Raw genomic sequence first — 57,671 nt, 5'->3', positions numbered from 1 at the left:
TTGGCGGACTTTACGCTTTCCGTCATACACAAAACTATTTGAAATTGAACACTGGTTCTAAGACCACTACTAGCAACCAATGGTGGGGCTTTGGCTTGTGGTTTGGTTACATCGCAGCAGGCATTTTTACTATTGTAGGTGTAATCTTGATCATAGTTTCGTTTTTCTAATTGTTAATTAGTCAGGACCTTGTTAGTCCTGGCTATTTTTATGTAATAAAAAAATCAGATCCGAAGATCTGATTCTAAAAATAAAGCCACTATCTATGCGACTAGTAAACCTAGGTAATTGATCAACTAGCCAAGCTAGCATATTAATGAGAACAGTAAATATAAGATATGCAAACAGATAGCTATTTTAATACGCCAACTTGTTTAAGACCAGCAAGAACGCGAGTTCCATGTGGTGAAACTTCTAAAGCCTTAGTCACGTCGTGACCAGCAAGATTGCCGTGGTGTTCACCACCTTGCCAATGTGGGTTACCAGTTACATCATAAACCTTGCCGTCAACAGCAACGTAAGCTTCGTGACCATCTTTACCATCAAATTTAGCTAATTCTTCAATAGTGAATTCTTGCATGAGACATCCTTCTTTCTTTTCTTAACTTTACAAGCTAATAGTAACACCGTGTCACCAAATAAGCAAATATTTTGAATCAATTTATTTATTTTTTTAAAACATTGTAAAAATAAGTATGAAAACACTTTCATAGTTTTGGAAAATAGGTTATAATAACAAACGTAGTCATAAATAAACCAATTTTTTCACACGACTGTCATGGTGAAAGATATGATCAAACAAAACATCAATTTTATTTTTGAAAGCGCACTATGGATATGAGATATTCGTATTTATAGTGCGTTTATTTAATTCTATGATTTTGGAGTGATTTTTGATGGAAGAAAATACTTTAAACATGCTAGCGGGCAAGCCATATCGTCCGGGAACCGATGAACTTAGATCCTTTAGTAGAAGGGCTCATCGTTTATCTTGGGAATACAATCAATTACCCGATACTGAAACAGAGCAAAGAAACAAAATTCTAGATGAGCTTTGTCCAGATCATGGCAAGGGCCTATATTTGCAGGGGCCAATTCAGTTTGACTATGGTCGTTTTACGCATTTTGGCGAAAATTGTTATGCTAACTTTAATTTGACAGTTTTAGACACCTGCCCAATTACGATTGGCAACAATGTCATGTTTGGGCCTAATGTGACTTTAGCTACACCTTTGCATCCCTTAGTTGCTGAGCAAAGAAGGGCTAGAGTGCAAGCAGATGGTAAGTTCGACGATATCGAATATGGCGCGCCAATCACGATTGGCGATGATTGCTGGCTAGCAAGTGGCGTCACAGTTTGCCCAGGAGTAACAATTGGCAAGGGTTGCGTAATCGGTGCTGGCAGCGTCGTGACTAAAGATATTCCAGATAATTCGCTAGCGGTAGGAGTACCAGCAAAAGTAGTCCGTCAAATCACTGATGAGGATCGACTTGAAGGGATGCCTTATTAATTTGAATATTTTTCAAACAACTCACTGTAAAACGCCTCCAACTATGATAAAATATAGGTGTATATAGGGGGGATTGCAGATGTTTGCAACAGTATTTTATTGGGTTGTAGTAGTTGCTGCAACTTTATGGGGCTTATGGTCATTAGCTTGGTCCTTAATTTATATGAGTAAGCACGAAAATGGAAATCTTTGGATTTTTGCAATTATTGATGCCTTAAGTACAATTGCCTTAGCAATTATCTATTTAATCTATAGTACTGAAGGCGGGCAGTGGTACTGGTTTGCTTCAATCCAAGGACAAATTGCTGGCGTTGTCTATGCCTTGTACTTCTTCATTGCATTGACAGTGTTCCAATTTATTTTCGGCTTTACCAAGAAGACCAAGAAAGCTTAGTTAACAAAATAAGATCAGGATTCAAAAAGAAAAATCCTGATCTTATTTTTATACCTGTCTTTCAAGTAGAGATTTGGCAATATGAGCCAAGTTCTTGCTAGCAGGGTATTGGCTAAAGTTTTCTTCTAAAATTGCTAAGGCTTTGTTTGTATATTGCTCTACCAAGCTTTGAGCTTGCTTGATCCCACCTAGTTCAGTTACTAACTGGTCAATTCTATTCAGCTGCTCGGCAGATAGATCCTTGCCAACTTTGACTAAGTCGTGTAATTCATTCGTCTTGTCTTTGGCTAGGGCAAAGATCAATGGCCCAGAATAAACGCCATTAACGACATCTTGCAAGACGGGCTTTTTAAAGACATCGCTATTAGACGTATAGTCCAAAATATCATCCCGTAATTGAAAGGCTGAACCAACCAATTCGCCAAACTTCTGTGCCTTGCGTGCCAATGATAGTGGCAATCCACCTTCAATCGCTCCGATATAGCAAGCATAGGCAAAGAGAATAGCGGTCTTACCCTTAATTTGCAACAAATATTGTTCAGTTGTAATTTCTAGGTTGTATTCGTTGCTAAATTGAGAGGTTTCGCCAGACAAAATTTCCTGCATAGCCTTGCTGTTGATTCTTAGGCTGGTAATTTTGGAAGTATTTTGGCAGAGTAGTTGCAATGAAAGAGCAAACAAGTAGTCTCCAGCGTAAAGGGCGATATGCTTGCCATATTTTGCTTGAATCGAACTGCGACCACGTCTCATGGGAGATTCATCGATAATATCATCATGAATCAAGGTCGCATTATGCAAGATTTCAACGGAGCTAGCAATGTTTAAAATTCGCTGGCCTTTGTTTTTTCTTCCCATTTCGCCAAATAGAATCACAAAAGCAGGTCGCAATTCTTTTCCAGCTACGGCAAAGTTATAGCGAATAGCTTCTCCCAGGTCGCCGTCAGCCATTTTTATCTGGTCAAGAATGATCTCTTGGACCTTTTCTAAATTCTTTTTCAAAGCTGGCATGTCCTGCCAGTATGCAAATTCTTGCATTAATTTACCTTTCTGTTAATGAGCAAATTTTTTTGAACAAACGATAATGCCTTCACGTAGCGCAATAAATAGCTAACGCCGGTTCCAACTAAGATCCCAGCTATAATGCCCGAAAGCGTTAAAATAGGCAAATATAGCAACAGATACTTGCTTTGAGCAATTAGCGAGGCGATTAGCAATTGACCAAAGTTGTGACTAACGCCACCGATTACGGATACTCCGATTAGACTCACAAATTTGGGGTAGGCAAATAGGAATAACTTCATCAAAAACAGGCTTAAAAAGGCGCCAGTTGCAGCATAGATAAAAGTTGAAACTCCACCTGAAATTAATGCTGTAATTGTGACCCGAAGGAAGGTCAGCAAGAGGCAATCTCTAAAAGGTAGAATTATTAGCGCCAGTAGAGTGATGATATTAGTTAGTCCTAATTTGGCTCCGGGTGCAAAGGCAAAAATAGGTGGAAAGCTTTGTTCAAATAATCCGATAATTATTCCTTGGGCACACAAAATGCCAACAAAGACATATCTTTCGAGTTCTTTATTATTTTGAATCATGGATTAACTAATGTGTGATCAAATTTCTTGTTTGAAGAATCTTTTGATTTATCTCCATTCTTAATTTCTATCAAAAATTTATGGGGAAGACAGACGATTGTTTGTCCAGCAGAATCTTTCCATCCCTGCTTGACGCACAATTGGTCCTTGCAGTTAGCATAAACCACGCGAATTCGCTGATTTTTAACTTCAACTGTATTTTCTTCGCCATCCTTATTAAACCGCCAAACAGTATTGTGAGCTAGGCTTATTTTTTTGACAGTTTGATTATTGACACGAATTACTGCATATAATTGCATTTTCTTCGCATCAGTTGGTGCTTGCTTGTTTGAGAGATATTTCAATGGAAAAAAACTAAGTACAAGCAAGGCTAAAATAATGACATAGTCGCCAATTTTCAGTTTTTTCAGTATATGCATAGCGGTCCCTAAATACAAAACAGCCCAGGATCATATCCTAGACTGTTTGAAGAATAAGTCTTAATTCTTAATACCGTTCTTGTCGACATAATAGATCGGCCGCAGAATACCATATCTTGCCTTGCCTAGAGTCTTTTCAAGCCATGGGACAAACCACATATCTAATCCAAATGCACGGCCAGAACCGTTCATAACAGCAATAGCGGCGAAGATCATCCAAACATTTACCCAGTAGTTCATTCCTGACAAGCAGAAAATAGCAACGAAGATGGCGCTCATTGCACCAGCAAACCAAGTGCAAAGGCCGATAACTAGCAAAACGCCTAGTAAAATTTCAAAGCAAGTCATGAACTTTTGTGCAAATAGGGCAGTTTCCTTATTTGGAATAACCACCTTGGTCATTGACTGTACCCAACTAGGCATTTGGTCAAAGACAGGCATTGGTGAATGACCGTAGTCATAGTTGAATGAGAATCTTGCTGCAGCAGCTGCGGTAGAGGCAGCTTTGCCTGAAGCAGCTGATGTAGCAGCAGCCTTGTTGCTTGCACCACTAGTTGCAGCTTGCACAAGCCATGGGAAGTGGAGCTGCAATTTGTTGCTGAACCAAGAACCAGAGCCTTGTACTTTGTACCAGCAGTCAACTAGCCACATCATACCAAGGAAAATTCTTAGTGGTACTGTCCATAATACATTGCCGTAGCGGTTAAGGTTGCCACGCCATAAGGTTGGACGCTTAATTCTGAACCATTCATCCATAATGTAGTGGAAGAGGTAGTAAGCTGAGTAGATTTGGATTAGGTAGATCATGTCCACCATATCTTTCATCAAGATAGCGAAGAATCCGCTCAAGTGGAAAGTGTTGACTAATGAGGCAACACCCCAAGCAGGCCCGACTGAAACCATGAATCCAGAATAAGTACCCTTGAACTTGACAGGCTCGCCACCGTTGATTTGGGCCAAAATGTTCTTAAAGGCGCATTTACCGGCAGACTCTGCTCCTTGAACAACTTGTGGCTCACCACGACCAGAACCATTAGAATCGTACATTGCCACGTCACCGATCACATAAACGTGTGGATCATTTGGCAATTGAGAATATTCATTAACTACGATTCTACCAGCTCTAGCAGTTTCAAAACCAAAGTCCTTAGCTGAATCAACCGCCTTAACGCCGGCTGTCCAAATCAAGGTTCTAGTTGGGAAAGTTGAGCCGTCTTTTAAGTCGACGTAGTCTTCATGAACGCCGACAACCCCAGTGTTGACGCGGATATCTACGCCATGCTTTTCCATGTAGCCTTGTGCTTTAGCAGCATCTGCACGGTCAAGCATGTTCATGACAGTTGGTGCCATTTCCATCATAGTGATCTTGATTTCGTCAGCATCTAAGTTGTATTTCTTAGCTAATTCTGGACGCCAGGAATTAAGTTCACCAGCCATTTCAGTTCCAGTAAAGCCAGTACCTACGATTACGAAGTTCAAGTATTGCTTTCTCTTTTCTGGGTCGCGTTCTCTAGCACCTAAGTGAACCATCAAGTCAATATGGTCGCGCAACTTTTCGGCATCATCAAGGCTACCTAAAGTAAAGCCATGTTCCTTGACGCCAGGAGTGCCAAAATCATTTGGCTGAGAACCAATTGCTAAAACAGTGTAGTCATATGGATAAGAGCCATATTTACCAACAACTAGCTTCTTTTCTTGATCAATCTTAGTAATTTCGTCAGTTACGACATCAACGTTCTTTCTACGTGAAAATAGACGTTGCAAATCATACTTAAGACTGTTAGCTTGAACACGGTTTGCCGCTACTTCATGTAAGGAAGTCATCATAGTCATATGTGGGTTTTTGTCCACTAGAGTAATTTTGACATCCTTATTCTTCTTTAACTTCTTTGCGAGGTGCTTAGCAGTATATAGACCGCCAAAGCCACCACCGACGATAACAATATTTGTTTGGGTCATTTGCCCATCCCCTCTTTAAGTCAAAACTTTTCTTACTCATTTTGATATAAGACACACTCTTATTATACAAAAGCTACTAGCTTTAATAAAGGATAATCAGCAATATTTTTCACAATATATCAAATGAGGTAATGATTATAGAATTCATTCAAAACTAATAGAAAGCGGACACAATTAGAATAAATAGGCAATTAATTATTGCATTACTGTCACGGTTATTCTATAATTTGGATGTGTGAAGTAGTACACAATAATGTGTAATTTTTAGTAATGTTAGGATAGGGATGTTTAAATTATGAAAGCAAAAAACATATTGTATAGTGCATCAGTTATCGCTTTATCAGCTATGATGCTAGGAGCATGTTCAACTACTGCGTCAAAGAGTGGCTCAGATTCTTCTGCAAAGACTAGTCAAACTAGCAAGAAGACTTCATCAGAAAAAGCTAAGACCACTAATGTTAAGAAGATTGCCGGTGCAGATCTTAAGGATGGTACTTACAAGCTTGAAGAAGACAACTACTACAACGGCTACAAGGTTGTAATGTCAATGACTGTCAAGGATGGCAAGATTACCAAGACTTCATATGACAATGTTAATAAGGATGGCAAGTCTAAGGCTGATGATGCTGCTTACGAAAAGCAAATGAAGAAGTTCGTCAAGATTGGACCAAAGGAATACATTCCTAAGTTAGCTAAGGAATTTGCAGACAACGGCAGCAACTCATCTGGCGTTCAAGTAGTTTCAGGTGCAACTAGCTCAACTTTGACTATGAGAAACTACATCAACCAATTAGTTCAAGCTGCTCAAAAGGGTGACACTGACACCATCCATATCAACAACAATAAGCCAATGAAGGATGGTACTTACAAGCTTGAACAAAAGAACTACTACAACGGTTATCGTCAAGTCTTCACTTTAGTAGTCAAGAAGGGTAAAGTTGCCGACTTGAAGTACGATCAAATCAACAAAGATGGTATGTCTAAGACTAAGGATGCTAAGTATGAAAAGGCCATGAAGAAGGTTAATGGCGTCGGTCCAAAGGAATACATTCCTAAGTTAGCTAAGGAATTCATGGATGCTAAGGGCAACATGGAAAAGGTTCAAGTAGTTTCAGGTGCTACTCATTCCTCAAACGACTTTATTTCATATGTTGAACAATTAATGAATGCTGCTCAAAAAGGCGACACTAAGACCATTATTGTCGACAACATTGTAACTAAGGAATAGTTTGATTTTCTAGAGAGTTTAATAAAGAATAGTTGCGTGGGGCAGTTGCCGCACGCAACTTTTATAAGGAAAGAAAAATGAAGCAAAGAAGCAAAATATTTCTAACTATCTTGCTAGTATTGATGCTCGTTGTGCCCATGAGCGCCTGCAGTACGCAAAGCAAAAAAGAAGCCGAGCCAAAAACGCAATTAACGACCACCCCAACTGAGGATACGCAATTTTTAATGGGAACGGTCTGCACGATTAAAATCTACAATAAGAAAAAGAGTAAGGCGCTAGAAGATGGCTTTGATCGAATTAAAGAATTAGCTGACAAAATAACGGTCAACCAAAAGGGAAGCGAAGTCGACAAAATCAACGCTCAAGCGGGAATTAAACCTGTCAAAGTTTCAAAAGACGTCTTTGACTTGTGTCAAAAGGCTTATTACTACAGTCAAAATTCTGATGATTCCTTTGATATGGCAATTGGACCGATCACTAGTCTATGGCGAATTGGTTTTCCAGATGCAAGAAAGCCAAGTCAAAAGGAAATTTCTGCTCGCTTGCCATTAGTTGACTACCATCAGGTGGTTTTAAATGCTGATAAGCAAACAGTTTACCTTAAGAAAAAGGGCATGAAGCTAGATTTGGGCGGAATCGCCAAGGGCTTTATTACCGATCAAGTTAAGCAAGTCTTGCAAAAAGATGGGGTAACTAGCGCAATTATTGACCTAGGCGGAAATGTCTATGTTCTTGGAGTTTCGCCTACTAACCACAGCAACTGGACTGTGGGTATTCAAGATCCTAAGAGAAGTCGCGGAACAGCGATTGGTTCTTTACCTGGAATGAATAAGACGATCGTAACTTCTGGGATTTATGAGCGCTATCTGAAGGTTGGCAAGACGGTTTATAGCCACTTGATGAATCCCAAAACGGGTTATCCTTTCCAAAATAATTTGATGGGTGTTTCAATCATTACTAAGAATTCGGTCGATGGGGATGCCTTGTCGACGGCAACTTTTGATAAAGGCTTGAAAAAGGGCTATCAGTACATTGAAGCTAAAAAAGGCACAGATGCGATCTTTATTACCAGAGACCGCAAAGTCTATGTTACTAGTGGCTTAAAAGATAAATTTAAACTCTTTAAAGACAGTGGCTACAAGCTAGAGGAACTGAAATAATTTTGCTACAAATTGTTTACAGGTATATATTATTTTGCAGAAAGCGCTTATAATAAGAGTTAAGAAAAATGTTTTAGGAATACGAGGTGCATTATTATGAAAAAAGCTTTAGTAGGTGCAGGTGCAGTTATTGCTGGTATCGGTGCAGGATATGCTGCAATTAAATTGCTTCACAAAAAGTCTGAAGTCGTAGAAGACATCGAAGACGAAGACCGTGGCGTTTCTCCAATTGAAGAAGTTGAAGAAGAAAAAGACGAAAAGATTAAGCCTACAGCAGATGCAATCAATCGTCCATACAAACCAATCGAGTATTAATTATAAGTTCTAAAAAACTTGCAAAAGCATTGCCTCTTGAGGCAGTGCTTTTTTACGTTTGGCGTTATGAAATTTTTAATGTTTAGAAAATTTTTAAAATTAGATACTTGCATCTTTACAAAAGAGGTGTATAATCCTGTAATTATAAATAAAGAAAGGACATGGTTAGATGAAGCTATCCAAAACGACGATCCTGACAATTCTATGTGGCTTCCTAACTTTCGATGGGTTAGCCATGTTGTTTTCAGGATTGGTACTACAAATGACTGAGACAAGTGATTTCGATGTGACCAATTATGCTTTAGATGCTAATATGATGGCATTTGGAATGATTTTTGTCGGGATAATTATGATTTTTGCGTTTGGTGCGTTATTTATTAATGATTGGGCTAGACTCAAGAATGTACACTCAAAATGCGTTAAGTTTAGATAAATTTAAAAATGTCGGCTGAAGATGCCGGCATTTTTTATTGCTCAAAATTAGAATCGATGTATCAAAATGTTATGGTAAAGCAGCTCTAATGCGATAAGGACGGGATTTATTTGTACTATAATCAAAGATGGTTGTTATATTTTGCTATAAAAATCTTTGGTCTACACCGGCAAATGTAAATATTTTACTAAAAACTGTTTTTATTTAATATATTTGTAGTAAAATGAAGGTAGCAGGTGTATGTGCACGAAAGGATACCTATTATGCTGATAATTGACGGTAAAAGGGTTAATAAAGTTGAAAAAATACTGTCCACTCAGCCTTTCAATAAACTTAATATTAGTTTAACATCGCAAGATTTGAGTATTGTATCTGGAGATGCATTTGAAATTAGATTCCATGGCCCTAAGGATTTGATTCCAAATGTAAAAATTGGCGATGAAAGAGCGACTATTGTTGGTCCTAAAAAACCTTATCGGTTTCTATTACTTAGTGTGAAAACAGGAACAGAGAATTTTTTAGAGGTGACAGTTCCTAAACAGATGAGACTTGAAGAAGTACAATTGCAACTTATTAGCGGAGATAGTAAGTTGCAGGGACTATCTGTTGAAGAATTAGAAACTAAGAGTTCTAGCGGGAACGTTTTTATTAGTAATTGCCAGATTGAAGATGGCGAGATTAAGACAGTTAGTGGGAACTGTAATATCAACCGAACTAGCTTTACTTATTTAGAATCAAGATTGAAGACTGGTAATAACGATATCAGTAATTGTAGAATTAAGAATGTTGGCGAACTTTATACTATTAGCGGCAATAATTCTGTTAGAAAGACGCCGATTACTAAACTGAAATATTCGGCGATTGATGGAATAACTCGGGTGTCGGATAATTATGAAGTTGCGCAAGATTATGATAATATATTTGTGCTAGAAACTATTAACGGTAACAATCTTATAAGGTAGGTGCAGATGATGAAGATATCAGTTCCATTGAATAATGATTATTTGGCAGATGAATTTGGAAAATATGCTACAGACGAAGATATGGTTGCTGGCAAACCTGCTAAAAGTTTTCCAATTGAGATTAAAGATGCTCCAGCAGCTACTAAATCTTATGCAATTTATTTCCGAGACTATGATTCAGTTCCAGTCTGCGGTTTTGTGTGGATTCATTGGCTAGCAGCTAATATTCCAGCTGATCAAGTGATGATTCCGGCAGATGCAAGTAGACAAAAGACAATTCCAATGATTCAGGGAAGAAATAGCAATGGCAGTAAGTTTTTGCCTAAGTCAGATGCAATTATAAACGGCTATACAGGCCCGCAACCACCTGACAGGGATCATTACTATGCCTTGACTATTTACGCCTTAGATCGCGAATTAGACCTGCCAGAAGGCTTTTACTTAAATGAATTTAGAAGGGCGCTTGATGGTCACATTTTGGCTAAGGCTAGCGTAGAATTATTAAGTAGAGTTTAAAATTTTTAAAATAACCAACGAAAGTTGGTTATTTTTTAAAAAAAGAGTAAAATACTTGTGTAAGCGTAAACAAATTGATAATTGAAAGGACTTCTTTATGGGAAGAAAAGTATTTTTAGTCGGCGATGGTGCTGTTGGATCAACCTTCGCTAATGATTTGTTACAAAATGTACAAGTAGATGAATTGGTTATTTGCGATGTTGCAAAGGATAGAGCCTTTGGCGATACGCTTGATATTGAAGATATTACTCCTTTTACTGGTAATACCAAAGTTCGTACTGGCGAGTATTCAGAAGCTGGCGATGCAGATGTCTGCGTAATTACTGCCGGTGTTCCAAGAAAACCTGGCGAAACTCGTTTAGACTTGATTGCTAAGAATGTCAAGATTTTGCAAAGCATTGTCAAGCCAGTAGTTGATTCAGGCTTTAAAGGCGTTTTCGTTGTATCCGCTAACCCAGTGGACATTTTGACTACTTTAACCCAAAAGCTCTCAGGCTTTCCTAAGAGCAGAGTAATTGGTACAGGAACTTCATTAGACTCTATGCGTTTGCGCGTAGAAATTTCTAAGCGCTTGAATGTACCAGTTACAGATGTTTATGCCATGGTTTTGGGTGAACACGGCGATACTTCCTTTGAAAACTTTCAAGAAGCTATGATTGGCGATAAGCCATTGCGTTCTTTTGAAGAATTGACTGATGAAGTACTCGAAGAAATTGAAACCGAAATTCGCAAAAAGGGTGGCAAGATTATCGCTAACAAGGGAGCTACTTACTACGGTGTAGCTATGATGTTGACGCAAATCGTTAAGTCAATTCTTGAAAATAAGGCAATCTGCTTGCCTGTTTCCGCTCCTATTGATGGCGAATATGGTATTAAGCATAACTTGTACTTGGGTACTCCTGCCGTAATTGATGGTCGTGGAATCGTAGAAGTAATCCAAACACCTTTGACAGATCAAGAACAAGCCAAGATGCAATTCTCAGCTGACAAGATGGCTGAAGCTTTGGCATCAATCGAATTGTAAAAAGACAAAAATTGTAAAAAGACAAAAAGGAAACTTTGCTCAAATGGGGCAAAGTTTCCTTTTGTTTATCAGATAAATTATTTGCTCTTGATGTAGTTTTGACCATCGCCAGCTGGGGCAGTGGACTTACCAAGAAAGGCTACTAGAACTACAATGGTAATTACATATGGGGCAATTTGCATGTAAACTGATGGAATCTTGGAAATCAGTGGCAACTGGCTACCAATAATACTCAAACTTTGGGCAAAGCCAAAGAAAAGCGATGAGAGCATAGCACCTAATGGGTTCCATTTACCAAAGATAACCGCAGCTAGGGCCATAAATCCTTGCCCAACAATTGTTGAAACGGAGAAGTTACCAGCAATTGCTTGAGCAAAAACAGCACCGCCGATTCCGGCTAAAAAGCCAGAGATAAGTACGCCACAGTAGCGCATCAAGTAGACGTTGACACCCATTGTGTCGGCTGCTTGTGGGTTTTCACCAGATGAGCGAAGCTCTAGGCCAAAGCGAGTCTTGTACAAGATCCACCATAAGAGGATGGCGATCAAGATTCCGCACCAAGCTGGGGCAGACGTATTAGTGAAAAAGATCGGTCCAATCACTGGAATCTTTGATAAGCCTGGAAAACTGTAGTAACCGAAGTTAGCAGTAATGTTTTCAGTTTGACCTTTGTCATAGATAGCTTTAATCAAGAAAACACCTAAAGGTGGAGCCATCAAGTTTAACACCGTACCAGAAATAACGTGATCAGCACGGAGATTAATTGTGGCAATTGCGTGAAAAAGAGCGAAGATGATTCCTACAAGTCCGCCAACTAATGCGCCAAGCCAAGGCGTTAATCGGCCAAGCGAATCAGCGAAAGTTAGGTTGAAGATTACTGATGAGAATGCTCCCATCGTCATAATACCTTCAAGACCAATGTTAACGACACCGGAATTTTCACTGTAAACTCCACCTAAGGAGGCGAAGATCAATGGTGCAGAATAAACTAAAGTTGAAGACACAATCAGTGCCATCATAGATATAAAGTTCATGTTATTCCCCTCCTTGCTCTGACTTATCGGCGCTTATTTTGGCTGCTGGAGACTTCTTATCTTTGAACAATAGGCCGATTACGTAGTTGATTGCCACGAAAAAGATAATAGCAGCAATAACGATTGAGACGATTTCATAAGGAATACCGGCCATGGTCTGCATCCCTAGGCCACCGATTTTAAGGATGGAGAAAAGAATGGCAGCGATCAAAATGCCGGCTGCTGTACCGCCACCTAGAAGGGCAACGGATAAGCCATCCCAACCAATATCAACGCTGGCAGTTTGGGTGAAGTAATTTTGGTAAGTTCCAAGTCCTTGAACCACCCCGCCAAGTCCGGCAAAGGCACCAGATAAAAGCATGGAAACGACGATATTCTTCTTATCGGACATTCCGGCATAGCGTGAAGCAAATGGGTTCATTCCGACAGCTTTAATTTCAAAACCGACAGTAGTTTTCTTCATTAAGAACCAGTAAATGACAATTGCGATTAAAGCAATGAAGATACCAGCACTAATTCTTGAACTACCAAACATTTCGCTAAGCCATGGAATATGAAGCGAACCGTTAGCAGGGATAGTCTTGGTAGTATCGGTATCTACTCTGAGCTTGCTGGACATGACTTGTTGCATCAAGTATTGGCTAGAGTAGAGTACGATGTAGTTAAGCATGATAGTAGAAATAACTTCGTTAGTACCAAAATATGCTCTAAGCAAACCAGCAATACCAGCAACGATTGCGCCAGCTAAGGCCCCGATGATAATTGCTAATGGCAACAAAATCGCCTTTGGCATATTAGGATGAGCCAAAACGAACCAGATGGAGCTTAGCCAACCAGCTTGTGCTTGACCAGGCAAACCGATGTTGAAAAAGCCAGCTGTTGAAGCGATTGAAAAACCAATTGCTACAAAGATCAATGGTGTGGCTTCACGGATAGTTTCACCAATTCCGTTCATATTTCCTAGGGCACTTTCAAACATTGAAGTGTAGCCCTCAATTGGATTGTAAGCCCAAATAAGCATGATGATTGCCCCAACCAAGAATCCGGCAAGAACCGAAATAATAGGGACTAAGATGCTTTTGGCTTTGGCAGAGACTTTAAACACGACTAGCACCTTCTTTTCCTTTGTTTACACCGGTCATTAACAAACCTAATTCAGTCTCACTAGTGCTTTCTGGACGAACTTCACCAGATTTTTTGCCGTCGTGAAGAACTAGAATTCGATCAGACAATTGCATAATTTCGCTCAATTCGTAAGAGATAAGCAAAATTGCCTTGCCGGCATCTCTTTCGGCTAACAATTGTTTATGGATGTATTCAATTGCACCTACGTCCAAACCACGAGTTGGCTGGAAGGCGATGATTAGATCGCTGCCCCGATCAAGCTCGCGGGCGATGATCAATTTTTGCTGGTTACCACCGGATAATTCGCCGGCAGCCAAGTTTTCGCTAGTTGTTCTAACATCGAACTTCTTGATCAATTCTTTGGCATGTTGATGAATTGCCGGGAAGTTCATGATTCCGTGCTTGGAATATGGTTCTTGATAGTAGGTTTGCAAAGCTAGGTTCTCAGCCAAGGTTAATGGCAGGATCAAGCCGTATTTTTGCCGGTCAGCAGGGATGCTGGATACGCCTGATTCGGTAATCTTGCGGGCTTTTTGATTCGTTAGATCTTCTCCTTTAATCAAAACATTGCCGCTTTCGACTTTTCTAAGACCAGTCAGGGCTTCAACTAATTCATCTTGTCCGTTGCCATCGATTCCGGCAATTCCAAGGATTTCGCCTGATTTAATTTTAAATGATAATCCTTTGACCGCTAAGTTACCCCGGCTTTCCTTAACTTTTAAGTCATTGACTTGCAAAATAGTCTTGCCTAAATGTGCTTCTTCTTTATCAAGGTTCATTTGAACGTGGCGACCAACCATCAATTCGGCTAACTTTTCATCTGACACATCTTTAACTACGAAGGTTCCCACACTCTTGCCGGCGCGGATAACAGTAACGCGGTCAGCTACAGCCTTGATTTCGTCAAGCTTGTGAGTGATCAAGATGATTGATTTTCCTTCTTTGGCCAGACCTTTCAAGATTTTGATGAATTCAGTAATTTCTTGCGGGGTCAAAACGGCAGTAGGCTCATCGAAAATTAAGATGTCGGCTCCGCGGTAGAGCACTTTTAGAATTTCCGTTCTTTGTTGTTGAGCCACAGTAATGTCAGAGATTCTGGCATTAGGGTCAACGGTTAAGCCGTAGCGCTGAGATAGTTCGAAAATTTGCTTTTTAGCGGTTTTGAAATCTAGTTTAAGACCCTTGGTTGGTTCATAGCCAAGGATAATATTTTCCAAAACGCTAAAGGCATTAGCTAGCATAAAGTGCTGGTGCACCATACCGATTCCTAGGTCTTTGGCTACAGTTGGATTTTTGATTTCTACTTTTTCTTGACGGACCAAAATTTCACCACTAGTTGGTTCCAGCAGACCGGAAAGAATACTCATTAGAGTAGACTTGCCGGCACCATTTTCGCCTAACAGTGCCAAGATCTCGCCTTTTTTTAGGGTTAAATTGATATCGTCGTTGGCTTTGAAGCCATTAAAATCTTTGACGATATGTCGCATTTCAATAATGCTTTGATTTTCTTGGTTCATAGCTGCAATTCTTTCTATTAAAAAAGCTGGGACGCTAGTCCCAGCCTGCTAACTTGTTAGACTTATTTAGATAAAAGTATATTGGATGATTTATAAACTACTTGGATGGGGAAGTAGCAACCTTGATCTTTCCATTGATGATTTGAGTTCTAGCTTTTTGAACAGCTGTCCAAGTTGAACTTGAAAGGTTACCCTTGGTAATTGAAACACCGTTGCCCTTTAATGAGTAAACTAAGTGCTTGCCACCAGGGAACTTGCCCTTGTATGCGTCGTTAGCAATTGACTTAACAGCAACATCAAGACCCTTCAAAACAGAAGTCAAAGTAAAGTTAGACTTTTGACCACCTTTAGCAGTGTAGTTACCAAGATTTGCTTGGTCAACGTCAACCCCGATAACCCAAACTTTCTTGTCAACTGAGCGAGTAGTGTTAAGGTCCTTAGCTTCTTGGAAGACACCGTTACCTGCGTTACCAGCAGCTTGGTAGATGATGTCTGCCTTGTTAGCGTACATTGATTGAGCAATTGACTTAGCCTTGTCAGTTGAAGTGAAGTTACCGATGTATTGAGTTTGAACGGTGATCTTCTTGTTAAGAGCCTTAGCACCGTCGGCTACACCTTGCTTGAATCCAGCTTCGAACAAATCGATAATGGTTGATTTAGCACCACCAATAAAACCAACCTTGTTAGTCTTAGTAGTGTAAGCAGCGGCTAAACCACCCAAGTATGAAGCTTCGTTACTCTTGAAAGTGGCAGAAGCAACGTTCTTGCCAGGAACAACACTATCGATAATTACGAAGTTCTTCTTTGGATTCTTCTTGGCAGAAGCCTTAACTGAGTCAGCTAACATGTAACCAACACCGTAGATGGTTTGGTAGCCGGCACTGGCAGCTTGGTTCAAGTTAGGAGTGAAGTCACTAGCACTACTTGATTCGAAGTATTGGTAGCCACCTTTACCTTGCTTAAGACCATGTTCTTTTCCGTACTCTTGGAAACCTTTCCAGGCAGCTTGGTTAAATGAGTGGTCATCAACACCGTTAGAGTCGGTGATTAGGGCAACAGATTTAGAAGTATCACTACTGCTATTGCCTGAACCACCTTGCTTCTTACCAGAACAAGCAGTAAGAGTTAAACCAACTGCTGTCATAACTAAACCAAAAGAAAAAATCTTCTTAAGTTGCGAGTTCATAATATTCCTCCGAAAATGATAACACGAACGTTTTCAATATTATACTATCATTTGATCCGAATTTTTTCAATTGCAAACTACTGCTATAAAAAGATTTTATAATGACAGCGCTTTAAATACTTATATTTCTAAATAATGTTTTTTAATTGTTTTTTGGATGAATAGCTACTTTGATTTCGCTTTTTAGAATTTGACAGCGAGCTTGTCGAGCTGCCTTCCATGCGCTAGTAGAAACTTGACCATTGGTAATAGAAACACCATCGTTTTCCAAACCGAAGATCAAATCTTTGCCGCCAGGGAACTTGCCTTGGTAAGCAAGGTCAGCAATTTTCTTAGTTGCAACATTGACGCCAGTAATTACTGAAGTCAAAACAAAGTTGGACTTTTGTCCGCCTTTAGCGCTGTAATTGCCAAGGTTTGATTGATCGACATCAACCCCGATAACCCAAACTTTCTTATCAGCAGGACGGGTTTGGTTAAGAGCTTTAGCTTCTTGGAATAACCCGTCTCCGGCGCCGCCAGCAGCATGGAAGATGATGTCTGCTTTTTTGGCATACATTGATTGGGCGATTGATTTAGCCTTGTCAGAACTGGTGAAATTACCAATATATTGGTTCAAAATTGTAATCTTTTTACCCATCTTTTTAGCGGTATCTCTCACGCCTTGAGCAAAGCCAGCATCAAAAAGATCTACAATATCGCCGTGAGCACCACCGATAAAGCCAACAACGCCGCTCTTAGTAGTCTTAGCTGCAACAACGCCAGCTAGATATGAAGCATCTTGACTCTTGAAGTTTGCGGAAGCAACATTCTTTTGTCCTTTGATTTGATCGTCGATAATAACGAAGTTCTTCTTAGGATACTTTTTGGCTTCTGAACTGATTGCATCCTTTAAGCTGTAGCCAACGCCGAAAATAGTTTGGTAGCCGGCATTAACTGCTTCATCAATATTAGGAACGAAATCAGATGGGCCACTGGTTTGGAAGTATTGGTAGCCGTTTTTGCCGCGTGAAAGGTTATGAGCCTTACCATAAGCTAAAAATCCATTCCAAGCAGATTGATTGAAGGAGTGGTCATTAACCCCATTGCCATCCGTGATTAAAGCGACTGAATTTTTCGCATTTGAGCTGCTATTGCCCGAGCCACCTTGCTTTTTACCAGAACAAGCAGTCAAAACCAATCCGCAGGCAATAACAATTCCTGCTAATGAAAAAACTTTCTTTGTCTTAAACATATTCAATTCCTTCCCTGTGTTAAATAACAAAAAGGATAATAACAATATTTGGTATCGGTGTCAAAGCACTAATACTAGATAATGTGTTTCACTGAGAGGGATTAAATTAATTTAATCCCGTTATCACGGGGATTGTGTTAGATCAAAAAAATTTTCAAAAAAATTAGTTTCACATACAAGATTTTGAGAATAAATTTGGCATATACCACTAGATCTTGAATTTGAGCATATTGTTTGGGAATAAGTCGGGTAGGTGTTAGAATTCTTATAAAGTTAATTTCAACTTTTATAGCTATTACTCGAGAAGGCATGGAAAGTACGCCTTCTTTTTTGTGTACTAGTTGCTTTAAATCTGATATTCTTTGATAAAGTACTAAGAAGGATTGAAAAATACATTGGAAAAGATATTAAGTATTATTGTTCCGGCTTACAATTCACAGGACTACCTTGAACGTTGCGTCAATTCGTTAGTTGTGGCTGGAAAGCAGGTTGAGGTTATTTTGGTTGATGATGGTTCTTTAGATAGAACTGGTCAGATTATGGATGAATATCAGACCCGTTTTCCAGAAATAATTAAAGTGATTCATCAAGAAAATCGAGGTCACGGCGGAGCAATCAATAATGGGCTTAAGCAGGCTAGCGGCAAATATATCAAGATTTGCGATAGTGATGACTGGCTAGACGTTTCAGGCTTGAATAAGCTGCTATCTTTGATTAACGATTTAGAGCAAAAGCAAATTACGCTAGACATGATTTTGACTAACTACGTTTACGACCGAGTTGCAGTCAAGAAAAATAAAGTGATTCGTTTTCCTAATTTGCCACAGGCTAAAGTCTTTGGTTGGAAAAGCGTACATTTGAAACTTGGACAATACTTTATGATGCATTCGGTAATCTACCGCCGGACACTTTTAACTAAAGAAGCCCAAATCAGTTTGCCTGAGCATGTTTCGTACGAGGACAATATTTTCGTCTTTGAACCACTTAAATACGTCAACAAGATGATTTATTTTGATATTAATCTATATCATTACTTCATTGGCCGAGACGATCAATCGGTTAATGAAAGTGTGATGCTAAGAAAGATTGATCAACAATTGCTTGTAAATAAGCGAATGATCGATTTCTATAGCAAAAATATCGATCCTAAAGCACCAATGGCTAAATATATGCGCTTTTATCTCGAAATTGTGATGGCAATTTCTTCAATTATCCTGATCCGCGGAAAAGATGAGCAGTATTTACGCGTTAAGGAAGAATTGTGGCTTTACTTAAGAAAGCATAATCCAAAATTATATCGAAGCTTTAAGCATCGGCTACTAGGAATTTTCTTGAATCTACCAGGCAAGCCTGGACGAAAGATTGCTAGTGGTCTATATCTAGCAGCCCATGCGATTTACGGTTTTAATTAGGCCGAGCTTTTTGGAAGCTATTTTTTCACAAGCATGGTATAATGAACTCAACTAGGAAATATATTATCGTTATATACAAATTTATCTAGTAATAATTCACAAACTCCAAAGAACGGCGCGTTGCCGTTCTTTTTACTAGGGGGGATTTTATGAGAATCAATATTTTGCAACATACTCCAAGCGAAGGACCTGGATCGATTCAAACTTGGGCAGACAACAATGGCCATGAGGCCTATATCTATCACCCAGCTCAATTTGGCAAATTGCCATCAGCTGACCAAACAGATATGCTAGTTATTTTAGGCGGACCAATGAGTCCAAATGATGACTTTTTATGGATTAAACAAGAGCGTGAGCTGATTAAGGAGCTACTAAAAGAAGATAAGCCAATGTACGGGGCATGTTTTGGCGCGCAGCAGATTGCTAAATGTCTTGGCGCTAACATTACTAAGGCAGCTCATAAGGAAGTGGGCTGGGCAGAAGTTGCTAAAATTGGGGATACTTTAGTTGATTTCCCTGAAAAGGCGATGGCCTTGCATTGGCATGAGGAAATGTTTGAACTTCCTCAAGGAGCAGAGCTAATTTTCTCAAGCAAATTGCATCAAAATCAAGGCTTCATCTATGGCAAGCACGTAATGGGCTTGCAATTCCACTTTGAACCTCTTACTCGAGATGTCCGGACCATGGTAATTAATGATGGAGATTATACATTAGACCATAACGATTTAAAGCAAAGCCCTCAGGAGATTATGGATCATGGCGTACCATCAGAAAATGCTGGATTGATGGCTAAACTACTTGATCAAATTACTAAGTAGGTTAATTAGAATATAAATAAAGAAAAAGGTGTCTGGAAATATCTTACAGACACCTTTTAAAATCAAAAACACCATAAAATGGTGTCTTCGTCTAAATAGTATTTAACTAGAGAGTTTTAATACGCCTTGCTAGTGAGAAAAGCGCTTAGATATAATGTAACACTTTTTGTGTCCGCTTACAATTAAAAACTAAAAATAGTAAAACATTCTGCGCAAGCTTGTTATTATCCGTGTTTTTTCTTATAGTTAAGGATAAGAATTTATACAGAAAGCTGATTTTATGAATTATTTAGTTGTTGGAGCAGGCTTATTTGGTGCGACTTTTGCCCATGAAGCAGCCAAAAATGGACATAATGTAACGGTTATTGAAAAGCGCGATCACTTAGCTGGCAACGTTTATACCAAAGAAGTTGATGGTATTCAGGTTCATCAATATGGTGCTCATATTTTTCACACCTCTAACGAGCGAGTTTGGAAGTATGTCAATCAATTTGCAAAATTTAATCGCTATACCAACAGTCCGATTGCCAATTTCCATGGCGAAATTTATAATCTTCCCTTTAATATGAATACTTTCCACCAAATGTGGGGCGTTGAAACACCTAAGCAGGCAATGGATAAGCTAAAAGAGCAGCGAGCTGAAATGGCTGGCCGAGAAATACATAACTTAGAAGAGCAGGCAATTTCGCTAGTTGGCCGGGATATCTATGAAAAATTGATCAAAGGCTACACTGAAAAGCAATGGGGCAAGAAGACCACAGATTTGCCAGCCTTTATCATCAAGCGTTTGCCAGTGCGTTTTGTTTACGACAATAATTACTTTAACGATGACTACCAAGGCATTCCAATTGGCGGATATACTAATTTAGTTAAGCAAATGCTTGCTAGCGATCAGATCAAGCTGCAATTGAATACCAACTTTTTTGACCAAAAAGATAAATACTTAGAGCAATATGATCAAGTAATTTTTACTGGGATGATTGATGAGTTCTATCAATATCAATTGGGCGAATTGGAATATCGCTCCTTGAAGTTTGAAACTGAGGAATTAGCAATCGGCAACTACCAAGGCAATGCCGTTGTAAATTATACTGATAGCCAAACGCCATACACCCGAGTGATTGAACATAAGCATTTCGAATTTGGCCAAGGCGATGAAAACAAAACGATTATCACCAAAGAATACCCAGCAAACTGGAAGCAAGGCGATGAGCCATATTATCCAGTAAATGATCAGCGCAATAATGATTTGTTTGCCAAGTATCAAGAATTGGCTAAAAAGGATAAGCAGGTAATCTTTGGCGGCCGGCTTGGTCAATATAAATACTACAATATGGATCAAGTGATTCAACAGGCATTACTACTGACAGATAGCTTGTTTTCAAGCGGTGAAACAAAAATCTAGTCCATATAAGTTTAGATAATCGCTTACATGATTGAATTATTAACCATGTTTAAGTTATACGTAGTGAAACATCGACGAAAACGTTGATATAATAGGGTTTTTAGAGGTTTGAATGACTAATCCACAGACTGTCTTAAAAGAAACATTTGGATATACAAATTTTAGGCCAGGACAAGAGGAAGTAATCAAAAAGGTACTCAATGGAGAGAATGTTTTGGCGGTTATGCCAACAGGAGCAGGCAAGTCGATTTGCTACCAAGTTCCTGCCTTGATCAATGAGGGAGTAACTTTGGTTATTTCGCCCTTGATTTCCTTGATGAAAGATCAGATTGATTCTCTGCATCAAAATGGTATTGAAGCAGCAGCGCTTAATTCGACTACGCCACAAAAAGAAGTAAATCCCATTTTGCGTCAGGCATATGAAGGAAAAATCAAGTTGCTCTATTTGACGCCCGAACGACTGGCGATGGATTATTTTCGCTATCAGCTAAACTTCCTTGATATTTCTCTGGTTGCGGTAGATGAGGCCCACTGTATTTCTCAATGGGGTCATGATTTTCGGCCAGCTTACCGGCAGATATTAGAGGGAATCAATTCGCTCAGGCAGCGTCCAAATATCTTAGCTTTAACAGCTACAGCAACGCCTAATGTTCAGGCCGATATTGCTAAGCAATTAGATATTCCCCAGCAGAATTTTGTTATTACTTCTTTTGCTAGACCCAATCTTAGCTTCCAATTGGTCAACTCGCCAAAAAATACGGATATGTATATTTATAATTATATTAATGCACACCAAGAAGAGCCTGGTATCATCTATACAAACACACGCAAAAAAGTTGAGGCATTGACTGATTTTTTATGCAAAAAAGGCATCAAGGCTGTTAGTTATCATGGCGGGATGAATAATAAGGAGCGGTCGAGGGTTCAAGATGACTTTCAGTTTGATCGCACTCAGGTAATTGTTGCAACGAATGCTTTTGGCATGGGGATCGACAAGAGCAATGTGCGCTTTGTCGTTCATGCAAACAGTAGCAGCAACATTGAGTCTTACTATCAAGAAGCCGGACGAGCTGGAAGAGATGGATCAGCTTGTGAGGCAGTTATGCTCTATCATCCGGGAGATTCAGCGACATATCGCTGGTTTATCGATCAGTCAGAGGCTGAAGATGAATATAAAAAGACCCAGTACAGCAAATTGGCCGTTATTACGCAATATGCTAATACGGAAGATTGCTTGCAGCAGTTTATCGTGCGCTATTTCGGTCAAGATTGCCCGCCATGCGGCAAGTGCAGCAACTGCTTAGACCAAAGAAAATTGGAAGATGTGACGACTCAGGCAAAAAAGGTTATTGCCATGGTTTACGAGCTTGATGGTCGATTTGGCAAGAGTGTGGTAGCCCAAGCTGTAACTGGTTCAAAGAGTCAGCGGATGAAAGAAATTGGTGCTCAGATGCTTGAACATTATGGCTCGCTAAAATTGCCTCAAACTGAGGTAAACAGTCTGATCAATTATCTGATTACGAAAGATTTGCTAGAGACAACTAACGATCAGTATCCTTTAGTCCGCGTGACTAATTCAGGCTGGGATGTATTAGATGGAAAATTGCAGGTCTTTAGACGTAGCCAAGGCAAGATTGTAGCTCATAGAGAATTTGACCAGCAATCTGTTGAAGGGGCGCTTTTTGGCATCTTAAAAGAAAAACGACTCGAACTTGCTAAAAAGCAGGGCGTACCGGCCTTTATGATTTTTTCGGATAAGAGTTTGTATGAAATGGCGCAAGTCAAACCAAAAACGCCAGCTGAATTTCTCGAAATCAGTGGCGTTGGTCAAACTAAAATGCAAAATTATGGTCAGGAAATGCTGACGGTAATCAATGAATACTTGCAAAAATAAGAAAGGCTATGTTCCAAATGAGGGACATAGCTTTTTAAATTTATTTATTGCTTTGCAAAGCTCGTTTGATTCGCTTGAAGAAGCTAGTTTCGTCAGTTTGAAGAACTAGTCTTGGGTAGAAGCGACGAATAGCGATGAAGGATACAATTGTAAAAATCACTAGAATGGCAGCTGAGATAAAGATCTTCCAGCTAGCAACATCGCCAGAAATGATTCTCAATGGCATCGTGAATGAAGAAATAAATGGAATGTATGAGCTAATAACAATTAGTGGATTGTCTGGACTATTAGCAAAAGTAATTCCCAAAATAAAGCCAATTACAACCAAAATAGTTAGTGGCTGAGCAGCTTTATTAGCATCTTCTGCCTTATTGACCAAGGCACCACAAATAGCAGAGTAGACGATAAATAGGAAAATATCCAAGATAACGAAGACTAAACTCCAAGACCAGAAGTTAGCCATGATTTCATTTAAGAATGGCTTAGCTTGGTTGATGAAGCTAGTAAAGAAGTCGGTTTTCAGTAGGATGTAGTAACCAGCCAGGCCTGAGATGACATAAATCAAGATATGAGTGATTACTTCGCCGATAATACCGATGATTTTTCCATCGAAATAGTTCTCTCCAGGCATACTTGAGAAGATGATTTCCATAATTTTGGTACCTTTTTCCTTGGCAATGTCGCTGGAGATAATTTGGCTGTAAGTTAAGACAATGAAGTAAAGACCAAAGAGCAGAACATAGAAGACGGCTTTTTTGGCGAATTTTTGTCCTTCTTTTTGATCTTTTGCCTTATTAGAGCTGATCTTTTCATTGAAAATAACCTGCTTGCTTAAGCTTTGAATTTGCTTTTGGCTCAGTTTAGCCTCGATCACATTTTTATTTTGCTGAATGGTATTCAAAGGAATCTGCAAGGCTTGCTTTTCCTCAGCTGAAAGACTCTTATCGCTATAGTAAGTGGCATGAAGTTGGCCATTTTCTTGTTTTATTTCAAGATATCCTTTGATTTTTTCTTTATGGTAGGCTTTTTTTGCTTGGGCAATATTATCGTATGATTTATATTGCTTGCCTAAACTCGCAGTTACTTGTTTTTGTGAGCTAATTAAGCCGATTTTATCGCTGGTGCTGCTTTCAAAAGCGCTAGCGGTATTCTTGCCAGATATATAGCCAATTCCAGCACTAAAAAGGATAAAGATAATTGGCGACAAGACCATCAAGAGGAAGGACCAATTCTTAACGGCTCTTAGATAAGTTTCTTTAGCAACAATCCAAGTCTTATTCATTTTCTTTGCCTCCAGCCTTTAGTTTGAAAATTTCTTCAAGAGTTGGTGGTTCTTGAGAAAAAGTACGGATATATTGTCCAGAAGAAAGAATTTGGAACAATTCAGGGCCATATGATTGATCAGTCAAAATCAACTTGTAGCTTCCATCATTAAGGGGATGCACTTCTTCAACGCCTGGCAATTGAGCTAGTTCTTCTTTAGACTTGTCGGTTCTAATAAATAATCTAGTTAGACCGTAACTTTCTCTAACTTCATTAATCGTGCCATTAAGGACCACATGGCCATTATTGATCATGATAATGTCATCGCACAATTCTTCAACGTTGCCCATATTGTGGTCTGAAAAGATAACCGTTGCCCCGTGCTTTTTGAGCTCAAGGATAACTTTCTTCATTAAGTCGACGTTTACTGGGTCTAGTCCGCTGAATGGCTCATCCAAGATCACAAGGGAAGGGTCATGGATTAAAGTAGCAATTAATTGTACCTTTTGTTGGTTACCTTTTGAGAGTGTTTTGATCTTGTCGCTACTTTTGCCTTTGACTTGAAGTTTATCAAACCACTGGTCTAATCGAGCCTTGGTCTCTTGATTTTTAAGTCCATTTAAACTAGCTAAAAATCTAACTTGATCATAGATTGTCAATTTTTGCAACAGACTCCGCTCTTCAGGCAAATAGCCAATTTGGTTGTAGTCTGCTGGGGAGAAATCATGGCCATTGATTTTAATTTCACCTTGATACTTGACGAATTTTAAAATGCTATGGAATAGGGTCGTTTTGCCAGAGCCGTTCTTTCCAATTAAGCCGATGATTCTGCCGTCTTTAGCGATAAGGTCGATATCAAATAGAACCTGCTTATCGCCATATTTTTTGTTTAGATTTTTGATTTCTAACACAGTGACCCTCCAAATATTTATGAATAAACTTTTTGTATGTATTTTATATTGAAATTGTATCATGATAATGCATCAAAGCAAAGATATTTTACATTATTTTGATAAGCAATATTTTAAACATTCGAATTTGGTATAAAAAAAGCCTAATTCTGAAATTCAACAGAATTAGACATATTTTTAGAAACGATTATTTTCAAATACGGTGTAAGAACGTGAATCATAGCGAGAACGACTGTAAGAATATTCAACCGGGGTACCGTTAGTCAGCCAGACAAGTTGCTCTAGTTCAAGCATTGGGTCATCTGGGGCTGCATGAAGGAACTTCTTATCAAGATCATCAGGCTTAGAAGCTAAGATTCGCCGATAAGCTCGGCCAAACTTCAAATTAAGATCATGGTGAATGTAGTGGTAAACCGATTTGCTCAAAATTTCTTCATCAAGATCTGGTACGGTCTTGAGTGGCATGAAAGTATGCTCAATCACAAATGGCTCTCCATCAAGCAGTCTTAAACGAATAATGTCATACACGGGTTCATTTTTCTTGAGGGAGAGGTTTTTTTGGATTTCTGGGCTAGGGAATTCGACTGTGAAGTGCAATACCTGACTAGTTACTCGGCCTTTGCCCATTTCTGTATCTAAGCCCATGAAGAAGTTGGCTGGGGTATCAGTTTTAGATTTAATTGGAATAGGAGCTGAAACATAGGTTCCAAGGCCAGATTGTTTGTAAACTAATCCCTTGCGTTCAAGGCCATCGATGGCCTTTTTGACTGTTAGCCGGCTGACGCCAAATTCTTTAGCTAGAGTTTCCTGATCAGGTAAAAGCTCGTCGGGATGATATTGTCCAGATTTGATTCTTTTTTTAATTTCTTGCGCTACTTGTATATATTTAGCAGTTGGCATAAAAATACCCACTTTCTGTGCGATTAAACTCTCAAATTGTGCTGATTAAAATAAAATTTTCTTAGTAAAGAATATAACCAAATGCTATAGATGTAAATATTATTATGATGATTTTTTATCTTGAAGTGAAGCAAAATAAACCCAGAAGAGTTATCTTCTGAGTTTATTTGAACTATTTACTTTCTGCTGCTTTGTGTTCGCGTTCAAGTAAGATCTTGTCGTACTTTCTAGCAAATGGCCAGTAAATTAAAGTGGAGATAAGTAAAGTACATGCTTGCCAGATAGCCATCTTCCAGCCACCGATAAGGAAACCAGAAATAATAGCAGGAGTAGTCCAAGGGGCTGCAACACCGTTAAGTGGTGGTACGATTCCAGTGCTGATAACTAGGTAAGTTGAAGCAGCTACAACAACAGGAGTTAAGAAGAATGGAATTACGAGGAAAGGATTCATAACAATTGGCAAACCGAAGAGGAATGGTTCGTTAATGTTGAAAAGACCTGGTACTAATTCAAGCTTACCAATTTCTTTCAATTGTTTAGATCTTGCAGCTACGAAGATGAAAATAATCAAACCAATGGTGATACCTGAACCAGTTAAGTTAATAAAGTTGTTGTAAAATTCGTTAGTAACAATGTGTGCGCCTTGAGCTAAGGTAAGCTTGCCAGCGTGGAAGAGGTTGGCGTTGTCAGCAGTGTTAGCTTGAAGCATAGGAGCAACAAGGGAACCCATGATCAAACCACCGTGAACACCGAAGAACCAGAAGAATGGAACTAAGAAACCGATAGCTAATGCTCCACCGAAGGAGTCAGAGATACCTTGAAGAGGAATTTGTAGGGTATTGTAGATCCAGGTAAGGAAGTCGGAGTGAGCAAAAGTGCTAAATGCTGCGTAAATCAACATACCGCCAGTAAGTAAGATACCTGATGGAATCATAGCAGTAAATTGGTTTGAAACAGCTGCTGGAACTTGCTTTGGCAACTTAATAGTCCAACCAGCCTTCATGATCTTGCTGTAGATCCAACCAACAAGCAAACCAACTAAGATGGCAGCAATCATACCGTCACCACCAAGCCACTTGGTGTTAATAACGCCAGTAACTGGTGACTTCATGTAGTCTTGAATGATTTGAGGAAGTTTATCAATGTTGGCAGTAACTGCTTTAGCAGCCATGGTAGATTTGCCAGAAGCAATACCATTTGTCAAAGCACCAAGCATAGGGTTATCAACTGACAAGTTTTGCAACATCAAGAAGATAGCTGCAGAAGTCAAACCTGGTGCAAGAGGTTCATATCCTTCGTTTTTAACGTAAATGTAGGCAATACCGATAGCTGCCCATAGACCCATTAAGGAGAAGGTAGTGCTGTAAGCTTGGCTGAAGAATGCGCCCCAACCTGATGCGTTAATTGCATTAGATACAGCTGGAATAGGAATATTACTTAAAATTAAGAAAATAGAACCAATAATGATAAATGGCAATGAGTAAATCATTCCGTTTTGCAAAGCAACAATTGCTTTGGTATTAACAAACTTCATGATTGGTGGTAGCAACTTTTGGTTGATAAAGTTGCTGAAACCTGACGGTTTTTCTTGTGACATAATTATCCTCCAATAGATAAAAACTAGATTTTCCTGTAAAGGCTTTCAAAAGCTTACGGATAAAGTATAGCATAAAAATTGTCAAAGTAAACACTAATTAAAACAAAAATATATATTTTTAAATAAGATGGAGAAAGAAATCTAATTAGAATAGGCGTATGTAAGCATTTTTATTTTTTTGACACAATGATATTTGTTATAATAGGTGACAAAAAATGACACTTATTGAGGTGAAAAATGCAAAAATCAGCCCGTCTTAATCAAGAATTGATCTTTTTATCTGATAAAAAAAGCTTTAACCTGCAAGATTTGATGAATGAATTTCAAATATCAAAAAGAACGGCTTTGCGGGATTTAGAAGCTTTAGAAGAATTAGGTATGGCCTTTTATTCAACCCCTGGTCGAAGTGGAGGCTATCAGCTCATGCAAACTAAACTCTTGACGCCGATATATTTTAGTCAAGAAGAAATCACCGCCATCTTCTTTGCTCTTAAGGCAATGACGATTATGTCAGAGACACCATTTACTAGATCCTTTAGTCAGATTCGCGATAAGCTACTAAAGAATTTATCTGACACTAGCAAAGTGCAGGTTGAAAAAGCGCAAGAAGTGGTGGTTTTTTACAATATTCCGGCAGTATCTTATTCAGGAAACCTCGATCAACTGTTGCAAGCGATCTTAAAAGACCGGGTAGTTGAGTTAGACTATCATGATAAAAAGGTGCAGCTTCAGCCATATCAACTGTTTTACCGAGATGGATATTGGTTTTGTGCAGGGTTAGATCTATTAACTAGCAATTGGTGGAATTATCGAACAGATGAGATTGATGATTTTAAGTTGTTAAAGTCGCTTAAGGCGCCATATAGCAGGGATGAGCTTGCCCAATTTGCTGAAGCGGGGGATAAGATCGCTCGTGGTAATCGTTTTAGCGTAGATCTGACAGAGAAGGGCAAGGCCCACTTTTTGCGCAATCCTTATCCAAATATGCAATTGGTGGAAAATAAGCAGCAGTTGCAATTAATCGGAACTTACAATAAGCATGTCTTTGATTTTTTGGTCGACTATTTAATTACTTTTGCGACAGAGATTCATAATATTAAACCAGACGAATTGCGGCAGGCATACTTAAAACGGGTGCTTGAAATGCTCAATCATAACTTTTAATGCGCTTTAAAATAAAGGTGTCACTATCTGACAGTATTTTTTGGCATAATGATCACAAGAAGAAAATATCAGTAGCGAGTAAAAATAAAGAGGTAGAACAATGACATCATATTTAAATGACCAAACAAGCAACCAAGAATTTTTAGACTTTGTAGTTGATGAAATCCATAACGTAGTAGTTTCAGGAGTAACTAAAAACGGCTTGCCTGCTGCACAGGTTTGCGACATGTTAATGAATAAAGATGGCAAGCTTTACATGACTACCAGTGTCAAGAATCCATTCTTTGCTAGTTTGATGAGCCAAGAAAAAGTGTTGGTTAACGGCTATAAGGGTGATGGCACCATGGATTCTTGTGGTTTTTCAATTCAAGGTAAGATTAAGAATTTGGAACATGAATATCTAGAAGAAGTCTTCGAGAAGAATCCATACTTGTACGAAATTTATGAAGATAATTTAGAAGAAGCCAAGCAAGATTTGCGCATCTTAGAAATTACGCCAATTAGAGCAGGATTCTTAGACCACCGCTTCAAGCCTGCATACATGAGAAGCTTTAACTTTTAAAAAAGACCTATTCGATCTAGAGGATACAAAGCGTATCTGAATCGAATAGGTTTTTGTTTTGCTTGAATTATTGTTTTTTCGATAGCAAATGCAAGATGGTGGCTAAGATTAAAGCAACGATTGCAATGATTAAATCGCAGCTAAATGCTAGGCCAATAGAATTAGTGGAAAGCTTACCCGTAATAATTGGAACCGTAAATGAAGCAATTGAACCAAAGAAGTAAAAGACGCCAGTTACTAATCCGCGATGCTGAGGGTAAAGCCTCATGAAGGCAACCAAGGCTGCTTGCATGATGCCACTGGCAGCACTTAAGGCAGTCATATTTTGCGCCACAATCAAGAGAGCGAATCCATGGGCAATGTAGTTGAGATAAAGGCTGAGGGAAAGGCGGTTGATTCCCTTGTTAGTTCTAGATTTTTCCATGATCTAAATCCTTTCAAACCATAATAATAAATTACATAGTGAAAGCGGTTTAAAAACATAAAACAAATGAACGGAATTAATCAGGTTTTTTAATCAATTGCAAAATAAAAAGAAACCACCGAAGTGGTTTCCGTATTAATCAATCTTATTAATTGCTATTTAAGCAAAGTTTGAAGGCCAGCTGCCAAGAATGCGCCAACGATAGGTCCAAACATTGGAATCCAAGCGTATGACCAGTTAGCGTCTGACTTGTTTGGAACTGGCAAAATAGTGTAGGCAAGTCTAGGAGCCCAATCACGAGCAGGGTTCATAGCAAAACCAGTAACACCACCTAAACCTAAACCGATAACCATGATCATCATACCAACGATGAATGGCTTCAAGCCTTTATCAAAGTCACCTAAGTTAAGCAAAACGAATACTAACATGAAAGTAGCAATAATTTCGCTGATAAAGTTGTTAAGTCCGTTGTAGATAGGTGCACCAGTTGCAAAAATACCAACGCTATTACCTTCTGCAGGGCTCTTGCTTTCCTTGAAGTGTTGGTAGTAGTGAATAATTACCATAGTAGCACCAAGGAAGGCACCAAGGAATTGTCCGCAGATGTATGGCAATACTTCGCTCCATGGGAAGTAGCCGAATGTAGCAAATGCTAATGTAACAGCAGGGTTTAAGTGTCCTTCAGCACCGAAGCTAGCAGCAACATAAACACCAAAGGTAATAGCCATACCCCAACCGAAGGTTAAAGCTAACCAGCTAGAACCGTTTGAATAAGTCTTCTTCAAGTTGAAACCGGCACCGATACCAACACCGAAGATGATAAGTACAAAAGTACCTAAGAATTCTCCTAGAAATCCTGACATAAAAAATCCTCCATAAAATAAACTGACAAAAAGATTTTACCGAAAATATTCAAAAAATGAAAGTAGGAAAGCCTTTTCAGATCTATATTTTGTGGAGAAAATAAAATAATTTTTGTCAATAAAGAAAAATCCGAACAATAAAAGGATAACTGAGATATCTCAGCTATCCTTTTAAAATTATTTATCGATCTTCTTTAAGACCTTTTGATATTCACGAATTGTGTTGAAGTTAGAGTCCTTAGCGTCAACATAACCATAGTGGTTGTAGATGCTTTCCATCATTTGGTTACCCTTCTTGGTCTTGATAATTTCCTTGAAGGCTGAAGCAATCTTCTTGCGCCACTTGTTAGACAAGTCGCTTCTGACAGAAATTGTATCGTTAGGAATCCACTTAGTGAAGTAGATAGGAACAACATCCTTCATAACCTTTGGTTCATCGTGAGCCGCAATGGTACGAGCATCCGCAAAGACAAATGCTGCATCAACGTCGCCGTTGTAAACTGATAAAACAGCTTGGTCAGCACCCTTGATGTTGACAAGGTTAGCGTCCTTAACTACGTTTAAGCCCTTCTTGTAAAGTTCAACGATAGGGAAGACGTAGCCAGAAGATGAAGTTGGGTCTTGAATACCGATCTTCTTGCCCTTGAGGTCTTTCCAAGACTTGATCTTTGAGCCCTTCTTAACGATGATCATGGCACGGTAGGCATGCATTAACTTGTTGTTGAGCTTACCACTTGGTTCGTCGTAGCCGTAGCGTTCGGCTTGCAACAATACATCAGCGATTCCGCGCTTATGGGCTAAAACATAAGCGTCAGGTGGCATAAAGCCAACATCAACTTTCTTTGATGCCATAGCTTCAACCAAACCGTTGTAGTCAGTTGAAACAGTTACGTGAACTGGGATGCCAAGTTTCTTCTTAAGCATGCTTTCAAGCGGCTTAGCCTTTGCTTCGATAGTATTGGCTTGAGTACTTGGAACAAATTGTACGTTTAGCACTTTAGGTTCATAGCTCTTTTTGCTTGAGCTGCTACTACTTTTGCTGCCATTTGAGCAGGCTGCTAGCGCTGTGGCAGCAAGCAATGCTACTGCACCGACGACAAGTTTTTTAAACTTCATGAAATGCCTCCAAAATATTGCTTAATAATGTGTGCTATTTTGTTATAGCAAGAAATGACTCATTCGTCAACAGTAAATATGAATAATTTTAATGTAGTGTATCAAAAATGTACGGATTTTTGGTAAAATAAATAAAACCAGCCTAACTATCAGGGCATAATAATTGACAAATGGTCTCTGTGTGTACTAAAATTACAAAAATTAGTCTACATAGAGACAAAAGGCGGCGAATTGAATGCAAGAAAGACTAGCTGAAGAATTGAATATTATCTCCATAAGCATCTCTCATGCATATCACTATTGGAGCAAAAAACATGGCTTTAAGGACTATGAAACCATTGTTTTCTACGAATTATTGACGCATGATCAGATGACTTTGACTGAAATAGTCAAAAGGTCAAACTTTCCTAAGCAAAGCATCAGCAAGGGTATTCACCGCTTGCTAGAACATGGCTATCTTGAACAGTTTGTCGATAAAAGCGACAGCCGCATTAAATGGTGCCGTTTAACGTCTAAAGGGATGGCTTTTGCTAAGGAGAAGGTCATGCCTTTGGTTGAAATCGAAGACAAGATTACCCAAAAGATGGGAAAAGACAAGGCCGTTTTGCTCAATCAACTAATTGGAGAATGGAACGAAATCTTTTGGACTGAATTAAAAGAAAGGTAGGCGAACTCAATGAAGATATTATTGCCATATTTTAAGAAGTATTGGCGGGATGTAGTACTGACAACAGTTTTTGTAATTATTTCAGCCTTTGCTAGTCTCTTCCAGCCACGCGTTTTGGAAAATATTCAAAAAGCTTTAATCAAGGATCAAACTTCCGGAGTAATCAATGACGGTTTGTGGTTGATTATCTTGGCAATTGTTTCGATTGCTAGTGGTATCTTGAGCGTTTTTTATTCAGCTAAGCTTGCCCAAAACATTACTAGTGATCTAAGAGAGACGACTTATAGCAAGATTCAATCATTTTCTTTTGCTAATATCGAATATTTCTCAACAGGTTCTTTGACAACTAGATTGATCAACGACATGAACCAGGTGACTAACTTATTGATGAACCTATTTTTACAATTGTTGAGAATGCCAATTTTGATTGTAGGTTCAATTATTTTCTCAATTATTACTATTCCTCGATATTGGTGGGCTACCTTATTGATGACCGGCCTGATCATTTTTATCGGGAGCTGGGTCTTGAAGAAAATGGGTATAGTTTTTGAAAAATTCCAGGGTACAATGGACGAAATTTCTACTCAAGCTAAGGAAACTTTGCAAGGGGTAAGAGTAGTTAAGTCCTTCAATCAAGAGGATCAAGAAGTCAAAAAATTCGACCAGACTTCTGACCGTTTGAACGGATATAACTTGCAAATTGGTTACTGGTTCTCAACGATTATGCCAGCCTTCTTATTGATGGGCTATTTGATCATTGCCTTAGTAACCTACTTAATTGGTACTAGTATCAAGTCTCATCCGGCCGATGTTGCAGTTATCTCGCCATACTTAAACTACATTTTGACTTTGCTATTTTGCTCATTGAATGTTGGAATGGTTTCGATGACTTTCACTAGAGGTAATGTTTCTTTACGCAGAATTAAAGAAGTTTTGGATACTAAGCCAGACGTAGTTTTCAATGAAAAAGTACCAAAATCTGCCTTGGCTGGTTCAATCGAATTTGATGATGTTTCCTTTACTTACCAAGGAAATACTGATCCAACTTTGGAACATATCTCGTTTAAAGCTAATGCTGGCGAGCAGATCGGAATTATTGGGGCAACTGGTTCAGGTAAATCAACTTTAGCTCAATTGATTGCCCGCATTTATGACCCTACAGCCGGAAAGGTTAAGATTGGCGGATCTGACTTAAGAGAAGTATCCGAAGAGGCTTTGCGCAAAACTGTGGCCTTTGTTTTGCAAAAGGCGATCCTCTTTTCTGGAACAATCAAGAGCAACTTGAAGCAGGGAAATAGCGAAGCAACAAACTATGAAATTGAGCGAGCAGCCCAAATGGCCCAAGCGCAGGAGTTTATTCAGCGCTATAGCGATAACTACGATCATGAAGTAGAAGAACGCTCTGCCAACCTATCAGGTGGTCAAAAGCAGCGTTTGTCGATTGCTCGTGGCTTGATTAGTGGGGCACCGATTTTGATTTTGGATGATTCAACTTCAGCACTTGATGCCGAATCTGAAAAGAAGGTCCAACAAGCCCTTGAAAAAGAATTGACTGGAACTACAACGGTGATCATTGCCGAAAAACTTGTCTCAGTCATGCATGCTGACAAGATTTTGGTACTAGATCAAGGAAAATTGGTCGCTCAAGGAACACACAAAGAATTGCTTAAGAGTTCCCCAATCTATCAAGAAATCTATCAAACTCAAAAAGCCAAAGAAAAGAGAGGTGACCTGTAATGCAAAAACAAAAAACGCCTTGGCAATACTTTGTCAGCTACTTAAAGCCATTTTGGAAGGGGATTTTGACGGTAGTGCTTCTGTCGCTAATCTCTAACGTTGCCAATATTATTGCGCCAAAATATCTCGGAAATGCCGTGACTGATTTGACGCACTTTGTTTCAAGCGGCTTCCATAACCAGGGCAACATTGCTGACTTTTATTCGGCTTTAGGCAAGATGATTGCCTTTTACGCTTTATCGATTATTACGATGTTCATCTCTTGGATTATCACTACTAGATTCAATGCTCATGCAACTAACCATATGAGAAAGAATCTATTTGGCAAATTCCAAAGAATGACCATTCGCTATTTCGACAATCATCAAGATGGTAAGCTTTTGTCCTTGTTCACTTCTGACCTTGATAATGTTTATAACGCGCTAAACAATGCCGTTTTTGAAATAATTGCTCAATCAATTGGCTTAATTGGCACGGTCATCATGATGTTTATGATCAACGTCAAATTAGCCATTGCCACTATTATTTCTACGCCATTTGTCTTAATTTTGAGCATTTGGATTATGAAAAAAGCCAAGAAGTATCTTGACTTGCAACAGGATGAAATTTCTAACTTAAACGGTTATATCAACGAACAGATCAATGGTCAAAAAGTCATTATCGCCAATGGCTTGCAGGAAGATTCAATTGCGGGATTTAAGGGCTATAACGGAAAAGTTAAAGATGCCATGTTCAAGGGGCAATTCTATTCAGGCATCTTGTTCCCATTGATGAATGGATTGTCGCTGCTTAACCTTGCGATCGTAATCGGCTACGGCGCTTACATGATTGTGAGCGGCGAAGTAACTAAGGCGGTTGGACTTGGATTGATCGTAATGTTTGTCGAATATTCACAAAATTACTTCTTCCCATTGACCCAAGTAACGTCAATCTACTCAATGATTCAACTAGCTATTGCTGGTGCAAAAAGACTTGCTCGCGTTGAAGCTCAAGAAGAGGAAGACCAAGTTGCAGATGGTCAAGAATTGACTAAGCTAGAACAAGGCGTTTCCTTGAAGGATGTGCACTTTTCATATAAAGAAGGCAAAGAAATCCTGCATGGCGTTTCAATTGACGTTGATAAGGGCAATTCTGTTGCCTTAGTTGGTCCAACTGGCTCAGGCAAGACGACAGTGATGAATTTGCTCAATCGCTTCTATGACATCGACAGCGGCAGTATCACTTTTGATGGAAAAAACATTCGCAATTTAACCTTGCAGTCGCTTCGCAACAATGTAGGGATTGTTTTGCAAGAATCTGTTATCTTTACGGGAACTATTTTGGATAATATTCGCTATGGCAAACCGAATGCTAGTCTAGGCGAGGTAATTGCTGTTGCCAAAGAAGCCAATATTCATGATTTCATCGATAGTTTGCCAGATAAGTACGATACCAAGGTAACGGATGAAAATTCGCTCTTTTCAACTGGCCAAAAACAGTTGATTTCAATTGCAAGAACGCTTTTAACTGATCCGGACTTCTTAATTTTGGATGAGGCAACGTCAAACGTTGATACTGTTACCGAAGAAAAGATTCAAAAGGCGATGGATAACGTGATTAAGGGCAGAACCAGCTTTGTAATTGCTCACCGCTTAAAGACGATTCTAAACTCAGACAAGATCGTTGTTTTGCAAAACGGCAATATTATTGAAACAGGCAACCACCATGAACTTTTGGCTCAAAAAGGCTTCTATTACAAACTCTACACTAGCCAAATGGCCTTTGAATAAGCAAAAATGGATCTATTTTTGCATAATTATGCGAAAATAGGGATGAGGTGATTATATGAACGAAAAGTTAGATGCTATTTCTGATGCAAGTTCAGCTGCATCTGGACATAAAAGCGAAGCAACAAAAAGTCCTTGGCCTGGTCCTAAAGGGATGATTCCTGTGACTAGTGGCCAAGCAGAGGATGCTAATGTCCATAATCGGGCATATTTGGACAATATTTTGGTTGAAATGCGCGTAATCGATGCAGTTAAGCCAGATTTAACAACAGAAATCTTCGGCCATAAATTTAGCTCGCCATTGACTTTGGCTGCTATTTCTCATCTTGACAAGATTTATCAAGATAGTGGTCGCAGTCCAATGCATGAAAAAACTATGGCTGCTAAGAGAGCCAATATCTTGAACTGGATCGGAATGGAAAGCGATCAAGATTATGAGCGCATTACTCGTGAAGCTGGTCCAAGCGTTAGAATCGTCAAGCCTTTTGCTGATCATGACCGGATTATTGATGAATTGCAATTTGCACAAAAGCTCGGTGCAGTAGCAGTCGGTATTGATATTGACCATGTTCCGGGTACGGATGGCAATTATGATGTGGTTGATGGGATTAAGCTTGGTCCGATCACTCAGGAAGATTTGGCAAAATATGTTGCTAGCGTCGACATTCCTTTTGTCGCTAAAGGAGTGTTGTCTGTCTTTGATGCGCTCAAGGCTAAAAAAGCTGGTGTTAGCGCAATCGTCGTCTCACACCACCACGGCCGTTTGCCATTTGGTGTTCCACCATTGCAAGTTTTGCCTGAGATTATCGAAGCTTTGGCCGGATCAGGAATCAAAATTTTTGTTGATGGCTCCTTAATGTCAGGCTATGACGCTTATAAGGCACTTGCAATGGGTGCTGATGCTGTTTTGATTGGTCGCGGTATTTTGTCAGAGCTGTTAGATAGTGGCGAAAATGCAGTAATCGAAAAAATCGAGCAGATGAACCAAGAGCTAAGTGAGTTGATGATGTATACTAACGTTAAAGATACAAAATCATTCGACTCATCAGTATTACATATTCAATGATAGCAATAAAGTAACCGCTTTAAAAAGTGGCTATTTTTACTTTTAGGGTTCAGTTAGTTATAAATTGGTGTTAAACTTAACGTATTGTATATAATCGTTTTTTATAGGAGAAGTTACGATGAAAACAATCAAACAATTAAAATCACCATTTGCTTTTAAAGCACCTAAGTTGAGCGATGATCATAAAGTTGAGCGCTATTTCAAGTCAGTTCCCTTTTATAAGCCAACTGAATTGAAGGAAATGAAAAATTTAGCTAAGAAGCTTGGCGTAAAAGAATTAGCTGTTAAGGACGAAAGCAGTCGCTTTGGCATAAATTCTTTTAAAGGTGCTGGTGGTTTATATGCAATGGGCATGTGCATTGCCGAAAAAGCAGGCTTAGATACTGATAATTTGACCTACGATGATTTAATGAAGCCAGAAGTTAAGGAAGTTGCCCAAAAGTTAACGTTCTACTCCGCTACTGATGGTAACCATGGACGTGGAATTGCTTGGTCAGCTAGCGTGTTAGGGACTAAGGCAGTAATCAGAATGCCAAAAGGCTCAAAGCAAATCAGAGTTGAACATATTCGCAAGATTCAAAATACTGATGTTGAAATTACTGATAAAAACTATGACAATACCGTTAAAGAAGTTGAACAAATGTGTCAAGCTGATCCAAATGGCATCATGATTCAAGATACTGCTTGGGAAGGTTATGAAAAGATTCCTGGTTGGATTATCAAGGGTTATGGCTTGATTGTTGATGAATTTTTGTACCAAATGGAAGACAAGCCTACTCATATTTTCTTGCAAGCTGGCGTTGGTTCACTAGCTGCTGGAATTGTCTTAGGTCTTGAGGAGAGAATGGCTCCAGAAGAGTTACCGGTTATTACAGTGGTTGAACCAGAAACAGTTGCTTGCTTCTACTTGTCTGCCGAAATCGGCGATGGAGAGCGTCATAATCTTGAAGGTCACACTAAGACAATGATGGCCGGACTTAACTGTCAGACTCCAAGTATTGCTGCTTGGCCAATTTTGCGCGATAGCGCTAAGTTTTATGGTACTTTAAGCGAAGATGTAGATGCACAAGGAATGTCAGTCTTGGCTCATCCATTAGCAGACGATCCAAAGGTAGTTTCAGGTGAATCTGGTGCAGCTGGTTTTGCTTATATTTATGAAGTCTTGTCTAATCCAGAACTTGCAGACAAGCGCAAGGAATTAGGCATCGATGAAAACTCAAGAATCATTGTTTTGAGCACTGAAGGCGATACTGATCCAGATAACTATCAAGAAGTAGTAACTGACAAGCGCTGGTTAAAAGATTAATAGCATAAAAGCTATAAGAAAAAGGAACAATTGGCTAAAAAGCCGATTGTTCCTTTTTGGTGTATGATTGTACAATTTCAATAAAAATTATCTAATACCTAAAACGTGCTCCTTGGCATGAACTAGTTCAGTGATCATGTGGCAGTAAGGAGTAGGGATGCCTAATTCATCACCTTTTCTAGCTACTGCACCATTGATGTAATCAATTTCGGTTAAGCGGTGATTTTGCACCAAATCTTGATGCATTGAAGGGTAGTGCTCAGCGGCTACTTCTGCTGTGTGCATTACATAGTCGGTGATTGCTTTTTCATCAAGCGTAACGCCAGTTGCCTGGCCCACTTCAACGAATTCGTGAATAATCGTGTGAACAACCTTGAGCGCATCTTCGCTGGCAAAGAATTCGCCGATTGTGCAATCTTCAAGCGCACAAGTTGAGTTCATTGTGCCGTTAACGCAAGCTTTGCGCCAGATTGAAGGTACAACATCCTTGTCGTAGGTTACGTTTAAGCCGGCTTGGTTAAGGACATCAACGATCTTTTCGGCTTCTTTTTCGCCATTTGGATCGATTGATTGCAAGTTGACTGAACCAGTTGCCTTAAGAATTGCTACGCCAGGACCTTGCAAGCCAGCAGTCCAAACAGTTACACCCATCAGAATATTTTTTTCAGGGATGTATTGCTTGATGACATCTTCGTGACCTAAACCATTTAATAGGCAAAGCACCTTGGTATTTTCGCCGATAACTTGTTCAATGTCTTTGAGCATGGCTGGCAATTGCATGGCCTTAGTGAACAAAATAATCAAATCAGCTGGTTCAGTCGCTTCTTCGGGATGCATGATTGGAATTTTGACATTATCTTCTTTGTCGCCAGTAATAGTTAGACCATTTTTCTTAATGGCTTGAATATGGTCTTCCCACTTGTCGAGCAAAACAACCTTGTTGCCTGCCTTAAATAGTTGGTAGCCAAAACGGCAACCCATAGCACCTGAACCTGCAATGTAAATGAACATAAATATTTCCTCCTAGTTAATCCTTAAATACAAAGATATCTCTTGAGTAAATGTGGAGCATATCGCACATTACCTTATCAACGATGAATCCAACTGCAAATGGAATGACGATCCAGGCCAAAAGCATAATCCAAACGTTGATGCTGCCAGAGTTAAGAGCAGCTAATGGTGAAACCAGACCTACTAGACCAAAACCAGCAGAAGCCGGAGTACCTACCATGTGAAATAGTGGAACAGTTAGCGAACTGATGGCAGCGGTAATTGCGACAGGCACGCCAATAATTGGGTGAGTCAAGAAGTTTGGCATCATCATCTTCATTGCGCCTAATGCAATTGCAACAGGCACACCAGCCTTGTTGACTTTTCTAGTGGCAAAGACCAGAAAGGCAGCTGCACAAGCAACGCCCATACCAGCAGCCGCTGAAGCAGTTCCGGTCAAACCGATAGCTAGACCAATGGCAACAGTTGAAACCGGACTGATGATAATGATTGAAAATGACATTGCAATCAAGATACTCATCAATATTGGCTGCAAGGTAGTGAAGGAGTTGATTCCTTTTCCAAGATAGAAGGTAATTAACGATACGTAGGGCAAGGTTAAAGTACCAATCCAGCCAATTCCAAATCCGATAATAATTGGCATTAAAACTAAGTTTAGGGAACCAAGTTTATTGCCAATCCGCTGCACAGCCAAAACTGCCAAAGCAGCTGTTAGCATGGTGTTGATTACGTCACCGATTCCAGCTAATTGGAATAGGTTAGTTTCTTTGCCTGCAACAGTAGCTGTAATGTACTTCCATGCACCTGAACCAATATAGGTCGCCCCAGCGATTGAAGCAGACTGAACCGGGTTCATCTTAAATTGCATAGCAATGATAAAACCAGCCATGATTGGTGTAAAGAACTGGAACACTTGCACAATGTGAAGCCAGTTTGCAATCAGCGCCTTATCAGCAAATGGTGTGAAAAATGTTGCTAAAATTGCATTTGGAATTAGCGCAACAACAATCGCGATAGTGGCCCCATTTAATATCTTTAAGGTGAAAGAACCAACTGTTTCTTTAGCAGGAGCATCACTCATATAAATCCCCCTCGATTCAAATTAAAAATTGTGATTTATTTATCAATTACATTCTAATAAAAGCGGTTTCAAAATTCAAATATGAAGCCTAAATTTTCAAAAAAGATCTATATTCTCAATAAAAATAGATCTATACTTTTATCGAATATGACTATTTAAGTTAAAGGTGATTTGTTGACATTGCGTCAATTGGTGATTTTATCACAAAATTTGATATAGGCTGTTTGACTGCCTAGCTAATTTTACAACCGTTTTCAAAAATATTTGAATACTTTTATATCACGGTTTTGCTTGTACAAAGCAAAAGAAAACGCTTTCTGAAATTGGACTATACCGAAGAATTTGTTTACTTATAAACAAATGTTTGATAGTATTTCGTTTATGTATTTTTGACGTTTCTATGCATGAATTGTAAGAAATGTTAACAATATGCATTTTTGGAGTTTTTGAATATGCTAAGAAATTAGCGAAGATAAATGTGTGTAATTTTAGGAGGCAACTTTTGAAAGTTAAGCTTTATCAAAAAGTTTCATTCCAAAGACACCAGATAAACCGGTAGTTCCGAATAAGCCGAATGTTCCAGCAGTAGTTCCGCCAAAGGATGAAACTACAACTACAACAGAAGATATTGTTGTTCCAAGCGATAACAAGCAAGAATTTTCTAAACCTTCGTTACAAGCAGTAGTTCCACCTAAAGGCGACGAAATCACTACTGAAGTTCAACATCAAACATTTGTTCCTTCTAAATCAAAGAAGAAGAACAAGAAACAAACTAAATCAACCCAAAAGATGATAATTAAAACTTCTACCAAGGAAACTTCAAAGAAGTTGAAGCCAAACTCATCTACAAAGGTTTCAACTGACAAGAAGGAAAAATCATCATTGCCACAAACTGGTGAAGCATTAACTTCACTTGCATTGATCGGTTCAATGATCATGATCCTTGGCGCAGCTATGTTACTTGTAGCTAAGAAGAAGCAAAGATAATCTTAGAAAACGTATTATTCTAATCAGAATGATGCGTTTTTTCTTTTCCTTGCTAAATCAATTCACTTGTAGTAGCTTTTTGAGTAAATAGTAAGATTAACGGAAGTAGGTGCAAGCAATGACAAATGAGAAAATCCGCGACCAAATCGCAAATTACCATCCCTTCAATGAACAAGAAGAACATGATCAACAAGAATTGCTCTGGCAAATCGATCATGTCCAAGATTTGCTAACTAGAAATAACCGCAATGCTCACTTTACAGCTTCAGCCTGGATCGTCAGTCCTGATCGACAAAAGGTGTTGATGGCTTATCATAATATTTATCAGTCGTTTGCCTGGCTTGGCGGCCATGTTGATGGTGATCCTGATTTCAAACATGTCATCAGCAAGGAAATTACTGAAGAAAGTGGACTGGAAGACTTCAAGTTTGTCTCCGATGATATTTTTTCATTGGAAATTTTAACGGTTGATGGGCACATTAAGCGCGGAGAATATGTATCTTCGCACTTGCATTTAAATGTTACTTATCTAATTGAGGCGGATCCTGCTTTGCCAATTAGAATTAAACCTGACGAAAATAGTGCCATCGCTTGGATTGATCTTAAGGATTTGCCGAACAAGATTAATGAGCCGTGGTTTTACAAATGGATTTACCAAAAGTTGATCCAAAAAGCAGCTGAATTTTAAAGCAAACTAAAAAGGTTTTGTGACTCACCACAAAACCTTTTTGTATGTGTAAATTTATCTCAAAATGTTGATACCGTAAGCCTCTAGTTGAGTTATTGCGACTGGGCCTTGTAAGTCAGTCAAAACAATAAAACTAGTTGGAATCGGAGTAACTGCAAATTGTTGTTTTTGATCGGTAGGCTTAAAGTTTAACACTTGCTTGCTGCCATCGGAGAAGCAGGCGGTAGCCCGTCTTAAGTAGTCATCAGTATCTGCTTTTAAAATAACTCCGATTCCATCAAGCAATACCTCTCTACCAAAATCAACTTTAATTTGATCTTGCTCGTCGCTAGTCTCACAAGCTTGAAATGGGAAAAGTCCATGTCCACGATTGTCCAGATAGCCATCGATGGCATTTTTGGCACAAGTTAGCAATTTGCTTTCATCATCGCTTTTGCTGCTAGCGTGAGGGTAGGCGTTGAAGTTATTAAGTTGGTCATGAGAATTCAAAGCTAAGTTTTGATGCATAGCAATCTCTTCGGGATTAGCAAAGCGTGCCTTGGCGTAATTTGGAGCTACAAAAGCTCCAAGATGGTATACATCTCTAGATTTTGGGATCGGATAGCGCCAGGTGCGATCTCTCATGTAGATCAAAGCTGGCGCTAAAGCTGAGTCGATTTGAACAATCACATAAGATGGCGCACGGTCCACTTCAATTTGAAAATAACCACCATCTTCATATACATCGCTTATGCCAAAGTAGGCATCATAATCGTTAGAACTGGTCTTGATGATTTCGTCTTTAGCGTTAAACAATGAAAGTGTAATTCTGCTCATGAAAAAATCCCTCCGATTCGAAAATATATCCTACTTTAACTTTAGCGCTTTCAAATCGGTTTTAAAAGTAATTTATTTGCAGACTAACTTAAACTTGGTCCAAGGCTTGATGAAATCAAGTAAGAACTGTTCATCTTTTCTAATTGTTCCGACCTTATTTTTGCGGGTATCAGAGTGGGGTTCAAGGACAATTTGAAGTTCGTTTTTATAAACACCAAAATCATCGTTGCCAACTACTACATCCCCGTAAGCAAATTCGGCTTGGTTATCATGAGCTGGGTTTGCCTCATCATGGTAAGTTACTCGTGGCATAGTTGAGCGGACTACTGCGCTGGTCATGTCACCTCGGCGGAAGTGCTGAGGAACATTAACAATAGTTCTTTCAACCTCATTAATTTCCGAAACTGCTTCAACTTCTAGCTCTAGTTGGTAAGGGTTGACTTCCGACAAGGCTTTAAGTTCATCTTCACTAGCGTAGGCATTGCCGATAATTACGTCATCGATTAGGCCAGTTGCCCAAAGCAATTTAGCTTGAACAGAAATTGGCAGACTGCGACATTGTTCAAGCGTAGGCAAGCCATCGGTTACATTCCAAGGGCCCATCTTGCCCACTTGACTTGAAACAAAGGCCGCTGAATGAATGCCAAAATGTTTGAAGCGTTTGCTACACTCAATAAAGAAGTCATATGGAAGGCCCGTGCCTTTTTGTGGGTAGAAGTTGTGGCAGCCATAGATAAATGGTGTGCTTGCTTGATAGGACAAAATGTTGTTCAAATAATCAACATTGTTGCTCATGTTCAATTCGATAATCAAGCCATATGGATTGTACGTCATCATGGCTTCGGTTTCGCCATCAAAGGCCTCATCTAATCTCAAACCAGTTGCGCCTAGGTCATGGAAGATCTTTAAGTCTTGGTAAGAAATGCCTAATTTGGTAAAAATCTGTGGTGCCAGGTCGATGAAAGTTTCATAGCCGAGTTTATTGCCGTATTGGATAATCTCGCGATATTTTTCCAGTGTATCTTCGCTATTATCAGAAATCTCCAACATGCTCATAAAGATTCGCTTGAAGCCGTATTTGTGACCGAGTTCTAGATATTTTTTATCTTCTTCCATATTGCTGTGATCAGGGTAAATGGATAGACCCAAGTGCCTCATTGTCATAATAATACCTCCTATAAGAAAACGCTTTTATTATAAAATGTTACAAGAAAACGCAATCAATTTCAATAATAGGTATAGACCATTAGCAGCTTATCGGTTAAAATATTGTAATATCGTAGTTGGAATATATTTTTCCAAACGAAAAAGCTCATCAATTTAAGTATTGATGAGCTGGAATAAATACGGATAGTCTAATGCCTTTACTTTTGATTAGTGGAGCGATTCGATCATAACCCACAACACTTGGTAATCTAACTATTGTAGTGGAATCGTATTGTGAAATACTAGTGTTGTGTTGAATAGTTTAAGAATAAGGAAATTCTTTTACATGATTTTGTCTACTGTAAATGTTTAGAATAACGGTCTAAGCAAAGCTAACTGTTGGAGTGGAGACTTGCATCGTGTTGGAGCTTTGATGCAAGAATTGGCTTTAGTTAGGTGGATGAGTTGTCTAAAAAGCCTAGTTAGCAAAAATAAAAGAAAGTCTAGAGATATACTTTGATTACTCGCATGAAGTAGGCTTGATCGAATTTATAAGAATCAAATAACCACCTGGGAAAGATAAAAGAGAAAGTATAAAGAACAGGTAGTTATTCGTTAGATAAAGGCAGAGAGTAAATTGTACATTGTCTGTTACGGATAAAAATTCCGACTAGTTCATTCTAATTTTATGTTCAATACTGATCGAACTTAGAATATTTTCCTCAAATCATGTTGGAGATCTATTGAAGAAAAAACTATTTTTCAATAAATATAATTTTAGTTGTATCATGAAAAATAGTTACAGTTACTAGGATAGTGATTTCGATTACATTGGTGAAAAATATATATTTTTATCTATATGCTGACTTTTAATTACAAAATAGAAACATCGCCTTTATCTATTAATTATTGTAACATTTAATATATATAATAGTACAAAAAAAGCTTGTGAAATTGTTATTATTTTTCACGAATGGCTACTAATAGCGCCATAAAGGTGTTTACAAAAATAAAATAGTCAAATTTTAATTAATAAGCACAATTAATAGATATGATCTATTAATTTATCTAATTTTATTTATTTTTTTCTGAATTGAATCAATCTATACTGAAAGCGATTTAAAAATTCCTCAGAAAGGATAAATAAAATGACTGACGAAACTTTAAAGGTAAAATCTCAAGGACGCAATGGCGAAATTGAATTTGAAATCAATCTTAACGGTGACAAAATTGAAGATGTGCAAGTAACTAAGAGTTCAGAAACTCCAGCCATCTTCAACCAAGTTTTTGACAAATTGAAGAATAATATTCTTGAAGCACAATCTTTTGAAGTTGATGCAATTTCTGGTGCATCCTTAATGACTAAGGGGATGCTTGATGCTGGAAAATTAGCTTTAGAAGCAAAAGAGCATCAGAAACTTGATCTTGATGTCGATGTAGCAGTTATTTAGTCAAAGGCGACTTGCAAACTGTTGCACAAAAGGCCGGTATTGATGCTGAAGAATTGACTAAGACCATGAAGAATTATGATCAAGCCGTTAAAATGGGCAAAGATGAAGAATTTGGTCGCGATCCTAAGTTCTTGCACGCTTATGAAGGTGACACTTACTATGTAATTGAACAAAAATTGCGCTTCTGTACGACTTTGGGTGGCTATGAAACTACTGCACAAATGCAATTAGTCGATAGCGACTTTACGCCAATTGACAGCTTCTATGCTGCCGGCGAAATTATTGGTGGTGCTAACGGTCATGACTCAATGCCAAGTATGATGAACTCATGGAGTTATGCATCTGGCTTTGTAGCTGGAACCGAAGCAGCTGATAACTGTAACTTAAAATAAGACCATTCTGCCATAATTTACTTAGAGAACTAGTTATTCAATTGAATAGCTGGTTCTTTTTTTACAAAAAAATGCAGGAAAATCAAATGATCTTCCTGCATGAGGCAGTTGATAAATTTATTAGTCTAAATCTGCACCATTAGATTTGATGACCTTTTGGTACCAGTAGAAGGAGTCCTTTGGGTACCGCTTCATTGATCCTTGGCCATAGTCGTCGGCATCAACATAAACAAAACCGTAGCGCTTCTTCATTTCGCCAGTACTTGCAGCTACTAGATCAATGCATCCCCATGGCAAGTAGCCGATTAGGTCTGCGCCATCTTCTACAACAGCCTTCTTCATTTCGCTAATGTGGTTTCTTAAATATTCAATTCGGTAACTATCGTGAATTTTGTGGTCGTCAGTCATCTTGTCGTATGCACCAAGCCCATTTTCAACGATGAACATTGGCTTGTGCCAACGAGTTTGCATCCAGTTCATTGAGTAGCGCAAACCAACTGGGTCGATTTGCCAACCCCAATCGTTTGCCTTAACGTATGGGTTAGGGAACAAATCTTCATATTCGCGGTAGTCCATATGGTCAGTGTATTTTGCCATAAATGACATGTAGTAAGAAAAGGCAATGTAGTCGACTGTACCATTCTTAAGAATTGCCAAGTCTTCAGGAGTAATATCCAAGTTGATGCCCTTTTCTTCAAAATATGGCTTCATCCAAGTAGGATATTCGCCGTTAACATGAACATCGCCGAAGTAGTAGCGAGTATCCATTGCTTTTTGCGTGAAGAGAATATCTTCTGGACGTGATGATGCTGGGTAAATTGGGCAAAAGGCAATCATACAACCAATCTTCAAGCTAGGGTCGATTGCATGGCCGATTTGCACTGCTTGAGCACTAGCAACTAATTCATAGTGAGCTGCTTGGTACATCAATTCTTCTTTATTGTCGCCAGGCTTAAACTTGATACCAGAGTTTTCGTATACGAGCAAGTCGCTAGAGTAGTCAGTTTGGTTGTTGATTTCGTTGAAAGTCATCCAGTACTTAACCTTAGTGTGGAAGCGTTCAAAGCAAACATGAGCATAGCGGGCAAAGAAATCAATCAATTTGCGGTTAGACCAGCCACCGTATTCCTTAACTAGGTGAATTGGCATTTCGAAGTGGGAAAGGGTAACGACTGGTTCGATTCCATACCTCAATAATTCATCAAAGACCTTGTCGTAGAATTCAAGTCCTGCTTCATTAGGTTGAGTTTCATCGCCATTTGGAAAAATTCTAGTCCAAGCAATTGAAGTTCTAAATGCCTTGAAGCCCATTTCAGCCATCAACTTGATGTCTTCTTTATAGTGGTGATAGAAGTCGCTGGCCTTGTGGTTTGGATAATACTTGCCTGCTTCGATTGTGTCAGTCAATTCTCTAGGAGTTTCGTGGCTGCCCAAAGTCATGAAGTCAGCAATTGATAGTCCTTTTCCGCCTTCTTTGTATCCGCCTTCGAATTGGTGGGCTGCTACAGCACCACCCCAAAGGAATTTATCGTTAAATGTCTTGTTCATTTCCAAAACCTCATATTTTTAATTTCAAAAGTATATACTTTTATTATAGCGAAGAATTTAAAAAAATAAAGGGCTTTCTTGATTTTCTTTTTGGGTGAAAAACTAGTTTTACGAAAAATTAACTGTTAAGGATAAGCATTTGATGCATAATATATGGTGAAATGAGATAGAAAGCGTGGGACGAATGGATATTCTAGAATTAAAGCATATTTATTATCAAGTAGAAGATAAAAAAATCCTCTCAGATATTTCGCTCAAAGTAAGGCGGGGAAGCCGACTCACCATTACTGGCCATTCAGGCAGTGGCAAGAGTACGATTTTGAAGTTGATTGCTGATTTAATTTCACCGAGTTCAGGGGAGATTTTTTTCAAAAATCAAAACATCAACGATCTAGATCCCGTTGAGTATCGTCGACACGTTTCCTATTGCTTTCAGCAGCCGAGTCTTTTTGGCGAAACGGTCAAAGACAATCTGCACTTTCCCTATGAATTGCGCAAACAAGCGCCAAGCGAAGATGAAATTACTGAACTTTTATGGAAAGTAGATTTGGACAAATCATATCTCGATAAGAAAATCACCACTTTGTCAGGTGGTGAAAAGCAAAGAGTAGCCTTAATTAGAAATCTGATCTTTAAGCCAGAGGTCTTGCTTTTAGATGAAGTTACTACTGGCCTTGATGAGCAAAGCAAATCTATTGTGCACCAGTTGATCTCAGATTATCACAAAGCTGGAACCACTATCTTGGAAGTAACGCATGATCCAGCCGAGATTGATTTGGCTAGTCAGATTATCGAAATCAAAAAAGGAAGTAGAGTAAAATGAGCGATTTGAATGTCAGCAATTTATCCCTAGTTCTCGCCTTTGCCTTAGTGCTGGTATCAATTGCTATCTCCAGCAAAGAAAAGCTGGGACTAGCTAAAGATACCTTAATCAGCGTAGCTAGAGCAATTGTGCAGTTAATTGCTGTTGGTTATGTTTTGAAATTTATTTTGCATGTCGACAACATTTTGCTCACTTTTTTGGCAACTTTGGTGATCATTTTTAATGCATCTTGGAATGCCAGCAAAAGAGACCCTAATCCTAAGCGGAAATTGTGGAATTCAATTGTTGCCTTGCTAGTTGGGACTTATACGACTTTAGGGTTGCTGCTGGTGACAGGAACGATCAAATGGACGCCGGTGCAGATTATTCCAATTACCGGGATGATTGCTGGCAATGAAATGGTGGCTTGCGGGCTGTGTTACCGGGCCTTGAACAATAGTTTCCACGATTTGCAGCAGCAAGTCTTAGAACGTCTTGCTTTAGGTGCAGATGTAAAAACAGCCTGCTTGCCAATTTTGCGTCGCAGCATCAAAACAGCTATGCAGCCAACGATTGATTCAGCTAAGACTGTTGGCTTGGTTAACTTGCCGGGAATGATGTCAGGACTAATTTTTGCCGGGGTGAACCCAATCAATGCGATTAAATATCAGATAATTATTACTTTCATGTTGCTATCGGCCACTAGTCTAGGTGCAGTTATTTCTTGTTACTTGGCTTATCGCAACTACTTCAATGATCGCAAGCAACTAGATTTCTAGATGACTATCCCTAAGCATAAATAGTTTGGTAAAATAGAAAAAGATAAATTTAAAGGGGCTTAGGATAGATTGACAAGACAGCATAGACGGTATATTTGGTTCCTGATAGAATTCCCTAATGGCGAGCAAAAATGGTACTGCGTCAGCAAGGTCTTGCGCCAGGCGCTATTTTTGGAGAGTCAGACGAATCGGGAATGGAAAAATACCATGATTGGGAATTACATTACTGTTTCGACTAGAGAGTATATCAATGGTCATGCACCATTAACGGTTGGAAAAGTTAAGAAAATCAATATTTCAAGCCATCGCGGAAGCAATTGGACGAGAAATCAATTCGTCACGCCTGAACACTTGTTAGACTTTCGCGGTGCCTATAATTATTTGAAGCACGATTATTTGAGCTACAATCGTTTTGCCATTTGGGTTGCTTTAAGATATTGGCATAATGAATTGAAACGAACACAAATTCGAAAAAAGCAAAGACAGATTCGGCGCATTCGCTGGAATTTGAAAAAGATTGCAAAAAAAGCGACCAAAAAGAGCCAATAATTTGTACAAAAAGGGCATTTTAGCCTAAAATTGAGATAGGGGATTTTCCTAAATTAAATTACTTTTTTTATACATACAAATCTTACAGCTGCAGTTTCTGATGTTTGACATATTGGAACTGCAGTTTTTTGATTTTTTTAAGACAGAATTAATAAAATAGTTCATAATGGAGATAGGTAAATATAAAAACTAAACAAAAAAACAGATTATTTTTTAAATAGAAGGGTAGGATAGTGATGGACAAAAAAAAGTTGAAGCATCTGATTCATGAGCGCAAGAAGAATGATCCACTTGATCAGATAGATGGCTCACAGATCCCGTTTTGTCAGTTGAAAGAGCCACTAGATAAGGCTAAGAAGAATGGTACGCTCAATATATTTAGGATTAAGACATTAACCAAGTTGAGGAATGAGCAGGAATATGAATATTCAGATCACATAAGACTAAAGCCATATTTTGAAGTTGATCGACCAGTAATGTGGCAGGGGATTATTAGTCACGTAACAACGCCAAATGCCAGCAAGAAGCCGGTGGGTGATATTTTAATTGATAAAGTTGAATTTGGTGGAATTGATCAACAGGTCTTTCATACCGGTAGACCGATCGATTATCACTTGTGGCTACAAGTAGCTAATATTCGGATGATGGCTATTCCGCCAATTGAACATAAGCAGAAAGTTTCCATTGGGGATGTTATTCAAGGTTTTAGTTTGGTTAAAGAATATGGCCATGGCAAGTATGGCTTAGGATCAACTGTCATTACCGCTATCGGCGTACCTGTCAAATATACCAAAGGAGCAGATTTAGTTCAGAGAATTATTTCTGATTATGATCGCGGCGATGACTGGTCCTTAGAATTGCAAAATAGTTCAAATATAACCGATAAGGTTAACGATAATCTGCTCATAACAGATAACGTCAATGACAACTTTAAGAGCTTTGATGAGCTCCGCGGACATGTAGATGTTCGCTACCAACCTGCACGCTATGATAAATACTTTGAGCGTCTAGAGACCAATCTTGAAGCAAAAAAGAATTATCAAATTATCGACAAGCGCCGGAGAAATTATGCAGCTGGCATTAAGGACATTCGTCCAGTGATTCGAAATGGCGAATATAAGCTAGAGTACGAGCTTAAGAATATTTGGATTACCAATGGATATCGCTTGTCAGCGCTAGTTTCTTCTAGCCAAAAAATTGATTTGCCAGTTGACTTAATTGTAAGAAAAGATCAATTTGATGGCGTTCATTTGCGCTTTAAGGCCAAAAGAGACAGTGAGGATCTGGAAAAGCTAGCTGATGTTGAGGATGTAACTTTTAGCAATTATCCGCAAACTGAGACTTTGCCAGCTGATAAAGAATTGCTCCTGGGTTATTATTTATTCAAAGATCGACAGATTCATTTCACTGCTCGGCCAATTTTAATGAAATATTTGGCTTGGGCTTATGACCATAATCAAAATAGATCGGAAATTCGAAGCTGCATAGATGGTTTGCTTTATAGTCATCAACTGATTAAGCAAGAAGACATGGCTAACAAGTTGCTATTAGATCCTGACCGCAATGTTTACACTGTTGGAGAAGAAACTTATGTCGACAATGAGGTAGTCTTAGACTTAAGTCGCTTTATTTCAGAAGATGAACTTGAAGAAGTCGAAGAAGAAATCAAAGAGCCAGCCAAGGCTTTACCAGCTCCGGTAGAAAAGCCAGCCTTAAGCGTGGCTGAGCCAGTCAAAGAAAAAGAAGAGCCTGAAGCCGATTTACAAGATCAAGCAGTCAAAGAACAAGCCCCTAATAAGGAAGTTGAATATAAGAGTCCAAAGGACTTGCAAGAAGATTTAGCTACAAATGAACAAGTCTTCATCGGCAGCAACGTCTTGATGAATTTAGTCGATAAGAAGGGCCAAGTTCATGCGCCAAGCTTTGATGCTAAGGCAATTCCTTTACCAAGCTATAAGAAATTGCGCAAGACTTTGCTTAGATCATACGTGACGCTTAAGGCAGTCATGCCGGAAAGCTCTGCCTTGAAGAAATTGCGCCAACAAGGCATTCCTGTTCAAGAGTTAGACTTCACTGGCAAAGACTTAGCTGAAGTTGCCCAAAAGTGTGGCCAAGAAGAAGGAATCTGGCTAAACGATCAAGGCACTTGGCGCTTTAGTGCCGAAATTTACTTCTTATTGCTAGATTATTTCAAGAAGAACAAGGAGGAATTTGAACAAAAATTGGAAGCCAAAAAAGCCAAACAAGTTCGGAGCCTTAACTTGCTAGAAAAGGCCAAACAAGCAAAACTTGAAGCAACGACCAAGATCGGCGACAAGGTCGAAGAACTTGCTAAGGCTGCCAGAGAACTTGGTCAAACTCCAGCAGTTGAAAATAAAGAAAAGAAGCCCGCTGCTAAACCAGAAAAGACTGTCATCAAGGTGGCCAAAAAGCCAGCAGTCAAACAAGAGGCAGATAAAGTAGAAATTGCTAATAATGTTCAAGCTAAAGTACGCATTATTACAGCGAATGGCAGTTATTTTGCTGATGATTGGACTAGCCTCAAACAGGCACAAGTGGAATTAGCTAAATTAGCTTACCGCACTAATCCAAGCTTTATCGCAGCTCATGATGAAACTACCAACAAGGCAGTGTTACTAGCACCAAGTTTTGTTCAATTAATTGAAGAAATATAACGCGAAAGATCAGCTTTTAGGGCTGATCTTTTTTCGATAACCTTTAGCTAAGGCTAGCAATTAAACATAGGTATTACACATTTAGCAGTTCTCTTTTTACAATAAAGTTAACTAGAAAAAGAAAGTAGGAAAAGTAATGAAACTAACTGAAACTCCTGTCTGCAATCTATTTGAGTTGAGCTGACGATTGCCACTGATAAGCTAAATTTATTAAGGCTGTGATCGAAAATATGAGCGTTTCGATTAAAAATGAACCGGGAACTTTGATGCTGGCAAGTCAAACACAAGATCCAAGTATGAAATATCTGTTTGAAATATATCAAAACCAAGCCGCTTATCAAATCCATCTTAATTCGCCACAATTTAAGCGTTGTCAGCAGTTAATAGATCAGACAAGCCAAGCTTGCATTACTAACGAGATTTTGCTGGAAAAGGCCAGTTTTAAAATGCCGAAGTGCTGCTATTGCTGCGGGGATTATTTTGCGGATTTTTTAGACCAAAGCGAAGAATTTTTTGGTGATTTTTCTGTCATAAATCAAAGCGACAAAAAATTCAACTTGAAAATCAGCAAAGAAAAAACGCATCAAAGGATAGATCTGTTATATTATCAAACGGATTTAAAATTGGACTAATGTAAATATCTATCATAAGCTTTAGCCTATGCATCAACCGCGCTATTTTGAGATGTTTTAGAAAAGCATTTCTGAAAATAGTTTAATTTAAATCAACAAAACTGTTATTATTTTATTTTTTGTAGATAATATAAAAAATTTAAAAATAACAACTAACTCGCTCCTGGTGCGAACCCATTAAAAAATAACATCTTGTCAATCTAAAAAAGTAATACTATAATATATATTGAAGAAGTTGATATCACTGGCGAGAATTTTCCGTGAAATTAGGCTACGGGTAAAATACATACTCCTGCTAGTGCTACTGATTATAAGCTAAAACTAGTGATACTAGCAGGAGCTATGCTGATTTTAGCTGTAGCTTACAAAAAAATTAAGCATAAAATACTCTATCGTGGTTCAATTTTTGCAGCTAAAATCAAATAGCTCGAAGGGTTAGGGAATTCTGATTTCTCTAACCCTTTGTTTTTTGATAAAATTATTTTGGTGAAGACCAATTTTTTAAATAAGACATTTGAAGTGTGAAATTCGCTTAGAGCGCAATTATTTGATATAATATTAAAAAAGAATGTATAGTAAATGATATTTGCCTAACTTTTAACTCGACGAAGGGGGCATAGCAATGAATCGCACTGTCGATCGAACTCTGATTACTGATGAAAGTTTTCCGTATTATATTTTTGTTTCCGATATTCACGGCAATCTTGAGACTTTGGAATTAATTGAACGGGCTAAAAAAGACTATCCTACAGCCTTGCTTGTTGCTGGAGGAGATTATGTTGATGGCCGAGCTTACGTTAAGGAAGTTTTGGAATATTTGATGAAGCAAAAAGCAGTCATCTTGTGCGGAAATCATGAACAGATGTTTCTTAACTATGCAAATCAGGTAGAACATCAAGATGGAATTTGGTTTTATAATTCAGGCGATAAAACGCTTTTGCAATTGTTTGGCGAGCTGGCTGAACCTGAGGCGATCAGACAGAGCAAGTATTATCAATTTTTAAGTGATAAGCCAATCATGTTTGAAACGCCCAACATAATTTTTGTGCATGCTGGAGTTAGACCAGATGAGTTCTACAACAAGCCGGAAACCTATGCTCAAAAGCTGGATGTTCATCGCCACCAATATGACTATGACTTTTATCGAATTTGGATTAGAGAGCCTTACTTATATAGTGATCCGATAAAGAAGATTTTTGCCCATAATAAAACTGGCAAAACGATCGTAACTGGCCATACTCCCACAGCTCATATTTTGGGCAGTTATGAAGATGGCACTAGGGTAAGCAGCTCGGAGCTCAATCCAGTTGTGAAAATTCAATATCCAGGTGAACCTGCGCGAATTTTCACTGATGGAGGGTCGCATTCTGATCCACTTGCCTATCCACATAATGATGGCAATGTGGTTGTCTTAAATAGCCAAGGAAAATTGGTGAAGGTTTATAACTACCAAAATACATTAGCAAATCCGGAGAATTAACGATTTTGAAAAATATACTAATTAGTGAAGATTTATCCGCCTGGGGACAGGTATCGATGGCGACTGCTTTGCCAATTTTTACAGTTGCTGGCATTAGACCAGCCTTAATGCCAACTGCCTTGCTTTCAACTCATACGGGTTTTCCTGATAATACCTATCTAGATTTAAGTCAGCAGCTGGGGCCGATTTTAGATCACTGGAAGCAATTGGAACTCAATTTTGATGCGGTTTATTTAGGTTATTTAGGCAAGCAAGCGATTGATTTTTGGTTAAAAAATGCCAATAGCGTAGCTAAAAAGCAACTCTTGCTTGATCCGGCTATGGCTGATCATGGCAAGTTGTATCGCGGATTTGATCAAGCTTATGTTGAAAAAATGAAAAGTCTAGCTAGTTTAGCTGATATTCTGCTTCCTAATTTAACTGAGGCAAGATTGCTGCTTGATCAAGATTTGTCGCAGGCTGAATCAATGGAAGAAGCGATTGATTTGATTGAAGAGCTGGTTTCCAAATTTAGCTTAAAGCAGGCAGTTATTACTGGAATTGAGTTAAATGAACAAGAAATTGGCATGATGATCTATGACCAAGAAATAACTCAGCTAAAGGTCAAACGAATAGATCGAGCATATTTTGGTACCGGTGATTTATTTGCTAGTGCGTTATTAGCAACCTTGTCAAATGAGCGGGATTTCTTGTCGGCAAGTCAAATTGCCAGCCAGTTCATTTTGCGAGCAATTGAATCAACCAAAAAACAAGACCCAAGATTAGGTCCGGATTGCAGTCAGGCCTTATCATGGTTAATAGATGAATTGAAAGGGAAGTGCGTGAAATGAGACAAGAGCAAAATTCGCTTAGAGCAATGGTCTTTACGGCCATGTTTGCAGCAATCATTTATTTAGGCATTTGGGTATTTAGAATTCCAATCCCAGCTATGGTTGGCCGGCCATTTATCCACTTTGGCAATACGCTGACGGCAGTAGCGATTTTATTTTTAGGTTATCGTAATGGGATGCTGGCTGGAATAATCGGCCTTGGGACATTTGACCTTTTGAATGGTTATGCGGCTACCAGCTGGCTAACGATGCTTGAAGTGGTTGTAGTAGCTAGCGTGATTTCAGCAATTTTTAAGGGGATGCACTATCAAGATAGTAAGAAGAATATCATGATTATTGCCATTGTTGCTGGAGTAACCAAGATTTTCACCACCTATGCGGTGTCGATTGTTGAAGACTTGATGGTAGGAGCTGTTTTAAAAACAGCCTTAGTTGCATCATTTCTTAGTCTACCTGCTACGGTGATCAATTCGATTTCAACAGCAATTTGTACGCCGATCTTGTATTTTGCTTTGAAGAACGGTTCAAAGGCAATTCTAAAAAGAATTTAGTTGAGCATATTAGTTTACATTGCTACCGAAAAAGTCTTAGAATAGACTCAAGCCCTTCGAGGGTTACACACATAATATCCAAAAACTCAGAATTTTAACCAACTCACATGAGTTGGTTTTTTGTTATTCAATATTAAAAATTTTCAAAATGCAAATCTACTTGTTATATGTTACTTAAACTTCCCACACCAAAAAGAACTATGAAGCCTTGAAAACTCAATAGTTTAACCAGTAAATATTCAATTATGCTGCTAGTGATGGCGATATAGCCTCTTGCATGTACTTCGGGAGGCGGGAAATGAAAGCTTTGGTGAACCTTTCCATCTGCTCTTCTGTCAGTTGGAAGATCTCTTTCACGCTCTCGAACATGGCTTCCACCAGGATCTGAAGGGAGTGATGGAAAGTAATGTCCGCAAGCTCGTCTATCATGCAGTAAAAGAGCTCGCCTATTGTCCTATCATCTTCATCATCTCGCTTCTCAACTGACATGAACATGTAGCGCAGAAAGACGAAAGCCGTATGGGCAGTCAATGCATCATATGAGAGGCCGTGGTATTCAGTACCAAGTTTCAAGAAACTCTTGCAGGTCTTGAAGAAGACTTCGATGTCCCATCTTTTGCCGTAAATTCTGATGATCTCATTTTCATCGATCATCATGTCCGTGCAAATAAGAGCGATCCAATCTTTGCGGTTGGAGCGATTTCTTACGCAGACTATTCTGGCATCAACCTGGGCACCATCCTTGGCAGGATCTCCAACCTTTACAGGGACGGACAAGAGATATCTTGAACGACCTCGCCGCTTCTTGCATGCGCTGAAGATCTGCTTGACGTTCATCCGCTTACCATCGAACTCGTATGTGATCTTGGAACTCTTCTTCACCATGGCAATTACGTTTAGGTCACGTTGCTTGATCTGGACGATCTGATGAGGATTGGAGAACCAAGTGTCAAACATGACGTACTTAGCAGTAAGCCCTGCTTTCAAAGCTTGATCGAGTAGCTGGATAACTACATCGGTCCCCTTTGATTGGGCCATAATTCGTCTTTTGGCCGCGATTGTGCGCTTGTCGATCTTCTTGGTTGTCCCGATGACATTCTGATCATTCTTTGAGGACAAGAGAGATGAAGCGATTGGGACGAAGGAGGATCCATCAGTCCAACCCATGGTCATCATCCGAAAGCCCTTCTTGTAGGTCATCGAAACGTGGTCGAATACTTTGGCAGCCAGCTCAGTCTTCTTGTATCCAGTTCTGGAGTAGAGCGAATCGTCAAAGACGAAGCAATCCGCACGTTGGTCAGAGGTCAGATCTTTCAGATGCCCATTGACGATCTTCTCAGCTAGCAGAATAGTGAAGCGGAGCCAGTTGATATGTGGGTTCTGCATGAATCGATAGTAGGTGTTTTTGGAGAAGCCAGCAGTACACTTGCCAGACTTCTGTTGCATGTACATGCTTCTGTCTCGAAACACATTACTGAAGATGTATGAAAGGATCGACCAAAGAGGGATTCCTTTTGACTTGCGGAGCCCACATCTACGGAGAAGCTCCATAACTTTGTAGTCCTTGAAGAACTTTTCAACAGAACGGGCGATTTTAGGTTCATTTTCAGTATCGAATGATGGTAAACTAGACATAGCACAAGCCTTTCGTTTGATATTGATGATGTTGTGGTTGACTAAATTATATCAAGCGAACAAAGGCCTTGTGCTTTTTTATTGGCTAAACTATTGAATTTTCAAGGTACAAGCCCACTTTTGCAAGTGGGAAGTTTAAGT

At 39.0% G+C, this 57,671-nt stretch carries 56 protein-coding genes and 1 pseudogene (1 of these 57 running past the window's edge); 33 read left to right on the top strand and 24 right to left on the bottom strand.

Features of this window, described 5'->3' with window-relative positions:
• On the top strand, window positions 1-170 hold the 3' portion of the coding sequence (locus tag BN53_RS02960; protein WP_009559426.1) for a hypothetical protein. It extends 40 nt beyond the left edge of the window; only the last 170 of its 210 coding nucleotides appear in the window; the start codon falls outside the window, past its left edge; the stop codon is at window positions 168-170.
• A 182-nt stretch (window positions 171-352) separates the two neighbouring features.
• Here BN53_RS02960 and BN53_RS02955 read toward each other — a convergent pair whose 3' ends face one another.
• Window positions 353-580, bottom strand: a complete 228-nt coding sequence (locus BN53_RS02955) for a cytochrome b5 domain-containing protein (RefSeq protein WP_009559425.1) — start codon at window positions 578-580, stop codon at window positions 353-355.
• Between the two features lie 316 nt (window positions 581-896).
• Here BN53_RS02955 and BN53_RS02950 point away from each other — a divergent pair, with 316 nt between their 5' ends.
• Both BN53_RS02950 and BN53_RS02945 read left to right on the top strand, forming a co-directional pair.
• Window positions 897-1,511 (top strand): sugar O-acetyltransferase, encoded by a 615-nt coding sequence (locus tag BN53_RS02950; RefSeq protein ID WP_009559424.1) that lies wholly within the window; start codon window positions 897-899, stop codon window positions 1,509-1,511.
• Between the two features lie 79 nt (window positions 1,512-1,590).
• Window positions 1,591-1,905 carry a hypothetical protein gene (locus BN53_RS02945; protein WP_009559423.1) on the top strand — a complete coding sequence of 105 codons (315 nt, stop codon included), beginning with the start codon at window positions 1,591-1,593 and terminating at the stop codon, window positions 1,903-1,905.
• 48 nt (window positions 1,906-1,953) lie between these two features.
• On the opposite strand, the gene BN53_RS02940 is transcribed toward BN53_RS02945, so the two are convergent.
• The 4 genes from BN53_RS02940 to BN53_RS02925 are packed head-to-tail and all read right to left on the bottom strand — an operon-like array spanning window position 1,954 to window position 5,872.
• Complete coding sequence (locus BN53_RS02940) at window positions 1,954-2,940, bottom strand: polyprenyl synthetase family protein (protein ID WP_009559422.1); 987 nt, start codon at window positions 2,938-2,940, stop codon at window positions 1,954-1,956.
• Window positions 2,940-3,494, bottom strand: a complete 555-nt coding sequence (locus tag BN53_RS02935; RefSeq protein WP_009559421.1) for a Gx transporter family protein — start codon at window positions 3,492-3,494, stop codon at window positions 2,940-2,942. Before BN53_RS02935 ends, BN53_RS02940 begins: the two co-directional genes overlap by 1 nt.
• Window positions 3,491-3,913, bottom strand: a complete 423-nt coding sequence (locus BN53_RS02930) for a NusG domain II-containing protein (protein ID WP_009559420.1) — start codon at window positions 3,911-3,913, stop codon at window positions 3,491-3,493. Before BN53_RS02930 ends, BN53_RS02935 begins: the two co-directional genes overlap by 4 nt.
• A gap of 60 nt (window positions 3,914-3,973) precedes the next feature.
• A complete protein-coding gene (locus tag BN53_RS02925; protein ID WP_009559419.1) occupies window positions 3,974-5,872 on the bottom strand; it encodes an NAD(P)/FAD-dependent oxidoreductase in 1,899 nt (632 codons plus the stop codon).
• A gap of 295 nt (window positions 5,873-6,167) precedes the next feature.
• Between BN53_RS02925 and pplA the strand changes: the two genes are divergently transcribed.
• The 7 genes from pplA to BN53_RS02890 all read left to right on the top strand — a co-directional run bounded on the left by pplA (window position 6,168) and on the right by BN53_RS02890 (window position 11,510).
• Window positions 6,168-7,100 (top strand): extracellular electron transfer flavoprotein PplA, encoded by a 933-nt coding sequence (pplA, locus tag BN53_RS02920; protein WP_009559418.1) that lies wholly within the window; start codon window positions 6,168-6,170, stop codon window positions 7,098-7,100.
• 77 nt (window positions 7,101-7,177) lie between these two features.
• Window positions 7,178-8,260, top strand: a complete 1,083-nt coding sequence (locus BN53_RS02915; protein ID WP_009559417.1) for an FAD:protein FMN transferase — start codon at window positions 7,178-7,180, stop codon at window positions 8,258-8,260.
• A 96-nt stretch (window positions 8,261-8,356) separates the two neighbouring features.
• Window positions 8,357-8,575 carry a hypothetical protein gene (locus tag BN53_RS02910; RefSeq protein WP_009559416.1) on the top strand — a complete coding sequence of 73 codons (219 nt, stop codon included), beginning with the start codon at window positions 8,357-8,359 and terminating at the stop codon, window positions 8,573-8,575.
• 169 nt (window positions 8,576-8,744) lie between these two features.
• Window positions 8,745-9,008 (top strand): hypothetical protein, encoded by a 264-nt coding sequence (locus BN53_RS02905; protein WP_009559415.1) that lies wholly within the window; start codon window positions 8,745-8,747, stop codon window positions 9,006-9,008.
• 263 nt (window positions 9,009-9,271) lie between these two features.
• Entirely contained in the window at window positions 9,272-9,970 is a 699-nt protein-coding gene (locus BN53_RS02900; RefSeq protein ID WP_009559414.1) for a DUF4097 family beta strand repeat-containing protein, read from the top strand.
• Window positions 9,971-9,979: 9 nt separating this feature from the next.
• Window positions 9,980-10,486: a YbhB/YbcL family Raf kinase inhibitor-like protein gene (locus tag BN53_RS02895; RefSeq protein WP_040537292.1), complete on the top strand. Its 507-nt coding sequence runs from the start codon at window positions 9,980-9,982 to the stop codon at window positions 10,484-10,486.
• Window positions 10,487-10,583: 97 nt separating this feature from the next.
• Window positions 10,584-11,510, top strand: a complete 927-nt coding sequence (locus BN53_RS02890; protein ID WP_009559412.1) for an L-lactate dehydrogenase — start codon at window positions 10,584-10,586, stop codon at window positions 11,508-11,510.
• A 77-nt stretch (window positions 11,511-11,587) separates the two neighbouring features.
• Here the strand turns inward: BN53_RS02890 and BN53_RS02885 are convergent, their stop codons facing one another.
• From BN53_RS02885 to BN53_RS02865, 5 genes are all read right to left on the bottom strand, one after another.
• Window positions 11,588-12,544, bottom strand: coding sequence for an ABC transporter permease (locus BN53_RS02885; RefSeq protein ID WP_009559411.1), 957 nt, complete (start codon window positions 12,542-12,544; stop codon window positions 11,588-11,590).
• 1 nt (window position 12,545) lies between these two features.
• A complete protein-coding gene (locus BN53_RS02880) occupies window positions 12,546-13,649 on the bottom strand; it encodes an ABC transporter permease (RefSeq protein WP_009559410.1) in 1,104 nt (367 codons plus the stop codon).
• Window positions 13,642-15,186, bottom strand: coding sequence for an ABC transporter ATP-binding protein (locus tag BN53_RS02875; protein ID WP_009559409.1), 1,545 nt, complete (start codon window positions 15,184-15,186; stop codon window positions 13,642-13,644). Before BN53_RS02875 ends, BN53_RS02880 begins: the two co-directional genes overlap by 8 nt.
• Before the next feature lie 97 nt (window positions 15,187-15,283).
• Complete coding sequence (locus BN53_RS02870; protein WP_009559408.1) at window positions 15,284-16,372, bottom strand: BMP family lipoprotein; 1,089 nt, start codon at window positions 16,370-16,372, stop codon at window positions 15,284-15,286.
• Window positions 16,373-16,514: 142 nt separating this feature from the next.
• Window positions 16,515-17,606 (bottom strand): BMP family lipoprotein, encoded by a 1,092-nt coding sequence (locus tag BN53_RS02865; RefSeq protein WP_009559407.1) that lies wholly within the window; start codon window positions 17,604-17,606, stop codon window positions 16,515-16,517.
• Between the two features lie 395 nt (window positions 17,607-18,001).
• On the opposite strand from BN53_RS02865, the gene BN53_RS02860 reads away from it, so the two are divergent.
• The 4 genes from BN53_RS02860 to recQ all read left to right on the top strand — a co-directional run bounded on the left by BN53_RS02860 (window position 18,002) and on the right by recQ (window position 23,135).
• On the top strand, window positions 18,002-19,018 hold the full coding sequence (locus BN53_RS02860) for a glycosyltransferase family 2 protein (protein ID WP_009559406.1): 1,017 nt from the start codon (window positions 18,002-18,004) through the stop codon (window positions 19,016-19,018).
• Between the two features lie 149 nt (window positions 19,019-19,167).
• Window positions 19,168-19,836 carry a type 1 glutamine amidotransferase gene (locus BN53_RS02855; RefSeq protein WP_009559405.1) on the top strand — a complete coding sequence of 223 codons (669 nt, stop codon included), beginning with the start codon at window positions 19,168-19,170 and terminating at the stop codon, window positions 19,834-19,836.
• A gap of 280 nt (window positions 19,837-20,116) precedes the next feature.
• Window positions 20,117-21,241, top strand: a complete 1,125-nt coding sequence (gene glf, locus BN53_RS02850; protein ID WP_009559404.1) for a UDP-galactopyranose mutase — start codon at window positions 20,117-20,119, stop codon at window positions 21,239-21,241.
• Between the two features lie 112 nt (window positions 21,242-21,353).
• A complete protein-coding gene (gene recQ / locus BN53_RS02845) occupies window positions 21,354-23,135 on the top strand; it encodes a DNA helicase RecQ (protein WP_009559403.1) in 1,782 nt (593 codons plus the stop codon).
• A 40-nt stretch (window positions 23,136-23,175) separates the two neighbouring features.
• Here recQ and BN53_RS02840 read toward each other — a convergent pair whose 3' ends face one another.
• The 4 genes from BN53_RS02840 to BN53_RS02825 all read right to left on the bottom strand — a co-directional run bounded on the left by BN53_RS02840 (window position 23,176) and on the right by BN53_RS02825 (window position 27,806).
• Window positions 23,176-24,417 carry an ABC transporter permease gene (locus BN53_RS02840; RefSeq protein ID WP_009559402.1) on the bottom strand — a complete coding sequence of 414 codons (1,242 nt, stop codon included), beginning with the start codon at window positions 24,415-24,417 and terminating at the stop codon, window positions 23,176-23,178.
• Window positions 24,410-25,309: an ABC transporter ATP-binding protein gene (locus tag BN53_RS02835; RefSeq protein ID WP_009559401.1), complete on the bottom strand. Its 900-nt coding sequence runs from the start codon at window positions 25,307-25,309 to the stop codon at window positions 24,410-24,412. The genes BN53_RS02840 and BN53_RS02835 overlap by 8 nt, the downstream gene beginning before the upstream one ends.
• 177 nt (window positions 25,310-25,486) lie before the next feature.
• Window positions 25,487-26,209, bottom strand: coding sequence for a GntR family transcriptional regulator (locus BN53_RS02830; RefSeq protein WP_009559400.1), 723 nt, complete (start codon window positions 26,207-26,209; stop codon window positions 25,487-25,489).
• Between the two features lie 172 nt (window positions 26,210-26,381).
• Window positions 26,382-27,806, bottom strand: a complete 1,425-nt coding sequence (locus tag BN53_RS02825; protein WP_009559399.1) for a PTS sugar transporter subunit IIC — start codon at window positions 27,804-27,806, stop codon at window positions 26,382-26,384.
• A gap of 237 nt (window positions 27,807-28,043) precedes the next feature.
• Here BN53_RS02825 and BN53_RS02820 point away from each other — a divergent pair, with 237 nt between their 5' ends.
• Both BN53_RS02820 and BN53_RS02815 read left to right on the top strand, forming a co-directional pair.
• On the top strand, window positions 28,044-28,970 hold the full coding sequence (locus BN53_RS02820; RefSeq protein WP_009559398.1) for a helix-turn-helix transcriptional regulator: 927 nt from the start codon (window positions 28,044-28,046) through the stop codon (window positions 28,968-28,970).
• Window positions 28,971-29,070: 100 nt separating this feature from the next.
• Window positions 29,071-29,532, top strand: a complete 462-nt coding sequence (locus BN53_RS02815; RefSeq protein ID WP_009559397.1) for a hypothetical protein — start codon at window positions 29,071-29,073, stop codon at window positions 29,530-29,532.
• 67 nt (window positions 29,533-29,599) lie between these two features.
• Here BN53_RS02815 and BN53_RS02810 read toward each other — a convergent pair whose 3' ends face one another.
• From BN53_RS02810 to BN53_RS02800, 3 genes are all read right to left on the bottom strand, one after another.
• Window positions 29,600-29,956 carry an MFS transporter gene (locus BN53_RS02810; protein WP_009559396.1) on the bottom strand — a complete coding sequence of 119 codons (357 nt, stop codon included), beginning with the start codon at window positions 29,954-29,956 and terminating at the stop codon, window positions 29,600-29,602.
• A 155-nt stretch (window positions 29,957-30,111) separates the two neighbouring features.
• Window positions 30,112-30,819: an MIP/aquaporin family protein gene (locus tag BN53_RS02805; protein ID WP_009559395.1), complete on the bottom strand. Its 708-nt coding sequence runs from the start codon at window positions 30,817-30,819 to the stop codon at window positions 30,112-30,114.
• A gap of 177 nt (window positions 30,820-30,996) precedes the next feature.
• Window positions 30,997-31,935: a phosphate/phosphite/phosphonate ABC transporter substrate-binding protein gene (locus tag BN53_RS02800; RefSeq protein WP_009559394.1), complete on the bottom strand. Its 939-nt coding sequence runs from the start codon at window positions 31,933-31,935 to the stop codon at window positions 30,997-30,999.
• A 235-nt stretch (window positions 31,936-32,170) separates the two neighbouring features.
• Between BN53_RS02800 and BN53_RS02795 the strand changes: the two genes are divergently transcribed.
• The 5 genes from BN53_RS02795 to BN53_RS02775 all read left to right on the top strand — a co-directional run bounded on the left by BN53_RS02795 (window position 32,171) and on the right by BN53_RS02775 (window position 38,477).
• Entirely contained in the window at window positions 32,171-32,602 is a 432-nt protein-coding gene (locus BN53_RS02795) for a MarR family winged helix-turn-helix transcriptional regulator (RefSeq protein WP_009559393.1), read from the top strand.
• 9 nt (window positions 32,603-32,611) lie between these two features.
• Window positions 32,612-34,339, top strand: coding sequence for an ABC transporter ATP-binding protein (locus tag BN53_RS02790; protein ID WP_009559392.1), 1,728 nt, complete (start codon window positions 32,612-32,614; stop codon window positions 34,337-34,339).
• Window positions 34,339-36,108, top strand: coding sequence for an ABC transporter ATP-binding protein (locus BN53_RS02785; protein ID WP_009559391.1), 1,770 nt, complete (start codon window positions 34,339-34,341; stop codon window positions 36,106-36,108). Before BN53_RS02790 ends, BN53_RS02785 begins: the two co-directional genes overlap by 1 nt.
• Window positions 36,109-36,163: 55 nt before the next feature.
• Entirely contained in the window at window positions 36,164-37,171 is a 1,008-nt protein-coding gene (locus tag BN53_RS02780; protein ID WP_009559390.1) for an FMN-dependent dehydrogenase, read from the top strand.
• Between the two features lie 118 nt (window positions 37,172-37,289).
• On the top strand, window positions 37,290-38,477 hold the full coding sequence (locus BN53_RS02775) for a diaminopropionate ammonia-lyase (RefSeq protein WP_009559389.1): 1,188 nt from the start codon (window positions 37,290-37,292) through the stop codon (window positions 38,475-38,477).
• 87 nt (window positions 38,478-38,564) lie between these two features.
• Here BN53_RS02775 and BN53_RS02770 read toward each other — a convergent pair whose 3' ends face one another.
• The 3 genes from BN53_RS02770 to BN53_RS02760 form a co-directional block, all read right to left on the bottom strand.
• Complete coding sequence (locus BN53_RS02770) at window positions 38,565-39,488, bottom strand: 2-dehydropantoate 2-reductase (RefSeq protein WP_009559388.1); 924 nt, start codon at window positions 39,486-39,488, stop codon at window positions 38,565-38,567.
• Between the two features lie 16 nt (window positions 39,489-39,504).
• Window positions 39,505-40,569 carry a PTS sugar transporter subunit IIC gene (locus BN53_RS02765; RefSeq protein ID WP_009559387.1) on the bottom strand — a complete coding sequence of 355 codons (1,065 nt, stop codon included), beginning with the start codon at window positions 40,567-40,569 and terminating at the stop codon, window positions 39,505-39,507.
• A gap of 509 nt (window positions 40,570-41,078) precedes the next feature.
• A complete protein-coding gene (locus BN53_RS02760) occupies window positions 41,079-41,279 on the bottom strand; it encodes a hypothetical protein (protein WP_009559386.1) in 201 nt (66 codons plus the stop codon).
• 79 nt (window positions 41,280-41,358) lie between these two features.
• Here BN53_RS02760 and BN53_RS02755 point away from each other — a divergent pair, with 79 nt between their 5' ends.
• Together BN53_RS02755 and BN53_RS02750 are read left to right on the top strand one after the other, a co-directional pair.
• Complete coding sequence (locus BN53_RS02755) at window positions 41,359-41,556, top strand: LPXTG cell wall anchor domain-containing protein (RefSeq protein WP_009559385.1); 198 nt, start codon at window positions 41,359-41,361, stop codon at window positions 41,554-41,556.
• Between the two features lie 118 nt (window positions 41,557-41,674).
• Window positions 41,675-42,244: an NUDIX hydrolase gene (locus BN53_RS02750; RefSeq protein WP_009559384.1), complete on the top strand. Its 570-nt coding sequence runs from the start codon at window positions 41,675-41,677 to the stop codon at window positions 42,242-42,244.
• A 54-nt stretch (window positions 42,245-42,298) separates the two neighbouring features.
• Here BN53_RS02750 and BN53_RS02745 read toward each other — a convergent pair whose 3' ends face one another.
• Both BN53_RS02745 and BN53_RS02740 read right to left on the bottom strand, forming a co-directional pair.
• Window positions 42,299-43,060: a hypothetical protein gene (locus BN53_RS02745; RefSeq protein WP_009559383.1), complete on the bottom strand. Its 762-nt coding sequence runs from the start codon at window positions 43,058-43,060 to the stop codon at window positions 42,299-42,301.
• 72 nt (window positions 43,061-43,132) lie between these two features.
• Entirely contained in the window at window positions 43,133-44,224 is a 1,092-nt protein-coding gene (locus BN53_RS02740; protein ID WP_009559382.1) for a DUF871 domain-containing protein, read from the bottom strand.
• A gap of 1,130 nt (window positions 44,225-45,354) precedes the next feature.
• On the opposite strand from BN53_RS02740, the gene BN53_RS10085 reads away from it, so the two are divergent.
• The gene (locus BN53_RS10085) at window positions 45,355-45,657 is read left to right on the top strand and encodes an FMN-binding protein (protein ID WP_009559381.1); all 303 of its coding nucleotides are present in this window, start codon (window positions 45,355-45,357) and stop codon (window positions 45,655-45,657) included.
• Window positions 45,645-46,049: pseudogene (locus BN53_RS09700) on the top strand (FAD-binding protein); the annotation flags it as partial. The gene BN53_RS10085 and the pseudogene BN53_RS09700, both read left to right, overlap by 13 nt.
• Window positions 46,050-46,169: 120 nt before the next feature.
• On the opposite strand, the gene BN53_RS02730 reads toward BN53_RS09700, so the two are convergent.
• Window positions 46,170-47,597 (bottom strand): 6-phospho-beta-glucosidase, encoded by a 1,428-nt coding sequence (locus tag BN53_RS02730; protein WP_009559379.1) that lies wholly within the window; start codon window positions 47,595-47,597, stop codon window positions 46,170-46,172.
• A 184-nt stretch (window positions 47,598-47,781) separates the two neighbouring features.
• Here BN53_RS02730 and BN53_RS02725 point away from each other — a divergent pair, with 184 nt between their 5' ends.
• From BN53_RS02725 to BN53_RS02690, 8 genes are all read left to right on the top strand, one after another.
• Window positions 47,782-48,420 (top strand): ABC transporter ATP-binding protein, encoded by a 639-nt coding sequence (locus BN53_RS02725; RefSeq protein ID WP_040537283.1) that lies wholly within the window; start codon window positions 47,782-47,784, stop codon window positions 48,418-48,420.
• Complete coding sequence (locus BN53_RS02720; protein ID WP_009559377.1) at window positions 48,417-49,178, top strand: ABC transporter permease; 762 nt, start codon at window positions 48,417-48,419, stop codon at window positions 49,176-49,178. The genes BN53_RS02725 and BN53_RS02720 overlap by 4 nt, the downstream gene beginning before the upstream one ends.
• A gap of 69 nt (window positions 49,179-49,247) precedes the next feature.
• Window positions 49,248-49,727, top strand: a complete 480-nt coding sequence (locus BN53_RS02715) for a DUF7679 family protein (RefSeq protein ID WP_009559376.1) — start codon at window positions 49,248-49,250, stop codon at window positions 49,725-49,727.
• Between the two features lie 233 nt (window positions 49,728-49,960).
• On the top strand, window positions 49,961-52,402 hold the full coding sequence (locus BN53_RS02710) for a hypothetical protein (RefSeq protein ID WP_133286395.1): 2,442 nt from the start codon (window positions 49,961-49,963) through the stop codon (window positions 52,400-52,402).
• 209 nt (window positions 52,403-52,611) lie between these two features.
• Window positions 52,612-53,034 carry a putative quinol monooxygenase gene (locus tag BN53_RS09240; RefSeq protein ID WP_337466320.1) on the top strand — a complete coding sequence of 141 codons (423 nt, stop codon included), beginning with the start codon at window positions 52,612-52,614 and terminating at the stop codon, window positions 53,032-53,034.
• 622 nt (window positions 53,035-53,656) lie between these two features.
• Entirely contained in the window at window positions 53,657-54,514 is an 858-nt protein-coding gene (locus BN53_RS02700; protein ID WP_009559373.1) for a metallophosphoesterase family protein, read from the top strand.
• Window positions 54,515-54,519: 5 nt separating this feature from the next.
• Entirely contained in the window at window positions 54,520-55,344 is an 825-nt protein-coding gene (locus BN53_RS02695) for a PfkB family carbohydrate kinase (RefSeq protein WP_133286394.1), read from the top strand.
• Entirely contained in the window at window positions 55,341-55,895 is a 555-nt protein-coding gene (locus BN53_RS02690) for an ECF transporter S component (RefSeq protein ID WP_009559371.1), read from the top strand. The genes BN53_RS02695 and BN53_RS02690 overlap by 4 nt, the downstream gene beginning before the upstream one ends.
• Before the next feature lie 243 nt (window positions 55,896-56,138).
• On the opposite strand, the gene BN53_RS02685 is transcribed toward BN53_RS02690, so the two are convergent.
• Window positions 56,139-57,530 (bottom strand): IS4 family transposase, encoded by a 1,392-nt coding sequence (locus BN53_RS02685; protein WP_009558959.1) that lies wholly within the window; start codon window positions 57,528-57,530, stop codon window positions 56,139-56,141.
• Window positions 57,531-57,671 lie beyond the last annotated feature (141 nt).

Source organism: Lactobacillus pasteurii DSM 23907 = CRBIP 24.76 (genome assembly GCF_000297025.1).
Lineage (GTDB): Bacteria > Bacillota > Bacilli > Lactobacillales > Lactobacillaceae > Lactobacillus > Lactobacillus pasteurii.
This window is presented reverse-complemented; position numbering and strand designations above follow the sequence as displayed.

Excerpts from the sequence above, each read along its gene's own strand:
- BN53_RS02800 (WP_009559394.1), bottom strand. The coding sequence starts at position 31,935 with ATGAAGTTTAAAAAACTTGTCGTCGGTGCAGTAGCATTGCTTGCTGCC.
- BN53_RS02740 (WP_009559382.1), bottom strand. The coding sequence starts at position 44,224 with ATGACAATGAGGCACTTGGGTCTATCCATTTACCCTGATCACAGCAAT.
- BN53_RS02825 (WP_009559399.1), bottom strand. The coding sequence starts at position 27,806 with ATGTCACAAGAAAAACCGTCAGGTTTCAGCAACTTTATCAACCAAAAG.
- BN53_RS02945 (WP_009559423.1), top strand. The coding sequence starts at position 1,591 with ATGTTTGCAACAGTATTTTATTGGGTTGTAGTAGTTGCTGCAACTTTA.
- BN53_RS02935 (WP_009559421.1), bottom strand. The coding sequence starts at position 3,494 with ATGATTCAAAATAATAAAGAACTCGAAAGATATGTCTTTGTTGGCATT.
- BN53_RS02755 (WP_009559385.1), top strand. The coding sequence starts at position 41,359 with ATGATAATTAAAACTTCTACCAAGGAAACTTCAAAGAAGTTGAAGCCA.
- BN53_RS02895 (WP_040537292.1), top strand. The coding sequence starts at position 9,980 with ATGAAGATATCAGTTCCATTGAATAATGATTATTTGGCAGATGAATTT.
- BN53_RS02730 (WP_009559379.1), bottom strand. The coding sequence starts at position 47,597 with ATGAACAAGACATTTAACGATAAATTCCTTTGGGGTGGTGCTGTAGCA.
- BN53_RS02875 (WP_009559409.1), bottom strand. The coding sequence starts at position 15,186 with ATGAACCAAGAAAATCAAAGCATTATTGAAATGCGACATATCGTCAAA.
- BN53_RS02720 (WP_009559377.1), top strand. The coding sequence starts at position 48,417 with ATGAGCGATTTGAATGTCAGCAATTTATCCCTAGTTCTCGCCTTTGCC.
- glf (WP_009559404.1), top strand. The coding sequence starts at position 20,117 with ATGAATTATTTAGTTGTTGGAGCAGGCTTATTTGGTGCGACTTTTGCC.
- BN53_RS02865 (WP_009559407.1), bottom strand. The coding sequence starts at position 17,606 with ATGTTTAAGACAAAGAAAGTTTTTTCATTAGCAGGAATTGTTATTGCC.
- BN53_RS02780 (WP_009559390.1), top strand. The coding sequence starts at position 36,164 with ATGAACGAAAAGTTAGATGCTATTTCTGATGCAAGTTCAGCTGCATCT.
- BN53_RS02815 (WP_009559397.1), top strand. The coding sequence starts at position 29,071 with ATGACATCATATTTAAATGACCAAACAAGCAACCAAGAATTTTTAGAC.
- BN53_RS02940 (WP_009559422.1), bottom strand. The coding sequence starts at position 2,940 with ATGCAAGAATTTGCATACTGGCAGGACATGCCAGCTTTGAAAAAGAAT.
- BN53_RS02790 (WP_009559392.1), top strand. The coding sequence starts at position 32,612 with ATGAAGATATTATTGCCATATTTTAAGAAGTATTGGCGGGATGTAGTA.
- recQ (WP_009559403.1), top strand. The coding sequence starts at position 21,354 with ATGACTAATCCACAGACTGTCTTAAAAGAAACATTTGGATATACAAAT.
- BN53_RS02900 (WP_009559414.1), top strand. The coding sequence starts at position 9,272 with ATGCTGATAATTGACGGTAAAAGGGTTAATAAAGTTGAAAAAATACTG.
- BN53_RS02700 (WP_009559373.1), top strand. The coding sequence starts at position 53,657 with ATGAATCGCACTGTCGATCGAACTCTGATTACTGATGAAAGTTTTCCG.
- pplA (WP_009559418.1), top strand. The coding sequence starts at position 6,168 with ATGAAAGCAAAAAACATATTGTATAGTGCATCAGTTATCGCTTTATCA.
- BN53_RS02910 (WP_009559416.1), top strand. The coding sequence starts at position 8,357 with ATGAAAAAAGCTTTAGTAGGTGCAGGTGCAGTTATTGCTGGTATCGGT.
- BN53_RS10085 (WP_009559381.1), top strand. The coding sequence starts at position 45,355 with ATGACTGACGAAACTTTAAAGGTAAAATCTCAAGGACGCAATGGCGAA.
- BN53_RS02685 (WP_009558959.1), bottom strand. The coding sequence starts at position 57,530 with ATGTCTAGTTTACCATCATTCGATACTGAAAATGAACCTAAAATCGCC.
- BN53_RS02795 (WP_009559393.1), top strand. The coding sequence starts at position 32,171 with ATGCAAGAAAGACTAGCTGAAGAATTGAATATTATCTCCATAAGCATC.
- BN53_RS02840 (WP_009559402.1), bottom strand. The coding sequence starts at position 24,417 with ATGAATAAGACTTGGATTGTTGCTAAAGAAACTTATCTAAGAGCCGTT.
- BN53_RS02930 (WP_009559420.1), bottom strand. The coding sequence starts at position 3,913 with ATGCATATACTGAAAAAACTGAAAATTGGCGACTATGTCATTATTTTA.
- BN53_RS02775 (WP_009559389.1), top strand. The coding sequence starts at position 37,290 with ATGAAAACAATCAAACAATTAAAATCACCATTTGCTTTTAAAGCACCT.
- BN53_RS02890 (WP_009559412.1), top strand. The coding sequence starts at position 10,584 with ATGGGAAGAAAAGTATTTTTAGTCGGCGATGGTGCTGTTGGATCAACC.
- BN53_RS02810 (WP_009559396.1), bottom strand. The coding sequence starts at position 29,956 with ATGGAAAAATCTAGAACTAACAAGGGAATCAACCGCCTTTCCCTCAGC.
- BN53_RS02905 (WP_009559415.1), top strand. The coding sequence starts at position 8,745 with ATGAAGCTATCCAAAACGACGATCCTGACAATTCTATGTGGCTTCCTA.
- BN53_RS02925 (WP_009559419.1), bottom strand. The coding sequence starts at position 5,872 with ATGACCCAAACAAATATTGTTATCGTCGGTGGTGGCTTTGGCGGTCTA.
- BN53_RS02765 (WP_009559387.1), bottom strand. The coding sequence starts at position 40,569 with ATGAGTGATGCTCCTGCTAAAGAAACAGTTGGTTCTTTCACCTTAAAG.
- BN53_RS02870 (WP_009559408.1), bottom strand. The coding sequence starts at position 16,372 with ATGAACTCGCAACTTAAGAAGATTTTTTCTTTTGGTTTAGTTATGACA.
- BN53_RS02770 (WP_009559388.1), bottom strand. The coding sequence starts at position 39,488 with ATGTTCATTTACATTGCAGGTTCAGGTGCTATGGGTTGCCGTTTTGGC.
- BN53_RS02785 (WP_009559391.1), top strand. The coding sequence starts at position 34,339 with ATGCAAAAACAAAAAACGCCTTGGCAATACTTTGTCAGCTACTTAAAG.
- BN53_RS02750 (WP_009559384.1), top strand. The coding sequence starts at position 41,675 with ATGACAAATGAGAAAATCCGCGACCAAATCGCAAATTACCATCCCTTC.
- BN53_RS02915 (WP_009559417.1), top strand. The coding sequence starts at position 7,178 with ATGAAGCAAAGAAGCAAAATATTTCTAACTATCTTGCTAGTATTGATG.
- BN53_RS02820 (WP_009559398.1), top strand. The coding sequence starts at position 28,044 with ATGCAAAAATCAGCCCGTCTTAATCAAGAATTGATCTTTTTATCTGAT.
- BN53_RS02855 (WP_009559405.1), top strand. The coding sequence starts at position 19,168 with ATGAGAATCAATATTTTGCAACATACTCCAAGCGAAGGACCTGGATCG.
- BN53_RS02805 (WP_009559395.1), bottom strand. The coding sequence starts at position 30,819 with ATGTCAGGATTTCTAGGAGAATTCTTAGGTACTTTTGTACTTATCATC.
- BN53_RS02690 (WP_009559371.1), top strand. The coding sequence starts at position 55,341 with ATGAGACAAGAGCAAAATTCGCTTAGAGCAATGGTCTTTACGGCCATG.
- BN53_RS02725 (WP_040537283.1), top strand. The coding sequence starts at position 47,782 with ATGGATATTCTAGAATTAAAGCATATTTATTATCAAGTAGAAGATAAA.
- BN53_RS02955 (WP_009559425.1), bottom strand. The coding sequence starts at position 580 with ATGCAAGAATTCACTATTGAAGAATTAGCTAAATTTGATGGTAAAGAT.
- BN53_RS02885 (WP_009559411.1), bottom strand. The coding sequence starts at position 12,544 with ATGAACTTTATATCTATGATGGCACTGATTGTGTCTTCAACTTTAGTT.
- BN53_RS02745 (WP_009559383.1), bottom strand. The coding sequence starts at position 43,060 with ATGAGCAGAATTACACTTTCATTGTTTAACGCTAAAGACGAAATCATC.
- BN53_RS02830 (WP_009559400.1), bottom strand. The coding sequence starts at position 26,209 with ATGCCAACTGCTAAATATATACAAGTAGCGCAAGAAATTAAAAAAAGA.
- BN53_RS02950 (WP_009559424.1), top strand. The coding sequence starts at position 897 with ATGGAAGAAAATACTTTAAACATGCTAGCGGGCAAGCCATATCGTCCG.